This window comes from Mariniphaga anaerophila, assembly GCF_900129025.1.
Classification (GTDB): Bacteria; Bacteroidota; Bacteroidia; order Bacteroidales; family Prolixibacteraceae; genus Mariniphaga; species Mariniphaga anaerophila.
The window spans coordinates 193,226-250,896 of sequence record NZ_FQUM01000007.1; the positions used below are offsets into that span (position 1 = coordinate 193,226).

At 44.6% G+C, this 57,671-nt stretch carries 45 protein-coding genes (2 of these 45 running past the window's edge); 34 read left to right on the forward strand and 11 right to left on the reverse strand.

Annotated elements, in window-relative coordinates; genetic code table 11:
* A protein-coding gene (locus tag BUB08_RS15290; RefSeq protein ID WP_073002762.1) for a lysophospholipid acyltransferase family protein crosses the window boundary here: on the forward strand, positions 1-250 show its 3' portion. The gene continues 503 nt to the left of window position 1, outside the view; the window shows 250 of its 753 coding nt (coding positions 504-753); its start codon lies beyond the left edge, outside the window; the stop codon is at positions 248-250.
* Here BUB08_RS15290 and BUB08_RS15295 read toward each other — a convergent pair.
* Genes BUB08_RS15295 through BUB08_RS15305 form a run of 3 tightly spaced genes read right to left on the reverse strand, consistent with a single transcriptional unit; the run spans position 236 to position 3,563 of the window.
* Complete coding sequence (locus BUB08_RS15295; protein ID WP_073002763.1) at positions 236-1,603, reverse strand: APC family permease; 1,368 nt, start codon at positions 1,601-1,603, stop codon at positions 236-238. The two genes, BUB08_RS15290 and BUB08_RS15295, sit on opposite strands and share 15 nt — an antisense overlap.
* A complete protein-coding gene (locus BUB08_RS15300) occupies positions 1,600-2,253 on the reverse strand; it encodes an O-methyltransferase (protein ID WP_073002764.1) in 654 nt (217 codons plus the stop codon). Before BUB08_RS15300 ends, BUB08_RS15295 begins: the two co-directional genes overlap by 4 nt.
* Positions 2,254-2,297: 44 nt before the next feature.
* Positions 2,298-3,563, reverse strand: coding sequence for a serine hydrolase domain-containing protein (locus BUB08_RS15305; protein ID WP_083570798.1), 1,266 nt, complete (start codon positions 3,561-3,563; stop codon positions 2,298-2,300).
* Positions 3,564-3,973: 410 nt separating this feature from the next.
* Between BUB08_RS15305 and ccsB the strand changes: the two genes are divergently transcribed.
* From ccsB to BUB08_RS15340, 7 genes are all read left to right on the forward strand, one after another.
* A complete protein-coding gene (ccsB, locus tag BUB08_RS15310) occupies positions 3,974-7,042 on the forward strand; it encodes a c-type cytochrome biogenesis protein CcsB (RefSeq protein WP_073002835.1) in 3,069 nt (1,022 codons plus the stop codon).
* 222 nt (positions 7,043-7,264) lie between these two features.
* Positions 7,265-8,299, forward strand: a complete 1,035-nt coding sequence (locus BUB08_RS15315; protein WP_073002766.1) for an AI-2E family transporter — start codon at positions 7,265-7,267, stop codon at positions 8,297-8,299.
* Between the two features lie 157 nt (positions 8,300-8,456).
* A complete protein-coding gene (locus BUB08_RS15320; RefSeq protein ID WP_083570800.1) occupies positions 8,457-9,350 on the forward strand; it encodes an alpha/beta hydrolase in 894 nt (297 codons plus the stop codon).
* Positions 9,347-10,318, forward strand: a complete 972-nt coding sequence (locus BUB08_RS15325; RefSeq protein WP_073002767.1) for a family 43 glycosylhydrolase — start codon at positions 9,347-9,349, stop codon at positions 10,316-10,318. Before BUB08_RS15320 ends, BUB08_RS15325 begins: the two co-directional genes overlap by 4 nt.
* 331 nt (positions 10,319-10,649) lie before the next feature.
* Positions 10,650-13,904: a ligand-binding sensor domain-containing protein gene (locus tag BUB08_RS15330; protein ID WP_073002768.1), complete on the forward strand. Its 3,255-nt coding sequence runs from the start codon at positions 10,650-10,652 to the stop codon at positions 13,902-13,904.
* Positions 13,901-14,557, forward strand: coding sequence for an NAD(P)H-binding protein (locus BUB08_RS15335; RefSeq protein WP_073002769.1), 657 nt, complete (start codon positions 13,901-13,903; stop codon positions 14,555-14,557). The genes BUB08_RS15330 and BUB08_RS15335 overlap by 4 nt, the downstream gene beginning before the upstream one ends.
* A gap of 106 nt (positions 14,558-14,663) precedes the next feature.
* A complete protein-coding gene (locus tag BUB08_RS15340; protein WP_073002770.1) occupies positions 14,664-15,104 on the forward strand; it encodes a hypothetical protein in 441 nt (146 codons plus the stop codon).
* Here the strand turns inward: BUB08_RS15340 and nadD are convergent.
* Genes nadD through mnmA form a run of 4 tightly spaced genes read right to left on the reverse strand, consistent with a single transcriptional unit; the run spans position 15,101 to position 18,414 of the window.
* Positions 15,101-15,709 carry a nicotinate (nicotinamide) nucleotide adenylyltransferase gene (gene nadD / locus BUB08_RS15345; protein WP_073002771.1) on the reverse strand — a complete coding sequence of 203 codons (609 nt, stop codon included), beginning with the start codon at positions 15,707-15,709 and terminating at the stop codon, positions 15,101-15,103. The genes BUB08_RS15340 and nadD overlap by 4 nt on opposite strands.
* Before the next feature lie 46 nt (positions 15,710-15,755).
* Positions 15,756-16,328, reverse strand: a complete 573-nt coding sequence (gmk, locus tag BUB08_RS15350; RefSeq protein WP_073002772.1) for a guanylate kinase — start codon at positions 16,326-16,328, stop codon at positions 15,756-15,758.
* A 1-nt stretch (position 16,329) separates the two neighbouring features.
* Entirely contained in the window at positions 16,330-17,205 is an 876-nt protein-coding gene (locus BUB08_RS15355) for a YicC/YloC family endoribonuclease (RefSeq protein WP_073002773.1), read from the reverse strand.
* Between the two features lie 30 nt (positions 17,206-17,235).
* Complete coding sequence (gene mnmA, locus BUB08_RS15360; protein WP_073002774.1) at positions 17,236-18,414, reverse strand: tRNA 2-thiouridine(34) synthase MnmA; 1,179 nt, start codon at positions 18,412-18,414, stop codon at positions 17,236-17,238.
* A gap of 74 nt (positions 18,415-18,488) precedes the next feature.
* On the opposite strand from mnmA, the gene BUB08_RS15365 reads away from it, so the two are divergent.
* From BUB08_RS15365 to BUB08_RS15380, 4 genes are all read left to right on the forward strand, one after another.
* Positions 18,489-21,461 (forward strand): serine hydrolase domain-containing protein, encoded by a 2,973-nt coding sequence (locus tag BUB08_RS15365; RefSeq protein ID WP_073002837.1) that lies wholly within the window; start codon positions 18,489-18,491, stop codon positions 21,459-21,461.
* 244 nt (positions 21,462-21,705) lie between these two features.
* Positions 21,706-21,960: a DNA-binding protein gene (locus BUB08_RS15370; RefSeq protein ID WP_073002775.1), complete on the forward strand. Its 255-nt coding sequence runs from the start codon at positions 21,706-21,708 to the stop codon at positions 21,958-21,960.
* A gap of 81 nt (positions 21,961-22,041) precedes the next feature.
* A complete protein-coding gene (locus BUB08_RS15375) occupies positions 22,042-22,839 on the forward strand; it encodes a 3-keto-disaccharide hydrolase (protein WP_073002776.1) in 798 nt (265 codons plus the stop codon).
* Positions 22,840-23,006: 167 nt separating this feature from the next.
* Positions 23,007-24,209: a uracil-xanthine permease family protein gene (locus BUB08_RS15380; protein WP_073002777.1), complete on the forward strand. Its 1,203-nt coding sequence runs from the start codon at positions 23,007-23,009 to the stop codon at positions 24,207-24,209.
* A 165-nt stretch (positions 24,210-24,374) separates the two neighbouring features.
* Here BUB08_RS15380 and BUB08_RS15385 read toward each other — a convergent pair whose 3' ends face one another.
* The 3 genes from BUB08_RS15385 to uvrA all read right to left on the reverse strand — a co-directional run bounded on the left by BUB08_RS15385 (position 24,375) and on the right by uvrA (position 30,804).
* Entirely contained in the window at positions 24,375-25,937 is a 1,563-nt protein-coding gene (locus BUB08_RS15385; RefSeq protein ID WP_083570802.1) for an AbgT family transporter, read from the reverse strand.
* A gap of 30 nt (positions 25,938-25,967) precedes the next feature.
* Positions 25,968-27,713, reverse strand: a complete 1,746-nt coding sequence (locus BUB08_RS15390; protein WP_073002778.1) for a dipeptidase — start codon at positions 27,711-27,713, stop codon at positions 25,968-25,970.
* Positions 27,714-28,005: 292 nt separating this feature from the next.
* On the reverse strand, positions 28,006-30,804 hold the full coding sequence (gene uvrA, locus BUB08_RS15395) for an excinuclease ABC subunit UvrA (protein WP_073002779.1): 2,799 nt from the start codon (positions 30,802-30,804) through the stop codon (positions 28,006-28,008).
* 159 nt (positions 30,805-30,963) lie between these two features.
* On the opposite strand from uvrA, the gene BUB08_RS15400 reads away from it, so the two are divergent.
* From BUB08_RS15400 to BUB08_RS15435, 7 genes are all read left to right on the forward strand, one after another.
* Positions 30,964-31,557 carry an RNA polymerase sigma factor gene (locus BUB08_RS15400; RefSeq protein ID WP_073002780.1) on the forward strand — a complete coding sequence of 198 codons (594 nt, stop codon included), beginning with the start codon at positions 30,964-30,966 and terminating at the stop codon, positions 31,555-31,557.
* A gap of 428 nt (positions 31,558-31,985) precedes the next feature.
* Positions 31,986-32,834 carry an SPFH domain-containing protein gene (locus tag BUB08_RS15410; protein WP_073002782.1) on the forward strand — a complete coding sequence of 283 codons (849 nt, stop codon included), beginning with the start codon at positions 31,986-31,988 and terminating at the stop codon, positions 32,832-32,834.
* Between the two features lie 42 nt (positions 32,835-32,876).
* Positions 32,877-33,035: a type II toxin-antitoxin system antitoxin gene (locus BUB08_RS15415; protein WP_073002783.1), complete on the forward strand. Its 159-nt coding sequence runs from the start codon at positions 32,877-32,879 to the stop codon at positions 33,033-33,035.
* Between the two features lie 3 nt (positions 33,036-33,038).
* Entirely contained in the window at positions 33,039-33,248 is a 210-nt protein-coding gene (locus BUB08_RS15420; protein WP_073002784.1) for a zinc ribbon domain-containing protein, read from the forward strand.
* Between the two features lie 457 nt (positions 33,249-33,705).
* A complete protein-coding gene (locus BUB08_RS15425; RefSeq protein ID WP_073002785.1) occupies positions 33,706-34,581 on the forward strand; it encodes an electron transfer flavoprotein subunit beta/FixA family protein in 876 nt (291 codons plus the stop codon).
* 25 nt (positions 34,582-34,606) lie between these two features.
* On the forward strand, positions 34,607-35,626 hold the full coding sequence (locus tag BUB08_RS15430) for an electron transfer flavoprotein subunit alpha/FixB family protein (protein WP_073002786.1): 1,020 nt from the start codon (positions 34,607-34,609) through the stop codon (positions 35,624-35,626).
* Positions 35,627-35,637: 11 nt separating this feature from the next.
* Positions 35,638-37,347, forward strand: a complete 1,710-nt coding sequence (locus BUB08_RS15435; RefSeq protein WP_073002787.1) for an acyl-CoA dehydrogenase family protein — start codon at positions 35,638-35,640, stop codon at positions 37,345-37,347.
* A 226-nt stretch (positions 37,348-37,573) separates the two neighbouring features.
* On the opposite strand, the gene BUB08_RS15440 is transcribed toward BUB08_RS15435, so the two are convergent.
* Positions 37,574-38,602, reverse strand: a complete 1,029-nt coding sequence (locus tag BUB08_RS15440) for a YeeE/YedE thiosulfate transporter family protein (RefSeq protein WP_083570808.1) — start codon at positions 38,600-38,602, stop codon at positions 37,574-37,576.
* 283 nt (positions 38,603-38,885) lie between these two features.
* Between BUB08_RS15440 and typA the strand changes: the two genes are divergently transcribed.
* From typA to BUB08_RS15515, 15 genes are all read left to right on the forward strand, one after another.
* Positions 38,886-40,697, forward strand: a complete 1,812-nt coding sequence (typA, locus tag BUB08_RS15445) for a translational GTPase TypA (protein WP_073002840.1) — start codon at positions 38,886-38,888, stop codon at positions 40,695-40,697.
* Positions 40,698-40,828: 131 nt separating this feature from the next.
* Complete coding sequence (locus BUB08_RS15450; RefSeq protein WP_073002788.1) at positions 40,829-42,043, forward strand: outer membrane protein assembly factor BamB family protein; 1,215 nt, start codon at positions 40,829-40,831, stop codon at positions 42,041-42,043.
* A 46-nt stretch (positions 42,044-42,089) separates the two neighbouring features.
* Positions 42,090-43,328 carry an outer membrane protein assembly factor BamB family protein gene (locus tag BUB08_RS15455; RefSeq protein ID WP_073002789.1) on the forward strand — a complete coding sequence of 413 codons (1,239 nt, stop codon included), beginning with the start codon at positions 42,090-42,092 and terminating at the stop codon, positions 43,326-43,328.
* Between the two features lie 84 nt (positions 43,329-43,412).
* Positions 43,413-44,840, forward strand: a complete 1,428-nt coding sequence (locus BUB08_RS15460; RefSeq protein WP_073002790.1) for an outer membrane protein assembly factor BamB family protein — start codon at positions 43,413-43,415, stop codon at positions 44,838-44,840.
* A gap of 5 nt (positions 44,841-44,845) precedes the next feature.
* Positions 44,846-45,805 carry an NHL repeat-containing protein gene (locus BUB08_RS15465; RefSeq protein ID WP_139249741.1) on the forward strand — a complete coding sequence of 320 codons (960 nt, stop codon included), beginning with the start codon at positions 44,846-44,848 and terminating at the stop codon, positions 45,803-45,805.
* A gap of 1 nt (position 45,806) precedes the next feature.
* Positions 45,807-46,004, forward strand: a complete 198-nt coding sequence (locus BUB08_RS15470) for a hypothetical protein (RefSeq protein WP_073002792.1) — start codon at positions 45,807-45,809, stop codon at positions 46,002-46,004.
* Positions 45,988-46,566, forward strand: coding sequence for a 4Fe-4S dicluster domain-containing protein (locus BUB08_RS15475; protein WP_073002793.1), 579 nt, complete (start codon positions 45,988-45,990; stop codon positions 46,564-46,566). The genes BUB08_RS15470 and BUB08_RS15475 overlap by 17 nt, the downstream gene beginning before the upstream one ends.
* 3 nt (positions 46,567-46,569) lie before the next feature.
* Positions 46,570-47,832, forward strand: a complete 1,263-nt coding sequence (locus tag BUB08_RS15480; protein WP_073002794.1) for a 4Fe-4S binding protein — start codon at positions 46,570-46,572, stop codon at positions 47,830-47,832.
* 47 nt (positions 47,833-47,879) lie between these two features.
* Positions 47,880-49,739: an outer membrane protein assembly factor BamB family protein gene (locus BUB08_RS15485; RefSeq protein ID WP_073002795.1), complete on the forward strand. Its 1,860-nt coding sequence runs from the start codon at positions 47,880-47,882 to the stop codon at positions 49,737-49,739.
* A 36-nt stretch (positions 49,740-49,775) separates the two neighbouring features.
* Positions 49,776-49,961 carry a hypothetical protein gene (locus BUB08_RS15490; RefSeq protein ID WP_073002796.1) on the forward strand — a complete coding sequence of 62 codons (186 nt, stop codon included), beginning with the start codon at positions 49,776-49,778 and terminating at the stop codon, positions 49,959-49,961.
* A 26-nt stretch (positions 49,962-49,987) separates the two neighbouring features.
* Positions 49,988-52,330: an NAD(P)H-dependent oxidoreductase subunit E gene (locus tag BUB08_RS15495; RefSeq protein ID WP_073002797.1), complete on the forward strand. Its 2,343-nt coding sequence runs from the start codon at positions 49,988-49,990 to the stop codon at positions 52,328-52,330.
* 221 nt (positions 52,331-52,551) lie between these two features.
* Positions 52,552-53,634 (forward strand): SGNH/GDSL hydrolase family protein, encoded by a 1,083-nt coding sequence (locus BUB08_RS15500; RefSeq protein ID WP_073002798.1) that lies wholly within the window; start codon positions 52,552-52,554, stop codon positions 53,632-53,634.
* A gap of 57 nt (positions 53,635-53,691) precedes the next feature.
* A complete protein-coding gene (locus BUB08_RS15505) occupies positions 53,692-55,254 on the forward strand; it encodes an FAD-dependent oxidoreductase (protein ID WP_073002799.1) in 1,563 nt (520 codons plus the stop codon).
* 72 nt (positions 55,255-55,326) lie between these two features.
* Positions 55,327-56,436, forward strand: a complete 1,110-nt coding sequence (locus BUB08_RS15510; RefSeq protein ID WP_073002800.1) for an outer membrane protein assembly factor BamB family protein — start codon at positions 55,327-55,329, stop codon at positions 56,434-56,436.
* A gap of 70 nt (positions 56,437-56,506) precedes the next feature.
* On the forward strand, positions 56,507-57,671 hold the 5' portion of the coding sequence (locus tag BUB08_RS15515) for a glycosyltransferase family 4 protein (RefSeq protein WP_073002801.1). 149 nt of this gene lie beyond the right edge of the window; 1,165 of the gene's 1,314 nt are visible here — the first part of the coding sequence; its start codon is at positions 56,507-56,509; its stop codon lies off the right edge, out of view.

Sequence of the window (57,671 nt, forward strand, 5' to 3'; positions counted from 1 at the left end):
TTTTAAAATTGCCGCAGATACCGGAATTCCTGTTATTCCCATGGCTATTCATTTTAAAGATGAGGATGACGCCTGGGTTGGAAACGATACATTTATCGGCCATTTTTTCAGACAGATGGGGAAACCGGTTACATTTGTTACAATCAGGTACGGAACGCCGCTTGTAAACAATGACTATAAAACTCTTCAGCAAGAAACACGGGAGCAAATTGATGGCATGCTGACCGAAATAATTTCAGGAATTAACTGATTTCTCTTTTTTTCTTTTGAACCAGTAAAAGACCGGAATTCCGGATAGCGCCGTAAGAATTGCGATGGTCGATTCCCAGGGGCGCTCGCAGAAAGCAAGTACCAGGATGGCCAAGTTAACCACGATAAAAAACAGTGGTGCAATCGGGTATCCCGGCAGTTTTAGTTTGGCTTGCCCACTCATTCGTAATTTGAAAACACCCAGAACCGCCAGAATCGGAAAAATTCCCAGGGAAAAACCCATGTAAGCCATTATCTCTTCAAATGTTCCGGATAGCACCATGGTTATGGCAATGGCGCTTTGCAGCAACAGCGCATTCTGTGGAACTTTGAACCGCGGATGAACCGCCGAAACCCACTTGAAGAAAAGCCCGTCGCGCGCCATTTTATAGTAAACGCGCGGCCCCAGAATAATGAATGCGCTGAGAGAGGAAAACAGCGCGAACGAGATAAGCAGCGAAATGATGGTCCCCGCAAAATCGCCGAAGGCAAGATTTACGGCAACTCCTCCAATTTCGGGTTCTCCGGCCATTTGTTCAGGCGGAACAGCATACACAAAAAAGAGGTTGAGTAAAAAGTAGAGAAGTGCAACAACGCCCGTTGAAATAAGCAACGATTGTGGAATTACTTTCGACGGGTTTTTTATTTCTGACCCGATGTATGTTGAAGAATTCCAGCCACTGTACGCAAACATGATAAACATAAGCGACAGTCCAATGGATTTCCAACCAGCAAAATCAAACCTGAAATCCACGTTGGATTGCGGTTGCAGGTGCTGAAAATTGCCTTTTCCTATTGTAAGCCCTGCAAACACAAGGCCGGCAACCAGCACTACTTTTAATAGGGTTAATCCGTTTTGTACTCCGGCTCCGAACGCCATGCCGCGGGCGTGTAATAACGAAAACAAGAGAATTGCAAAAATGGCAAGCAGCCGGCTAAACATTTCAGAGCTCATAATTTCGTCGAACAAAAACCACGACTGAAAATCGGGGAAAGCCCAAATGAGATATTTGCTAAATCCGATGGCTGAAGCGGCAATTGGAGCAGAAAACCCCACAATGAGAGAAAGCCAGCCGCTTAAAAAACCAAGCAGCGGATGAAAAAGTTTGGAGATAAATGTGTACTCGCCGCCGGCTTCGGGGAATGCAGCTCCCAGTTCGCCAAATGCAAGTGCGCCACACAAGGCAATAATTCCTCCAATCAGCCAGAGTGCCAGCATGATAATCGGGTTGCCCAAAAAATCCATTAAATAACCGGTTGTGGTAAAAATACCAGCACCAATTATGTTGGCGACAACAATATTGGTTACCGGGAATAACCCCAGTTTCCGTTCCAGGTTATCCTGAGGGTTCAATTTTTCTTTGTGTTATCGGCTTTTTTTAAACTGATTGAAATGCCCGATCTGGAGCCGCGGGCAAAAGTAGTTTCGTAGTTTTTCAGGCTTTCTACATACTCGAGGAAGTCGCCGACTCCCGGAACCCGCATGGCTGTGTTGTGTGCGGCAAAGCAACCGCCCACTTTCAGTTTGGGATCCATATCAATAAAATAGTTTTTGTACCAGAATTTGTCGGCATCGCTAAAAACGAAGTCATATTTTCCGGGCAATTGTGGCACCAGCTCGTGGGCGTCGGCCAGTCGTGCATCGATGTATTTGTGCACCCCGGCTTTTTTGAAATTCGCTTTGGCCTGAACGTAGCGTTCTTTATCTATTTCGATTGTAATCAGTTTTCCTCCGGTTTTGCTTAGTGCCCAGGCAATCCAGATAGCCGAATGGCCTGTTGACGTTCCTATTTCAACTGCTTGCGTGTATTTGTTTTCAATAATTAAATCGTACAGAATTTTTCCGTCGGAAAGCGGCACGTTCATGTCGCGCCAGTTGTTTGCATTTTCTTCGAGGAAAGCTTTTACTTTTCGGTCAAGGCTGTTTTCCTCTTTTGGAAATTGAGCCTGTGTGGAGGAACAACTGAAAGCAAGGATCAGAATTACCCATAAATGTAACTTCATAAGATCTTTTTTGCGTTGGACGACCTAAAGATAAAAAAAATGGGTCAACTTCCCTGAATATTCAGGCCTTCTTCTTGTGTGGTTTCGGTGTTGGCCAGAATAGCTTTTTCCTGTTCGTAATTGAAAAGCTTGTTCAGAAATTCGGGTACGCTTTGCGATGCTACGCTGTTGGGCGAATTGGTGAGGTAAACAATGCCGATGTTTTCTTGTTGGCACACAGCGATTTCGGCTTTGTAGCCATGCACATATCCTCCGTGGTATGCTACTTTGCGATCTTTGTAATTTACAAGTCGCCAGCCCAATCCATATCTTTTTGTGCCTACTTTATCCCAGTATCTGAAATACCCGCGGCTGAGCGGAGAAACCACCTGCGGAGTGAAAATGGTTTTTTCTGCATCTTCTTTTAACAACGGCTTGTTTTCGTCCAGCAACGCCAGCAGAAAATGAGCCATGTCTGAAATGCTGGCATTTACCCCGGCTGCAGGAGCCGTGTTGTAATAACGGTCGTTTAACGGAAGTGATTTGTGTGAGCCGTTTCCCCAGTGCGGGTAAGCTTTATTATCGCTGTTTTTGAAACTTTCGAAATCGGTTGAGGCGTCGCCCATTCCTGCCGGCTCAAACAGTTTTTCTTTTACCAGTTGACTGTAGTTTTTCGAAGTTTTTACAGAAAGTATTGTATCCAACAGACTGAACATTACATTTTGGTACCCATACAATTCGCCCGGTTTGGCTGAAATGCCGGCAGTTTTTAACCGCTCGTAAATGGTGTGAAAAGGAACGTGCGCTTCAACTAAATCGTCGTATGCGTGAGGAACCAGTCCCGATGTGTGGCTTAACAGATTTCTGATGGTCAGATTATTGGTGCTTTCCGGATTGTTTAAAAGAAAGCCCGGAAGTGATTCTTTTACGTGCTCGTCAAAATCAATAATATGTTCCTGCGCCAAAATTCCGGAAAGAACTCCTGTTACCGTTTTCGAAACCGAAGCCAGCCTGAAAATCGTATGTTTATCAACCGGTTCGTCGCTTTCTGCTTTCCGTTTCCCAAAACATTTCATAAAGGCAATCTGATCTTTGTAAGTAATGGCCACGGCAGCGCCAATTGTTCCCGATGCTTCAATTTCCGAAGTAATCCATTTGTCGTATTCTTCAAACAAACCCTGCATCTCTTTTAGCTCAATTTCTGCCTGGGTTGGCTGAAGTTCGGGTACTTCACACAAGCTGTCAGGTGATGATGAAATACGTTGGTTTGTGGTGGTAAGGAGTATGAAAAATAGAAATATTAATATTGTGAAAAATCGCTGCTGTTTCATCCAATTCGTTCCTTTTTTAGAGAGAGCCAAACGCCGTTTGATTTAATTGTGCCGAATTTAAAACATTCATAGAAAAAATCAATGCCTGAATTAAATTAATTTTGAAACCTGTGGTGTTAATAACGCCGGAAATCGGTAGCAAAATTGTTTTTTATTTTTCATTTTAAGACGAATACGAACCTTTAAACAACAATTGTGTTGAATGTTGCTGAATGAAATCAGGCTTGAAGGCGATAAAAAAGTGGATTGTGGAGTAGAAAATTATTTGCTCCTGTTTTTGTTTTCAACTGGTATATTTGAGACGTTTAAACAGTTGTTGTGATAAAATACTTTTTCCTCTCTTTTTTGTTTGCTTCTTTTGTTATATGGGCAAAATCAGCTATTTTCAACGCCGTAAAAGAAAAATAGAAATGAAAAAAGTATACTCGTTTTTAACCTCCTTGCCGTTTATGGCATTTTTATTTTTAGCCCTTGCTTTTTCCATGGCAATTGCCACATTTGTGGAGAGCAGCTACGGCACGCCGGCTGCCCGCTCGCTTATTTATAACACTGGTTGGTTTGAAGCGTTGTGGGCGTTATTTGCCCTCAACTTGTTTAACAATCTGTTTAAATATCGGTTGCTGACGAAGAGGCGGTTTACTATCGGGCTGTTTCATGTCGCTTTTTTGGTGATGTTGCTTGGTGCTGCCATTACACGTTGGTTGAGTTACGAGGGGTCGATGCACATTCGGGAAAACGACAGTTCTAACACCATTCTTTCTTCTGATGCTACTTTTTTTGCCGGTGTTGGCAATCAGAATAAAGAAAAGACAGTGCGTTTTTCGGAGATAACTCCCCGCCAGTTTTCGGCGAAGTTTGATGTTGGCGGGCAAAAAGTTGAGGTGAAAACAATAGGTTACTTTTCTCATTCCGAAAGAAAAGCTATTCCTTCCGAATCGGGTGAATCCGTTATTGATTTAGTGTTTGCGGCTCCTGACCGCCAGGGCATGCAGTCTTTTACATTTCGGCGTGGAGATGTATTGGAATATCCCGGTCTGGTCGCCGGATTTGAAGCCCGGAGAGAAACGCCCATACGTTTTTTCATGCGGGATGGAGAACTGAAAATGATTGCTGATTATCCGGTGGAAGAAACAACCATGGCAACTCAGGAAACGGTTACTTTTGCGCCCGGAGATACCATCGATGTAAAGAAGATGTTTTTGTATGGTGTGAATAATTTCCGGTTGTTGGTACGTGACTTTCTTCCCAGCGCCACTTTTACCGCAGTGAGAAGCGCGCAGGAAACCAATGAACAGGCTGTTCTGGTGGAGGTGTCCGATGGAGTTAGAAAACAAACTATTCCGGTTTTCGGGCATTCGGGAATGAGAGCCGATACCGTTGAAGTTCCGTTGAGTAACACTGTTCTGAAGCTTGCCTACGGGGCAAAAATCATCCATCTGCCTTTCCGGCTTTTTCTGAAAGATTTTCAGTTGGAGCGTTATCCCGGTTCCGAGTCGCCGTCATCGTATGCATCCGAAGTGGTGTTGATAGACGACGCCGAAGGAGTTAAACGGGACGTGCGTATTTTTATGAATAATACTCTGTTGTACAAAGGATATAAGTTTTTTCAGTCTTCGTACGATCAGGACGAGCTGGGAACTGTGCTTTCTGTGAACTACGATTTGTGGGGAACCTGGATTTCCTACATCAGTTATATATTGCTGGGGCTGGGTTTTGCGCTGTCTTTGTTAAATAAGAATTCTTATTTCCGGTTTCTTGCCCAGCGACTTAAACAAACTTCTGCCAAAACAATTGCGGTGGTTGTATTGTCAACCGGTTTTGCGTTTAGTGCTTCAGCTCAAATTGGTGGTGGTACCAATATCCCTCCAATTGATCCGCAGCTGTCTGACGCTTTTAGTAAACTTTGGGTGCAGGGCGCCGACGGCCGCATTGAGCCGCTGAGTACGTTAAACAGCGAAATCGTGCGGAAATTGAGCCGCAAGTCGTCGCTTTACGGAAAATCGGCGGATGAAGTGGTTTTGAGCATGATGGCTTATCCTGAAATTTGGCAGACCCTGCCGTTTGTACGGGTAGGCGACAAAGCGCTGTCGGCAGAGCTGGGCATTTCGGGCAAAACTATTGCCGTTCAGCAGATGTTCGACGCCCAGGGAAATTACAGGATTGCAGAGCAGGTGCGCGCTGCTTTCAGTAAACCTGCGGCAATGCGTAATCAGCTTGAGAAAGAGTACATTTACCTTGACGAGCGGGTGAGTATTTGTTTTATGGTATTCAGAGGAACATTGTTCAATATTTTTCCCAGGGAAAGGATTGAAGACTCGTGGTACTCGCCGGGAGAAAATGCATTGGAATATTCGGGGGGAGATTCAATTTTCATAAAAAGCGGAGTCAATCTGCTGGTTCAGTCCATTCAGAACGGAAATAGCACCGAGGCCCTGGATGTGCTGAGTGCAGTGAGCAATTTCCAACTGAAATATGGTGGCGATTTACTTCCGGGGCAAGCCAAAAAGAGTGCGGAAATTCTGTACAACAAGGTGAATCCGTTCGAGCGGATTTTTCCCTTCTATTTACTGTTCGGATTTTTTCTGCTGGTTGTGCTTATTGCTAATATTTTCAGGCTGAAACCATTGCCAGTTGCACTGAAGAAGACCTTCTTTTTCGCCATTTTATTTCTTTTTGTGGTGCATACTGCCGGAATTATTTTACGGTGGTATATCTCGGGGCGGGCACCCTGGAGCAACGGTTACGAAAGCGTGATCTATGTGGCCTGGGCAGCAATGTTGGCCGGTGTTTTATTCGGCCGCAAATATCCGCTGGTTGTGGGAACCGCCGCTTTTCTGACTGGTATTTCGCTGTTTGTGGCACACCTCAGTTGGATGAATCCTGAAATTACTCCGCTGGTGCCGGTGCTGAAATCGTACTGGTTAACAATACATGTTTCCATTATTACGGCCAGTTACGGGTTTTTCGGGCTGAGCGCTTTTCTCGGGATTCTGGTGCTTGTGCTAATTGTAATTCGCCGCACTTCCAACGAAGGAAAAGTGAACCAGTTTATCGAACAACTGACTACCATTAATGAAATGTCCATTACTGTGGGACTTTATTTTCTGACTATCGGCACTTTTCTGGGAGGTGTTTGGGCCAACGAGAGCTGGGGACGTTATTGGGGCTGGGATCCGAAAGAAACCTGGGCGCTTATAACCGTTATGATTTATTCGTTTATTGCACACATGCGGCTTATCCCGTCGTTAAAAGGTATCTATAATTATAACATCGCTTCGGTTTTCGGATTTGCCTCGGTGTTGATGACGTACTTTGGCGTAAATTATTACCTGGCCGGGTTGCATTCGTACGGAAAAGGCGTGGCAGGTGGCATGAATCCGGCTGTTCCGGTTAGTCTGCTCCTTTTAGCTGGTTTAATGATTTGGGCCTACCTGAAAGATCTGAAGTACGAAAAGCAAAAAGAGGAACGCAATTCCTGAACGTTTTTGTAGAGAATGGCTCTGAATCGGCAGTCTGTGCCGGGGTAAATTTCATTCTGTGATATTTGCTTTTGTAGTAAGATGTAAAGTCTTGGCGCATTGCTGTATCGTATTTTCGGAATAACAAAACCGATGGTCGTGTTTGATGTTCTGGTGTATAAATTGGCCGTTTGGTGTTGTATTTTGAACTTAAAGTTTAAATTTGTTACAAACAATAAGTGAATGGATTCAACAAAAAAAATCTACATTTTTCTGGTGATCACCGCCCTTGTAATTGTGCTGATTTATGCCCAGGGAATTATTATTCCTTTCATATTATCGGTTCTTTTTTGGTTTATGATTAGGGTAGTGAAAAAAGTACTGTCAAAAATTCGTTTTGTTAAGGCCTGGCCGAAGTGGCTGTTAACCGCTATCTCTTCGGTTATTATGCTGAGTTTTTTATTCTTTACCGTGGAAATGATTTCAGTAAATATCGGGCACCTGACAAAAACTCTCCCGGTTTATGAGGAAAATGTAAATAAAGTAACCCAGTTGGCAAAAAGTGAATTCGATATTGATCTTTCCGGAATGCTGAGCGATTTTTCAAAGGACTTGAACTTCGGAGAAATACTTTCAAAAATATTTTCAACGTTAACAAGCCTTTTTGGAAATGCTTCGATGGTTTTGATTTACCTGATTTTTCTTCTGGTTGAGGAATCAACCTTTCCGAACAAGCTGAAAGCCATGTATCCTGATTCGGCAAAACATGAAAAAATGAAAACGCTTGTCAGAAAAATTGACAAATCGGTTAGTAATTACATCGCCCTGAAAACATTGGTGAGCTTACTCACGGGTTTTCTCAGCTACTTTGTTTTGCTTTTTGTTGGTGTGGACGCACCGGCTTTTTGGGCATTTTTAATTTTCGTACTCAATTTTATCCCGACAATCGGGTCGCTTATTGCGACAATTTTCCCCACAATTTTTGCACTTCTGCAATTTGGAGAGTTTACTCCGGCCATTTTGGTTTTGGTAATTGTTGGCGCCATTCAGCTTGTTGTGGGGAATATTATTGAACCGCGACTTATGGGCAATTCATTAAATATTAGCCCTTTGGTAGTACTGCTTACACTTACAATGTGGGGGTTTTTGTGGGGCGTTGTCGGAATGTTACTCAGCGTCCCAATTACTGTTATTTTAATTATAATCATGTCTGAGTTTGAAGGAACAAAGCCAATCGCTATCTTGCTTAGCAGGCAGGGAAAGATTGGAGATCAGTAGCATGTTGTTATGCGTTATTGTGTTCGTTTTATCCGGTGTCATAAAAAACATGAATGTTGAATAAGCGAAACGAGCACGGTAAGTAGTTGAAAAAAAAGATGTATTGTTGCTGGTTTGAGTTCCGTAAATCATTTTTAGAATAAACAATTTTAGACGAATGAAAAATAGTACAAGGTTTTTTGAACCTGTTTTGCTTCCACAAAAAAACAGGTTGAGATTGAGATTTTTTGTGATTCTTCCGCTTCTTCTGATTGGTTTTTATGTTGCGGCGCAAAACGGCGTAACGAACAAAACCGATGAAGAATATCTTCTGGAAGAAAACATTTTGTACCGCACTGCACAAGAGGCAGAGAAGGATGATTATGTGGCAGAACGCTGCCGGTTGGATGTATATTATCCGGCAGGCAAAAAGGATTTTACTACGGTAGTTTGGTTTCACGGAGGTGGAATTACCGGTGGAAATAAATTCATTCCCGAAAAGTTAAAAGAACAGGGAATTGCTGTTGTTGCGGTTAATTACCGGCTGAGCCCGAAAGTAAAGAACCCGGTTTACATTGAAGATGCCGCTGCGGCAGTAGCGTGGACTTTCAATAACATTGAAAAGTATGGTGGAGATGCCGCCAAAATTGCTGTGTCGGGGCATTCGGCAGGCGGTTACCTTACCAGTATGGTGGGGCTGGATAAAAAATGGCTTGCAGAATTCGGAATTGATGCCAACAAAATTGCCATGCTGGTTCCTTTCAGCGGGCACACCATTACTCATTTTACCATCCGTAAAGAAAACGGAATTGAAGGCAGTCAGCCCGTTGTTGACGAGTTTGCACCACTTTATCATGTTCGGCCCGACGCGCCGCCACTTATTTTGATTACAGGCGACCGCGAACTGGAGATGCTTGGCCGCTACGAAGAAAATGCCTACATGTGGCGGATGATGAAGGTTGCCGGTCACAAACAAACTAAGCTTTACGAAATGGATAGCTTCAACCATGGAAGAATGGCTTCGCCCGCATTGGAAATTCTATTAAACGAAATAAAAACACTCTCCAAATGAAACACTTACTTTTTGTTCTTTTGTTTTCCCCGCTTTTTGTTTTTGCGCAGGAGCGGATGATGTTTGGTGACACTTCCCGAAAAGGAGTACCTTATTCTAAAGATCCGCATGTGGTAAAATTTGAAGGCCGTTACCTGATGTATTTTTCTATTCCTCCGTTTGAAGATAAAACGAATCCCATAAAAGGGTGGAATATTGGCATTGCCGAGAGTACAGATCTTATTCACTGGGAGAAAATTGGCGAAATTAACCCAGAGGGCAGTTACGAGAGCAAGGGGCTTTGCGCTCCCTGTGCATTGGTTGTCGACGGGAAGGTCCATCTTTTTTACCAAACTTACGGAAATGGTAGAAACGACGCTATTTGTCACGCATTTTCAACCAACGGAATTTCGTTTCAGCGAAATAAAACCAACCCGATATTTCATCCCACCGGCGACTGGAATTGTGGGCGGGCAATTGATGCCGAAGTTATTAAGTTTGAAAACCGGTATCTGCTCTATTTCGCCACCCGCGATCCCAATTTTGAAGTTCAGATTCAGGGTGTTGCCGCAGCTCCTCTGACTACCGATTTTAATCGCGATGATTGGGAGCAACTGGCAGATTATCCAATTTTGGTTCCGGAATACGACTGGGAGAAGAAATGCGTGGAAGGCGCATCGGTAATTCAGCGGGGCAACGAGCTTTTTATGTTTTATGCGGGGGCGTACAATAACGAACCTCAGCAGGTTGGAATTGCCAAAAGCAGCGACGGAGTTCATTGGAAGAAGCTTTCTGAAGAACCTTTTCTGGCAAACGGAAAGCCGGGAGAGTGGAACTCTAGTGAATCGGGGCATCCGCACATATTTGCCGATTCTGACGGGCGGACTTATTTGTTTTTCCAGGGAAATAACGACAATGGGAAAACCTGGTTGATTTCCAATGTGGAAGTTCTTTGGAATGAAAACGGTCCGTATCTGAAAGAAGACTGATTGCTGAAATTGCAAATTAATCTGCTAAGAAGATTTGTTTCACAATCAATAAAAATTGAAGATGTTGTTAGTCGGGTTTGAAAAATTTTTCGAACCCGATTTTATTTTAATATTGCGCCGTTAAAAATGCTGGGGGGCTGTGTTGGGGGAGATGTGTGCCCCGGATGAAAAGCAAAGCTTTTTTTGAATGATTTGCCGGCGCGAAACGAATTTCAGTCCGAGAAATTCTCTGTTCGCTTTTCAATTTATGATTGGCTATTAATAACTTCTGAGTTTGTGGTGCAGCTACTCGTGTTATTTTTTTTAAATTTAGCCACTATTTGTAAACTCAATGAAAGTTTCTAAACGGTTACTGATTTTTCTGCTTAGCCTGACGTTGGTTTTTAGTGTAGTGGCGGTATATCCATCCGTCGCTTTTTATCATTACGGAATAGAAAACGGATTGCCCGAGTCCAGGATAGTTGCCATTAGTCAGGACTCAACCGGGTTCATCTGGCTTGCCGGCGAAAACAGCGTCTTTCGGTTCGATGGTAATCGGTTTATTACTTATCAAAATACTTATTCAGACGATTCTTCAGCGGCGTTTGTCCGAATCAACGCTTTATTTACCGACTCCCGTGGAACTCTTTGGGTGGGGACAAACAATGGCCTCTTTCAGTTTGATATTGGCAAGAACCAATTTGTAAAAGCCGCGGGAAGCCTGGGCGAGTCCAGAATTCTGGATTTTTCTGAAGATAAAGGAGGGAACCTCTGGATTGCTTCTGACGAAGGTCTGGTAAAATTCAGTCCCGCCATAAAAAAAACAGTATGGTTTACTGATGCTGAGTCGTCGATAAATGCTGCCTTCAAAAAGTTGCCAACAGACTATATTCGCCAGGTTACGTGCCAACCCGACGGGAAAATCTGGCTGTTTACATTTCCTTTCGGGCTCTATCTTTTTGATCCGGCAACCAACCAAGTGGATGATTTTAGTAAGACTGACGGATTTGATTTTTCGCAAACCAACATTTCAGAACTTCATTTTAGTTCTGGTTTTTTATACGTAGGAACGCTCTCCAAAGGATTTTTCAGAATGGATGCCACCAAACGGAAAGTTTACGACGAGCCGGTTAATCAATCAGTCCGCGCCATTCATCATTTTCAGCAAATGAATGATTCGGTTTTCTGGCTCGCGACCAACAACGGATTATTCCGTTATAATGTTCTTTCTGAAAATGTGACGAGATACACCAACGTGCCCAATAACCCGTTGAGTCTGAACCGCACCACCATTAATTTTGTGTATGTAGATAAGAACGAAAATCTTTGGCTGTCGTTGGGAATTCGGGGCATTGACTTTGGTTTGATGAATGTGCCTTTTTCTCACCTGTTGGTTTCGGGAGACGAGGCTTATGAATTGGCTCAGAAAGAGGTGACGTCAATTTATTTTGAACACGAAGGGAATATGTGGCTGGGTTATGAATCCGGGTTGATTGAGAAACATAGTTATGCTCCCAAAGGCAAAGAAAAATTTCGGTTACCTCAAAAAAAAGCAGGAGTTACACCCGGTTCTGTGATGGCTATTTTTGAAGACTCCGAAAAACGAACCTGGGCAGGCGGCTGGATGTCGGGATTGAATGTTTTAATGCCGCGGGCAAATGCTTTTTTACCCGCAAAAATTAAACCCGACTCTGTTAGCAGGCTGGTTGAAACGGCAGATGTAAGGGGAATTGCTGAAGATGCAGAAGGAAATATCTGGGTTAGTTTTCATGGAATAGGGTTGGGCAAATATCACCCGACAACACAATCCCTGAAAATTTATAAACACGACGAGGAGCGTCCTTTTTCTTCTCTGTCAAATAATTACACATATAATTTTTGTTTCGATATTGAAGGTAATCTTTGGATTGCTTCGGCGCATGGTGTTTCTAAATTTAATCCAGAGACAGAAGAATTTTCCTGCTTTTTTAATGATGTCAATAATCAGGAAACACTCAACAGCAACACGGTAAAGACGGTTTTTTGCGACAGTGCCGGTGTTGTCTGGGCCGGAACAGATAAAGGGCTGAATGCCTATTCTCCCGCCAAAAACAGTTTTATTCCTGTTTTTACAGACCACGATTTTTCTTTTCTGAGCATTTCCTCAATACAGTCAGTAAACCCGGGCGAGCTCTGGCTAAGTACCAATTCCGGAATTTTTCGTGTGGAGTATGCCTGGAATGAAGATGAAACTGCGATGACAATTGAAACGAAATATTTCAGCCGTTCAGACGGACTTTTGTCATCCAACTATTTTGCAAGAGCAGCAGCAACCAGCGGCGACGGAATCGTGTTTTTTGCGGGGAACGAAGGAATAGATTATTTCGATCCGTGGAAAACATATTCGTATAAAAAGCCGGCAGCCCAGGTGTTTATTTCCGAGATTTTAGCTGACGGAACTCCCGTTTTTCCACAAGGCGTATCGGAAATAGGAGACGGTGAAAAGCTGGTTTTAAAATACGGACACAAAACACTTTTTATTCGTTTCTCCGGCCTTGATTTATCAAATCCGGGAACGAAAAATTTTAGATACAAACTCGAAGGATTGAACGATGACTGGGTTTATTTACAGAACGAGCAAATGGTCTCTTTCACCCATCTTTTGCCCGGCACCTATTTTTTTACGCTTGAAATTCAACAGAACGACAAACAATGGGATGGCCCAAATGGAGTCCTCCAGATTGTTATTAAAAGGCCTTTTTGGTTGTCGTGGCTTTTTTATGTTCCGCTTTTGCTGATTGTTGCCGGTGTGTTTCTGGCGGTTTTGAAAATCCGTTCCAGGGTTTTGATTGCACGGCAACGGGAACTGGAGCGAATAATAGATGAGCGGACAAAAGAACTTACCGTGAAAAATAACCAACTGGAAATTGCCAATCAGACCAAAAGCAAGCTGCTTTCGATTATATCACACGACTTAAGAAGTCCTTTTTCAGGCTTGCTCGGCATTCTGGATTTATTGACCGACCCGGATTCCGGCATTCCGTGTGAAAAGCATACGGAACTGCTTGTGGCGGCAAAAGCGTCGGCAAACGATACTTTTGAGCTTCTGGAGAATCTTCTGTTGTGGGCACGTTCTCAAATGAAGGAGATGAAGTGTCGCATCGAAAAACAAGACTTGTCAAAAGTGCTGCAAAAAAATGTTAATTTGAAAAAACAGATTGCTGCTCATAAAAATATTACACTTTCGGGGCATTTTCCTGATGCGCTGGAAGCTTCATTTGACCGGGAGATGGTAAACACAGTTATTCGGAATATTTTGAGCAATGCCCTAAAATTTACCCCGTCGGGTGGCGAAGTAAATCTTCTTGCCAAAACAGAGGGCAGCACTGTAATTGTGAGTGTTGCAGATACCGGAATTGGTATTAAAGAAGAGAATATGGAGCAGATTTTCAGCCTGGGAAAATCCAATGGAAAAGGAACCCTCGGCGAAATTGGAACGGGGCTGGGGCTGGTGATCTGCAAAGAGTTTGTAGAAAGAAATGGAGGAAAAATTTGGGCTGAACCCAATAGCCCTGCCGGAACGGTTTTTCATTTTTCGTTACCGGTAAATAAAGAATCAGATCGATGAATCTTACGGCAAATGTAATTGGCGCAACCGGACTGGTCGGCAAACAGTTGGTTGAGTTTCTTCTTGGAAATGAGTCTTTCAGCGGCATCCGGATTTTTGTACGTCGGGACACCGGCTTGCGGCATCCGAAACTGGAACAGCACATTGTTTCGTTTGGCGATGAAAACAGCTGGGGCGAACTGTTAAAAGGCGATGTGTTGTTTTCGGCGTTGGGAACTACCATAAAACAGGCTGGCAGCAAAGAAAAGCAGTACGAGGTTGATTTCTCGTTTAACTTCAGTTTTGCAAAAAGGGCGAAACGCAATGGAATTAAAAACTACGTTTTGGTGTCGTCAACAGGCGCCAACGCAAAGTCCGCAATTTTTTATACCCGCATAAAAGGTGAACTCGATGATGCTGTTTCCGGCCTTGGTTTTGAAAATCTGGCGGTTTTGCGCCCGTCGTATCTTGCGGGCGACAGAGAGCGAAAACGACGTGCCGAGGAATTTTTTGTTCCGGTTGCCCGTTTTGTCACCCGTTTTGTTTTTCGAAAATACCGCCCTATCGAAGATAAAACAGTGGCCCGCGCAATGATAAATGTCGTGTTGAAACCTGATGCGGATAAAACAATTTGGGAAGCCGATGAGGTTTTTGAACTGGCGGACAAAATTTGATGCTGCTGTGCCTCTGTGTTTTGCGGGTTTCTGAACTTGTTTCGTTCTTATTTCAACAACCAAAATGCCCTTTAAACGTTTCATTTAAAACTTCAAATAGAAAATTATGTACTCAGGATTGCTTCATACGCACAACATGTTTCGCTGGTTGGTTTTAATTCCCCTGGTATTGGCGGTGCTTTTCGCATTAACGGGCTGGTTTGGACGGAATGAGTGGAAAAAAAGAGACAGTATTGCCGGATTGGTGTTGACCATTTTTATGGATATTCAGTTTTTGGTTGGACTGATATTGTACGCATTTGTTAGTCCGGTAACAAAAGCTGCTTTTGCCGATTTTGGCGCTGCCATGGGAAATTCAGATTTACGTTTTTATGCAGTGGAACACATTCTGCTGATGGTTGTGGCATTGGCTTTTGTGCACATCGGCAAATCGAAAACGAAGAAAACTTCTGTTTCGCATAAAAAATACCGCGCAGCAACAATCTGGTACGGGTTGTCGCTTATTCTTGTTTTGGCCGGAATTCCCTGGAGCCGCGCTTTGTTTTAACGGTAAAATCCTTTTTTTTCGATGTGCTCCCAAACTCTGGGAGGGAGGAAATGACGCAGGTCTTTTCCTTCTTTGATTGAGTTTCGGATGAACGATGACGAAATTTCCATTTGCGGGGCGTGTTCTGCAATTGTAATATTTTTGTGCTGCTTAACTTTTGTTTTGTCGAAACCCGGCCGTGGGTAAACAATTGCCCCGTAGTTTTCCACAATGGTTTCGTAATTTTTCCATTTATGGAAATTTTCCAGGTTGTCGGAGCCCATTAAAATCTGAAAATTTTTGTTGGGATTGCGATCCTTCAGATATGCAAGCGTGTCAACGGTGTAACTTGGTTTGGGCAGAAAAAATTCGATGTCTGAAACCTGAAGCCGTTCGTCTCCTTCAACGGCCAGTTGTACCATTTCCAGCCGGTCGTAATCGTTCAGCAGGTTTGCTTTCTGCTTAAACGGGTTTTGCGGCGATACCACAAACCAAAACTCATCTATCCCGGCGTACTCCACCATGTAATTGGCAATGGCGAGATGTCCGATATGAATCGGGTTAAACGACCCGAAATACAAACCGATTTTTTTTGCGGGAAAAGTTTTGGACGGTGGTTGTTTCATCAGCGTAAATTCATTTTATCGTTTGTTCAACCAACTCAGCAGCTATTTAGGTTTGTTGCGAGAGAAACCCGGAAATGATTTTTTCTGCCTCTGTAAAAGCTTTTGGCAAATCTTCGTTTATTATGATTACATCAAACCGCGGAGCAAACTCCAGCTCTTTCTCGGCTTTGGCAACACGTGTAAGAATTTTTTCCTCTGACTCGGTGGACCGGTTCTGAAGGCGTTTTTTTAATTCGTCAACCGACGGAGGCTGCACGAAAACCGCCAGGGCATCGTCGCCGTAATACTTTTTTATGTTCAGCCCGCCTACCACATCCACGTCAAAAACAACATGTTTACCGATGTTGCGAATGCGTTCTACTTCGCTTTTCAGGGTGCCGTAAAAAATGCCGCTGTACACTTCTTCCCATTCCAGAAAATCGCCCGCTTCAATTTTGTCTCGGAATTCGGTTTCCGAAAGGAAATAATAATCTTTAGCATTTACTTCATTGGGGCGGGGTTGGCGGCTGGTGGCCGAAACCGAAAATTCCAGCCCGAAACCTTGTTGCAGCAAATGTTTTACAATGGTCGTTTTTCCGGCTCCCGAAGGCGCTGAAAATATGATAAGCTTTCCTTTCATATTAAAGTACGTTCAGCAGTTGTTCTTTTATTCGTTCCAGGTGATCTTTCATTTGAACAACCGTGTGCTGAATATTGCTTTCGTAGGCTTTGGAACCGAGCGTATTTATTTCGCGACCCATTTCCTGCGAAATGAAATTTAGTTTTTTACCGCTGGATTCGGCATTGTCCAGTGTTTTCAGAAAATAGTTGCAGTGGTTTTCCAACCGCACTTTTTCTTCATTCATGTCCATTTTGTCGAGGTAAAACACCAATTCCTGCTCAAACCTGTTTTCGTCCACATTTCCGTTCAGGTTAAGTTTATTCAGATTTTCCGACAGGCGGCTTTTTACGGTTTCAATGCGCTGTTTTTCAAATGGCGTAATCTGGTGGAGCAGGTCTCTGATGCTTTTTGTGTTTGCAGTAATATCTGCTTCCAGTGCTTTGCCTTCGGTAATTCTGAAATCATCGATGTCTTCCATCGCTTTGCGCAGGTGTTCCATAATTACTTTCCACTCTTCTTCATCGAGGGTTTCGTACTCGGTTTTCACTGCGTCGGGCAGGCGCAAAATGGCTTGTATTATGGTGTTGTCGGCAGGCAGTCCTAAATCGCCGTTAATTCTTTGCAGCTGTTCGTAATAGCTTTTCAAAACAGCTTCGTTGATTTTACTGTTGGATTCTTCGCCGTGATTTTCCACGTAAATAACAAGGTCGATTTTCCCACGTACCAGTTTATCGGCGAGTTCTTTCCTGATTTCGATTTCCTTTTCGCGGTAAATCGCGGGAATACGGGCATTGATGTCTACCTGTTTGCTGTTGAGTGTTTTTAACTCGAGAACAAATTTTTTATTGTTCGTTTCAAATTCGGCTTTACCAAAGCCAGTCATCGATTTTATCATCTGTTTTAAATTTTTACGAATTTACGCTTTTTATGCAATAACACCCGATCCGATAAGCTCGTCATCCAGGTACCAGGCCGCAAACTGTCCCGAAGTAATTCCGCGTTGCTCGTCTTCAAACAGAATGTAAATTCCGTCCTCTTTTACGTGGAGTATACCTTTTTCCAGTGGTTGCCGGTAGCGGATGCGAATGAGGAAATCCTTTTTTTCTCCCGGCAGCATTTTCATGTCTGGACGTATCCAATGCACATTTTCTGCTTCAACGAAAAGTCCCGGGCGGAAAAGCCCCGGATGTTCCTGTCCTTCGCCCACATACACAATGTTGCGGTGCACATCGGTTCCAATTACAAACAATGGTTCTTTGTGCCCGCCAATATTCAGGCCTTTTCGCTGCCCGATGGTGTAAAAATGAGCGCCCTGATGTTCCCCGATTATTTTGCCGTTCCACGGTTTATAGGGGAAGTGGAAACATATTTTGCGATAGTTTTCTTCCGTAATTTCCAGCTCCTTTTTTCTGGCAATAAACGATGCCGGAATTTCAATTACATTGCCGGTTTTGGGTTGCAGTTTTTGCTGGAGAAACGTGGGTAAATCCACTTTCCCTACAAAACAGATTCCTTGCGAATCTTTACGTTCTGCAGAGGGAAGATGTTGTTCCCTGGCAATTTCGCGAACCTCGGGTTTGTTTAAATGGCCGATTGGAAAAAGTGCTTTTGAGAGTTGTTCCTGGTTGAGCTGGCACAAAAAATAACTCTGGTCTTTATTGTGATCAGTTCCTGCCAGCAGTTTGTAAATCGTCTGTCCGTTTTTTTCGGTTGTGTCCTTCCGGCAGTAATGTCCGGTAGCCACAAATTCGGCATTAAATTTTAATGCTTCGTTTAAAAATGTATCGAATTTGATTTCGCGGTTACAAAGCACGTCCGGGTTCGGAGTGCGTCCCGCCTGGTATTCAGCAAACATATAATCCACAACCCGCCGTTTGTAATCTTTGCTCAAATCAACAATATGAAAAGGAATATCCAGCTTTTTGGCCACCATTTTGGCAATCAGCGCATCCTCTTCCCAGGTACAGGCACTGGTTACTGTGCCAACCCGCTCGTGCCAGTTCACCATGAAAAGTGCGACCAAATCGTGCCCTTGCTGCTTTAAAAGATAAGCGGCAACACTGGAATCAACTCCACCTGAAAGTCCGATAACAACCCTGCTCATAGTCTACAAAAGTAGGAAGTAATTTGTTTTTTTTGATACTTTTACAATTTCGAACAATAAAAAATAAAGAAGAAGTGAAGATCAGTTCTCAATTCAAAATAGTTTCCGTTTTATTATTCTTTTTTGTCTCAGTTTACTGCCTGTTTGCCGAAGTTCCTCCAGCACAACCCGGGCCTCAGTTTTTGATGTTGACTAACGACCAGTGGGTAAATGAGAAAATCGGTCAGATGACGCTTGAAGAGAAAATTGCGCAACTTATGATGGTTACTGTTTATCCGCGGCAAAGTGAGTCCGCAAAAAACAGTATGATAAGCGTGATTGAAAAATTTAGGCCTGGTGGCATTTTGGTGATGCAGGGAACTCCTGTGAAAACTGCGCGGTGGATCAACGAGTTTCAGGAAAAATCAACGGTTCCGCTGTTTGTGGCCATTGACGGCGAATGGGGAATTTCAATGCGGATGGACAGTACCATTAAATATCCGTATGCACAGGCTCTTGGTGCCATAAAAGATTCTACGTTTATTTATCAGATGGGGCGCGATTTTGCCCAGCAAATGAAAATGATGGGAATTCAGATGAATTTTGCGCCGGTTGCCGATGTGAGTACCAATCCGCAAAACCCGGTGATTAACTTTCGTTCGTTTGGCGAAGATAAAGTTAATGTCTCACAAAAAGCATGGTGGGTGGCAGAAGGAATGCAGGATGGAGGCGTTATTCCGGTTGCTAAACATTTTCCCGGGCATGGCGATTCGGAGACCGATTCGCACCATGAGTTGCCCTTAATTAATCATTCAAAAGAGCGCATCGATTTGGTGGAGAGTTTTCCGTTTCGGTTTTTAACGGAATCCGGGATTGCCGGAATCATGTCGGCCCATCTGAATGTACCCGCGCTAGATAATTCGGGAACACCTTCTTCGCTTTCAACTAAAATAATTGATGGCTATCTGCGAAAAGAAATTGGTTTTAAAGGGCTTGTAATTACTGATGCAATTAATATGAAAGGGGTGCGAACCGACCGGGGAAATGCTGAGCTGGAAGCGTTGAAAGCCGGAAACGATATGGTAGAATTTGTGCCAGACATCGGGAAAGCGATTGCCTCTGTGAAACAGGCGCTGAGCAGTGGCGAAATTACTCTGGAAGAGATAGAAAACAAATGCCGGCGCGTGCTGGCTGCCAAGCGATGGGTCGGCCTTCATATTTACGAACCGGCAAATACAAAGAACCTTACCGCCCGGCTAAACTCTCCCTATTTTGAAGTAACCAACCGGAAACTGATTAAAAGTGCGCTTACTGTGCTGGTAAATCAGAATGTGTTGCCTGTTGAAGATTTGGTGAATCTAAAGATTGCTTCGGTAACGCTAGGCTCACAAAAATTAGCTGCATTTGAGAATATGCTGGACAAATACGCCGATGTTGATCACTTTTTTCTGAGTAAAAATGCAACGGCGCGCGAAATGGCTGATTTGAGGAAAAGGCTCGATAATTATAATTTGGTTATTGCAGGCGTTCAGGGGATTAATCTGTACCCGTCCGGGAAATACGGTACTTCTGAGATGCAGCGAAATGCGCTGGCCGATTTTATCAGGGATAACAACGTGATAACAGTGTTTTTCGGGAATGCTTATGCCTTGAAACATTTTGAGAATGTTCATCACGCAAAAGGGTTGATTGTTGCCTATCAGAATAACCAGTTAACGCAGGAACTGGCAGCGCAGCTTGTCTTTGGTGCGTTTGATGCTTCGGGAAAACTTCCGGTAACGGTGGATAAAAGGTTTCCGTGCGGTGTCGGATTGTCTGTGACGGGCAACAAAACATTTGCGTATTCCATTCCCGAAGAAGTGGGGATGGACTCGAAAATGCTCGCCTCCCGAATTGATTCGCTGGCTATTCTGGGAATTGAAAACAGTGCGTATCCGGGGTGCCAGGTGTTAATCGCCAAAGACGGGAATGTGGTTTTTCATAAATGCTACGGCTTTCATACTTATAAACAAGAACAGAAAGTATTGCCAGGAAATTTATACGACTGGGCTTCGTTAACAAAAGTAACCGGGCCGTTGCCTGCTCTTATGAAACTGGTTGATGAAAAAAAAATTGATCTCGATGCACCATTTAGTAATTACTGGCCTGCATTTAACGGGACGGAGCGGGGAAAGCTTCCGGTGAGGGATTTTCTGACTCACCAGGCTCGGTTGCCTGCGTGGATTCCGTTTTGGAGAATGGGGCTTGATGAAGAAGGGAAACTCAGCCGCGAGGTTTTTTCCGATCATCCGTCAGCCGGTTTTAGCGTGCGGGTTTCAGAACATTTATATCTGAATAATAATTTTAAGCAGGCCATATTAGATACCATAAAAAACGCCAAATCGTTACCGGTAAAAAAATATGTTTATTCCGACCTTGGTTTTCATTTGTACCCCGACATTATTGCCAATCTTACCAACGTACCTTACGAAGAGTTCATCAAACAGAATATTCACGGGCCTTTGGGAGCCTATTCCACCACTTACAAACCGTACCTCCATTTTCCGCTGGACAATATTATTCCGACAGAAACGGATGATTTTTTTAGAAATGAGAAGCTGCGTGGGTTTGTACACGACGAAGGTGCTGCTATGCTGGGAGGCGTTTCCGGCAACGCCGGGCTTTTTGGCACTGCCAACGATTTAGCCAAAATATTTCAGATGTACCTTCAGAAAGGATATTTTGGCGGAAAAAGGTTCATTTCCGAAAAAACCATGAATGAGTTTATTCGCAGGCAGTTCCCCGACAGCAACAACCGGAGGGCGCTGGGATTTGACAAACCTCTGGTTAATAATCACCGGAACAAACTAAAAGATGCTTATCCGGCAGTAGATGCCAGTAAAAATAGTTTTGGGCACACCGGATACACCGGAACCATGGCATGGGCCGACCCGGATAATGGAACATTGTTCATTTTCTTGTCGAACAGGGTTCATCCCACCCGCGACAATCTTCAGCTTTTCAATTTGAACATCAGAACGGCTATGCACCAGTCGATTTATGACTGTTTGGCGCATTTTCCGCGCTAAATGGGTTAAAAAAAGTTAATTGCAGAATCGGTTTTGTTTTCCTAAATAAAACAAATAGAGTTATTTAACTCTATTATTCAATAACTTGCAGGGGATAACTTTTCTCAAGTTAAAAGCGTATGCAATAATAAAAAGGTTTTCCCGGAATAACGTAATGGAATTGCATTCTTTTTTTAATTATTAATTATAAATTTACAGGTTCAGACGTATTAATTAATAAATAACAAAATAAAATTTAAGCATTATGGAGAATAGAATAACATTTAACGAGTTGCGCAAAATTAAAGACGCTTTGCCTGACGGTTCCATCAAAAAGATTGCACAGGAATTCGACCTCACAGAGGAAACCGTCAGGAATTATTTTGGTGGGGCGAATTATACAAGTGGTAAAGCGGTGGGAATCCACATGGAACCAGGGCCAAACGGCGGCATTGTGCTGTTGGATGACACAAAAATTTTAGAAAGAGCGAGAGAACTCATTCACGCAGAAACAGTTTGATTTTAAGGAATTTTTATAAAAATATTAAAAACTGTCCTATATTTATGGGGCAGTTTTTTTTAAATCAAAAATTAAATCAAAATGAAAAAGCATTTCCTGTTCTTCATCGCAATCGTTCTTGTGGCTCTCTGTTCCTGTCAAACCGAAAAGCCCTGGCAGCCTTTATTTAATGGCGAAAACCTTGATAACTGGGATACATTTATAGGTACTCCGCTCAAAGGTTTCGACAATCTGGCTGAAGCGGCAACTACCGATAAAGTTTTTTCTGTAGTGGAAGAAAACGGAGAAAAACTGATTCGGATTTCCGGAGAGGTAAATGGCTCGCTGGCAACCCGCGACACGTTTGCCAACTATCACCTGCAGTTGGTCTTTAAATGGGGAACCGAGGTTTACACCAATAGAAACAGTGGTTTGCTGTACCACAGTTTTGGCGATTTTGGAGAAGCGCTGGGAACGTGGATGGTTAATATTGAGTGCCAGTTGATGCACGAACGTTTGGGCGACACGTACCTGATGAATAATACGTATTGCGAAACTGCGGTGAAAGAAGTGGAAGGCGGATTTCAATATGCCAAAGACGGAAATGTAGAAAAATTTGGAAAAGAGTTTAACGGGCAGGGGATTAAAAAAGCATCGGATTTTGAAAAACCGGTTGGCGAATGGAATACGGTTGATTTGTATTGCGTGGGACGAACTGCAGTTCATGTGGTAAACGGGCAAACAGTTATGGTAAATAACAATACCGGTGTTGATGAAAATGGAACTATTCTGCCACTCTCCGGAGGGAAAATACAAATACAATCAGAAGGTGGTGAGATGTTTATAAAAACCATCCAGGTAAAACCCATTGAAGAAATTCCGGCAGAGATAATGCAATAACAGAAAGATATTTCAGATTCTATAACACAGCCCGCTTCGTTTTAAAAGCGGGTTTTTTATTTTGAAAAAGAACCGGTTTTTTTGATTGTGGGTTTTTTGTTATCGTTTTTTTTGAATAAGTAGCAGGAAAACCGTTTTTTTGCACAAATCAATTTATTCTTTTTCGCATGAATCAAAAAACCTTTCGTAACCAGCTAACAGTGAAGAACACAGTGCTGGGCGTTCAGTTTCTTTTTGTCGCTTTTGGAGCCACCGTTTTAGTCCCTCTTTTAGTCGGAATCGATCCTTCGGTGGCATTGTTTACTGCCGGTGTCGGCACTCTTATATTTCATCTGATTACCCGGGGGCAGGTGCCTGTGTTCCTCGGAAGTAGCTTCGCTTTTATTGCCCCGATTATTGAAGCCACCAAACTTTACGGCTGGGCAGGAACTCTTTCCGGAATTATTGCGGTTGGCGTTGTATACGGCATTGTTTCCGTGTTGGTCAAAGCCCGCGGTATTACCTTTGTTGAAAGACTATTTCCTGCGGTTGTTGTCGGACCTGTTATTATGATTATCGGGTTGTCGCTCGCTTCGGCTGCCGTTGATATGGCAAAAACAGACTGGCCGCTTGCAGTAATTGCATTGGCAACAGCAATTACTGTGGTTATTTTCGGAAAAGGGATGGCCAAATTAATTCCGATTTTTATTGCAATTATTGTTGGTTACCTGGTTGCGGTAATCTGGGGAAAAGTAGATTACTCGGCCATTGCAGAAGCATCGTGGTTGACACTGCCCGAATTTACTGCACCTCAATTTAACTGGCAGGCAATTTTATATATGATTCCGGTTGCCATTGCTCCTATTATTGAACACGTTGGTGATATGTACGCGATTGGCGGCGTGTGCGATAAAAACTTCATCGAAAAACCGGGGCTGAACCGCACGTTGCTGGGTGATGGAATTGCCACCGCCGTAGCAGGTTTTTTTGGCGGGGTGCCAAACACTACTTATTCTGAAGTAACAGGTGCCATTACACTCACAAAAATTACCAATCCGTTTGTGTTGCGCATTGCAGCAATTACGGCCATTGTTTTTGCTTTCGTCGGAAAAATCAGCGGTTTCCTGAAAACCATTCCGCAAGCGGTGCTGGGTGGTATTATGTTGCTGTTGTTCGGAATGATTGCATCAATTGGTATCCGTTCGCTGGTCGATTCTAAAATTAATATGGGAGAAACCCGTAATCAGGTAATTGTATCGGTTGTACTTACCGTTGGTATAGGTGGAGCCATTATCGAATATGGAACTTTCTCTCTTGCCGGAATCGGACTTGCTGCATTGGTAGGAATTCTGCTGAATCTACTGCTACCTCAAACAAAAAAGGGAGAGTAATTTATAAAGAAATCTGACCGTTGTAGAGAGCTACTTAATGCTGTCTGCAATGTATTCCGGCCATGACAGAGCACCTAATTCTGTTATGGCCGGAATATTTTTAGAGGTGTTCAGTCTGTTCAAAATTTATATTTGAGTTTTGATGTTTTTTTAAGGCAGGTAGAACTATTTGATGAAAAGAGGTCCGTCTGGGCCCAAAGGAATTCCCAGCAGCATCCACACTACCAGCAGGGCAATCCACACCACTCCCATAATTAACGTATATGGAAGCATGGTGGAAATAATGGTTCCTATTCCGTAGCGTTTGTCGTATTTCTCCGCAAAGGTTACAATCAGTGCAAAATAGCTCATCATGGGCGTTATTAAGTTGGTTAGTGAGTCCCCAATACGAAAGGCGGCCTGCGTTAATCCCGGGTGATATGGCGGGTCGATAAGCATAAGCATCGGAATAAAAACCGGCGCCATAATGGCCCATTTGGCAGAAGCGCTTCCCATAAACATATTGATGAAAGCCGAAAGGATAACAAATCCCACAATTAGCGGAATGCCTGTTAGTCCAACACTTTGCAACGTGTTTGCTCCTTTTATCGCGAAAATAATTCCCAGGTTACTGTAGTTGAAAAAGTACACAAACTGGGCAGCAAAAAATACCAAAACAATGTACCCGCCCATGGTGCTCATGGATTTTCCAATGTGATGAGCCACGTCTTTGTCGTTTCTGACTGTGCCAACTGTAATGCCATAGGCCAGTGCCGGAAAAAAGAACATGAGCAAAATGCCGATGATGATAGCACGAAAAAACGGCGAGTGTAAAACAGATCCTGATTCCGGATCGCGAAGCAGCCCGTTTTCTGGAATAACAGAAAGCGCCAGTAAAATCAGAGTAACCAACAGTGCCCATCCGGCATTGCGTAACCCTTTTTTCTCTTTGCGGGTGAGCTGCTCAATGGGCATCCGCTCAGCAGTGCCATTGTATGGGCCGAGCCGTGGTTCAACTATTTTTTCGGTAACCCACGTTCCGGTAATTAGTACCACAAAACTGGAGGCTATCATAAAATAGTAGTTTACTGCCGGGTTTACCACAATGTCGGGAATTATCATCTGTGCGGCAGACTCGGAAATTCCCGCTAAAATCGGGTCAATGGATCCAATGAAAAAGTTAGCGCCGAATCCTCCGCTAACGCCTGTAAAAGCTGCGGCTAATCCCGCCATTGGGTGTCTGCCCAAAGCATGAAAAATCATTGCTCCCAGCGGAATCAAAATGACGTAACCTGCCTCCACTGCGAGCCCTGAAATTACACCTGCCAAAACGATGGCGGCAGTAATCATCCGTTTTGGCGCGCCCAGTACCAGCGCCCGTATCATGGTGTTAAACAGCCCGGAACCTTCGGCCGCACCAATACCAATCATCACTACCAAAACATATCCCAGCGGAGGAAATTTCAGGAAGTTATGCAGAATGTTTTCATACATCCATCGTAATCCTTCGCCACTTACAAGGCTTTTGGCATAAATAGAGTGGCCATCCACGGGATGCTGGGCAGTGGTGCCTGCTATGTGTGCCAGCCACGAAATGAGCACAACCAGCAACGCCAGCCCGGCAAACAGAGTTGCTGGGTGCGGAAGCTTGTTTCCAACAACTTCCACGTAATCGAGCATACGCAGGAAGGACGATCGTTTGTTTTTTTTATTATTCTCCGGGGAATGGTTTGCGTTATTTTTTTTCATAATCCTGTTCCTCGTAATGCTCTTTTGTTTTTATTCTGATTTCGGGTAAACAAACCGGTCGCCGGTATTTTTAATCACATCTTCTTTCCATTGGTCGGAATATCCCGGAAAGGATGGCGGTTGTGGGTATCCCCAGGAATTGCGCAGAAAGCGACCGTTCTCTTCCTGTTTTCGGTTGCCGTCCAAATATTTTACCAGCAGGAAATCACCCAGTTCTTTCCAGCGTTTGAGGGTAGTCTCACCCATATTGCACGAATAATCTGTCAGAAATTCGCGGGCCAGGTTTTTGTCCGTTTCCCAAAGCTTAAGCGCTGCGGCATCAACTCCCGGTACATATTGTGCAAATTTGGTTTCTAACTCATTTTGTACTTTTCTAACGTCGGGCATCACGCGGTTGTAAAATAAATAGGCGAAATGAGCTACCCGGTTAAAAACCCAGAAAGCCGCATCTTCTTTGTAGTCGAGAATGTCTCCGTATCCTTCGGCCCAGGTGTACGGTACCCGGTTAATTCCGCAGTAAAAAGGAACATAAACTGTGATACCGGCATCGTCTACTCCAAACCAGTTGATTCCTCCGATGGGGTCGGGCAGCCAGTTGCGCATTTGTGCAATAAACGAAAACCCGGTTTGTTGGGTGGCTGTAGTTCGTTCGTTAAAATATTCTTCCCCGTTGTGTTCCCAGGTAAGTCCGCGCCAACGGTAGGGTAATCCAAACGGTCCGGCGCCGGCATCTTTTGCCATATCCAGGTCAGTGCCTTGCAGATGATCGCGCTTAAAAGTCATTAAGTCTTGCGGAGTCAGTTTTCGATTTGGTTTTATGAATAAAGGCATCCGCCCGGAGTCCAGGTTCTCTCCGGTTGCGTACTCCCAGTAATCTTCCATTCCGCCTGAAATGTGATTGAACATGCTCCAAACACGAAGTTCGCAGAAACGCGCAGCGCCGAAATCCAGGGGGGCGTAAACATCGCTAAAACTGAAATCGGTATCCTTCCCGTTAAAATAGTTTTGCTCCCGCGCAAAGGAAACTACGTCGTGGGCATAAACCACTTCTATGCCGGGACTGAATATTTTGTCCAGGTTTTTACTGCTGATGCTTTTATTGCCGTCTTCTTTTGGAAATTGTGTAATGCGCGCATGGTTGGCATGTGCTGAAACGTACCCGTCGGGGATGCGAACAGCGACCCAAACAGCGCCTTTGCGTGCGTTAAATTGTTCTCCGGTTTTTCTGTCGTTTTTCAAGTCGGTTCCTTTGCCAACCAGTTCCATAATCCACACTTCGTTGGGGTCGCCAATTGAAAAAGACTCGCCTGAACTTGCGTATCCGTATTCAGCAATTAACTCTGCAATGACCTTGATTGCTTCCCGGGCAGTTTTTGCGCGCTGGGTTGCAAGAAACATCAGCGCCGCGTAATCCATGAGGCCGGTGGTGTCAACAAGTTCGTTACGTCCTCCAAAGGTTGTTTCGCCAATTGCCAGTTGGTGTTCATTCATAAAACCAACGGTTTGGTAGGTGTAGGGAACCTGTGGAATTTGTCCGAGTGGCTCTGCCGTACTGCGGTCGTATATGGTAACCATGCTGCCTTCGGGCCAATGTGTTGCCGGGCTGAAATACAGTTCGCCATACCTGATGTGCGAATCGGCGGCGTAAGAAATCATGGTGGAGCCGTCGGCCGATGCTCCTCTTGTTACCAAAAAATTGGTGCAGGCATTTATTGGTGAGCTGTATACTCCCAAAAGAATAATCAGTAAGAGACTGATGTGAGTGTATGTTTTCATAAAATATTGTTTTTGCAAGTGGTCGAATGATTTTGAGTTGTGTTGTCAATTGAGCTTTGCAAATTCATTGTTTTTCGCTGTGGTATTTACAAATGATTTTAAAAAAATGTTGGCTGAAATTCAGCGGTTTCAAATAAAAAAAAAGTCCCTAAAACGGGACGTATGCAAAAATAATTAAAATGGCGAAACCTCCAAATACGGACACAGTTGTGCCTGTTTTTTAGAAAAACTGACAGAGTAGGATGACAACCGGTTTTGCTAAAAGTCTGTTCTTGATATTGTAGATGCAGTGTTACAACTTTTCTTTCAGCGCTTCTCCGGTATACGAATTTTCTTGTTTAACCAAATCTTCGGGCGTGCCGGCAAAAATGAGTTCGCCGCCTTTGTCGCCACCTTCCGGACCCAGGTCAATAATCCAGTCTGCAGATTTGATGACTTCCAGGTTGTGCTCAATAACAATAATGGAATGCCCGCGCGAAATAAGCGCATTAAAGGAATCGAGCAATTTACGGATGTCGTGAAAATGTAAGCCTGTGGTGGGCTCATCGAAAATGAACAGCGTAGGGCTGTCTTTTTCCTGCGCCAGAAATGAAGCCAGTTTTACGCGTTGGCTTTCGCCTCCGGAAAGCGTGCTCGACGACTGGCCCAGCTTTATGTACCCTAATCCGACATCCTGCAACGGGCGAAGACGTTTTACAATCTTTTTCTCAGTGGAAGTTTTTCCTACAGAGAACAGTTCTACGGCTTCGTTTACAGTCAGGTTCAGAATATCGTCGATGTTCTTTCCTTTGTACTTAACGTCCAGAATATCCTCTTTAAACCGTTTTCCTCCGCAGCTTTCGCAAACCAGATAAACATCGGCCAAAAATTGCATTTCAACCTTTATGGTTCCTTCTCCCTGGCATTCGTCACAGCGTCCGCCATCTACGTTGAACGAAAAATGCGATGGTTTCAGTCCCTGTATTTTTGCAGCCTGTTGGTCGGCATACAGTTTTCTGATTTCGTCGTATGCTTTCAGGTAGGTAACCGGATTGGAACGCGACGATTTTCCTATGGGGTTCTGGTCTATGAATTCGACCGAAGACAGCATTTTGAAGTCGCCTCTCACAGCATCGTGCTGCCCGGTTCTTTCTCCGTATCCGCCGAGTAACTTGGTTAGTGCCGGGAACAGAATTTTTGACACCAACGACGATTTTCCGGAGCCGCTTACGCCGGTAATAACAGTTAGCGTGTTTAGCGGCAGTTTTACATTGAGGTTTTTGAGGTTGTTCTCGCGTGCGCCCAATATTTCAATAAAGTTACTCCATTTCCGCCGCTGTGCTGGCACTTCAATCTTTTCGATTCCTGTGAGGTACTTTGTGGTGAGGCTTTCTGGTTTTTTTGCAAGTTCTTCGTGGTTCCCCTGAAAAACAACCTCGCCACCGTGCTGGCCGGCAAAAGGACCGATGTCGATGACCTGATCTGCCGCGCGGATAATTTCTTCGTCGTGCTCCACTACAAAAACGGTATTGCCAATTTTTTGCAGCTTTTTTAAAACTTTAATAAGTCGTTGTGTGTCGCGCGAGTGCAGTCCAATGCTGGGTTCGTCCAGAATGTACAGAGAGCCGACCAAGCTGCTGCCCAGCGAAGTTGCCAGGTTTATTCGTTGCGATTCGCCTCCCGAAAGAGTTGATGAAAGCCGGTTCAGCGTAAGGTATCCCAGTCCGACGTCGCAAAGGAAAGTAAGCCTGTTCTTTATTTCGATGAGGATGCGTTTTGCAATTTCCTGTTCGTGTTTGTCTAATTGTAATCCTTCAAAAAATGCTCTCAGTTCAGCAACCGGCGTTAACACCAGCTCCTGCAACGACATGCCGGCTACTTTTACGTAACCCGCCTCTTTTTTTAGTCGTGTCCCTTTGCAGTCGGGGCAGGTGGTTTTTCCCCGGTAGCGCGACAACATTACGCGGTATTGGATTTTGTAGCTTTTTTCTTCCAGGTATTTGAAAAAACGGTTCAGCCCTTTAAAGTATTTGTTGCCGGTCCACAACAAGCTTTTCTGGTCTGGCGATAATTCAAAATACGGTTTGTGAATTGGAAATCCGAATTGGTCTGCCGAATAAATGAGACGATCTTTCCATTTGCTCATTTTTTCGCCCCGCCAGCAAACAATGGCATCCTGGTAAATGGATAGTGATTTATTGGGAATAACCAGGTCTTCATCAATCCCAATTATTTTCCCGTAACCTTCGCAGGTCGGACAGGCGCCCACCGGGCTGTTAAAACTGAATGTGTGGACAGTTGGCTCTTCAAATTCAATTCCGTCGGCTTCAAAACGATTAGAAAAATTGCGGGTGATTATTTCGTCGTTATTGAACACTTTAACAACGCATTCGCCATTCCCCTCGTAGAACGCGGTTTGCACCGAGTCGGCAATCCGGCTGTGAGTGTCTTTGTCGGTTTGAACGGCCACGCGGTCGATGATGACATGGCATTGGCCACTGCAGAAATTATTTTCCCCTGCTTCTATCAGCTCGTCAATTCGTTTTACGTCGTTGTTTACTTCAAGTCGGGAGAACCCCTGTTGCATCAGTAGTTCTGCCTCTTCCAGAAGGGTTCTTCCGTTTTTTTGTTTCAGCGGAGAAAGAATCATTGCCCTGGTGTTTTCCGGAAAAGAGAAAATAAAATCTACCACATCGGTAACAGAATGCCGGGTAACTTCTTTTCCTGAAACAGGCGAAATTGTTTTTCCAATCCGGGCGAACAAGAGTTTCAGGTAATCGTAAATTTCGGTGGAAGTTCCTACAGTAGATCGCGGATTACGCGTGTTTACTTTTTGTTCGATGGCAATGGCCGGCGGAATGCCTTTGATGAAATCTACTTCGGGTTTGTTTATGCGGCCTAAAAACTGCCGGGCGTACGACGACAAACTCTCAACATAGCGCCGTTGCCCTTCGGCAAAAAGCGTGTCGAAAGCCAGGGACGATTTTCCCGAACCGGAGACTCCGGTAACTACTACGAATTTGTTCAGGGGGATTTTTAGGCTTATATTTTTGAGGTTGTGAACCCTTGCGTGGTGTATTTCAATAAATTTTTCTGCTTTATTTTGAGGCATGGGCTATATGCTGTTCGTGTAAAATTGTTAAAAAAACTTGTATATATCAGTAAAATATCTCATTTTTACCCGTACAAAATTAATAAATAGTTTTACTTCAATCTAAAATTGACGCCTATCGGGAAAATTTACTTTTTGTTTACAATTAAATAGAAGGTAATGTTCAGGACAAATGCACTGAGCGACAATGAGCTCGTTCAACGTTTTATCGAAGGCGATCAAAATTCACTTGAATTTTTAATTCACCGCCATAAAAGCAGGGTGTATTCGTATATCTTGTTGATAGTGAAAAATCAGGAACTTGCGGAAGATATTTTTCAGGAAACATTTATAAAAGTCATACGTTCGCTCAAAAGAGGAAAGTATGTGGAGAACGGAAAGTTTGTTTCCTGGGTTTTGCGCATTTCGCACAATCTGATTATCGACCATTTCAGAAGGGAGAAACTTCAGGGAACCATTTCCAATGACAGTACTGAAGTGGATATTTTTAATTCGCAAAAGTTTTCTGATTTTACCATTGAAGACGAGATGGTGTACAGTCAGATTTTGAGCGAAGTAAAAGAGCTGGTAAAAGAGCTTCCCGACGATCAGCAGCAGGTAATTTATATGCGGCATTACATGGATCTCAGTTTTAAGGAAATTGCCGAGCAAACAGGAGTTAGCATAAATACTGCCTTGGGGCGTATGCGTTACGCATTGATTAACCTGCGTAAATTGATTAAACAGAAAAATCTGGAATTGACGCGGATTTAACACTTCTTAACACAATAACGGTAAGGGTGGAGGCGTTCTCTTGTAAATAATTTACTAAGAATGCCTATGATGAAAAATTCTACCTTGTTATTTGTTTTCAAAAAATTTTATCAAAATTCAGTCGAGAGTTCCAATATTCAAAGGAATGTAGCTGAAACTGATTTGTTTGAAATGAAAAGTGCAGTTTTTAATCCATCTGTGCAATCAATCCAAAAAATATTGGATTTTGCCCGCGCCTACGATGTTGTTGAAACCGAAGCGACAGGGTATGTGGAGATGATTTTAAATTAAAAAGAAATTTTTTTTGAGAAAAGAGGCGTCCGATGAGACGTCTTTTTTTTGCTCTTTTTTGCAGTGTCAGGGTGCGGATTAAATTTTTTTGTATATTTGATATCATTTTAATATCAATTTAGTTTAAATTTAATGTCATGGAAAAAGAATATAAAGGATTGTCTGGTTACTTGTTCGTTTTTCTGGAATTGCTCATTTTGGTATTTGTTGTTTTTGGTTTTATGAGAGGAATGGTGGTTCCCTCTGTGGTTTCGATAGCTTTATTTATTTTAATCGCTCCGGGGTTCACTGTAGTGGATCCGAATCAGAGTTGTGTGATGGTGCTGTTTGGCGCTTACCGCGGAACCATTAAAGTGAATGGTTTTTATTGGGTAAACCCGTTTTTCTCCAAGAAGAAGATTTCGTTGCGCGCGCGTAATTTCGACAGCGAACCCATTAAGGTGAACGACAAGCTGGGGAATCCCATTATGATTGGATTGGTGCTGGTTTGGAAGGTAGAGGAAACTTATCGTGCTGCTTTCGGGGTAAACGAATATGAAAACTTTGTGGTGGTGCAGAGTGAGGCAGCTTTGCGTAAGCTGGCCGGGCTTTATCCTTACGATAACATTGAAGACGAAAAGGCCAAGGTAACTCTTCGGGAAAGTACCGAGGAGGTAAATGATCAACTGGAAAAAGAGATAAGGGAACGGCTTGAAATTGCCGGGGTTCATGTTATTGAAGCGCGTATAAATTATATCGCTTATGCCCAGGAAATTGCCCGCGCAATGTTAAAACGGCAACAGGCCACGGCAATTGTAGCCGCACGGTTTAAAATTGTTGAAGGCGCAGTGAGCATGGTAGAGATGGCGTTAGACGAACTAAGCAGCAAGGAGATAGTGAATCTGGACGAAGAGAAAAAAGCTGCAATGGTGAGTAATCTGATGGTGGTTTTGTGTGGCGACAGAGATGCTGCCCCTGTTGTGAATACAGGAACATTGTATCAGTAATTTGCGGGGTTGGAAAAATCATGAAAGAGAGGTTGTTTTTTGATGGCTAAGAAAAAAACATTTGTATTGCGGATTGATCCGGAAATGATGCAGGCAGTTGAAAAGTGGGCTGCCGACGATTTTAGGAGTATTAACGGTCAACTGGAATGGATTATTCATAATGCATTAAAGGATGCAAAGCGGTTAAAACCTAAGGAGTAAAATATGAAACAGACCTATGTTTGCCCCAAGTGTGGCAATAAAAAAGCAGAGACAGACCAAATTCGTACAACAGGCGCCGGTTTTACCAGGTATTTCAATATTCAGAACCGGAGTTTTACCGCTGTTTCGTGCACGCGGTGTGGTTTCACAGAGTTTTACAGAACAGGCAAATCGGGTGGAGGTAGTAATGTCCTCGATTTTTTGACCAATTAGCAAATGGGAGGAAGCCTCGAATTGCCGATAGTCAAAACTTGTAGTCAGAAGAGTGGTTTAATTATACCAATTCTAAATTAGAACCGCCAGCAATTTTTTTTGGAAATATTGGAATTATACGGTTGATTGTTTTAATGCTAATAGTAGCAGGTGTTTGAAATCCTGAATTCGGTTTGTAGGCATTAATGAGTGCTCATTCCCGGGGTTCTTCTTCTCTCCCTTTTGATTTCCAGATTTTTTATTCGTTTTGAATTCTTTGGGTTCAATTTTTATATTTGATGTCTTTTTAAATTAAAAAGGAATCTGGTAGTATTGCAACTGCCGGAAAAAACTTAAGTAAATCAACCAATTTATTATTGATGACATGAGCATAAGAATGGAATTCACACCAAATTGAAGATGATCGAGACCATTCGAATTTCGTTTTTTTGCCATATAAAACAGACATTTTAAACAGATGGAAACTTACAAAATTATTGTTTTGGCCAAGCAGGTCCCTGACACCAGGAACGTGGGCAAAGATGCAATGAAGGCTGACGGAACTGTGAACAGGGCTGTTCTTCCTGCTATTTTTAATCCTGAAGATTTAAATGCGCTGGAACAGGCGTTGCGTATTAAAGATCAGTTTCCCGGCACTACGGTGAAACTGCTGACAATGGGGCCGGGGCGCGCGGCAGAAATTATTCGTGAAGGCTTATTTCGGGGTGCCGACGGAGGTGTGTTGCTTACCGACAGGGCGTTTGCAGGTTCCGACACACTGGCTACGTCGTATGCTCTGGGGCAGGCCTTGAAAAAAATGGGTAAAATCGACTTTGTTATTGCCGGCCGCCAGGCCATTGATGGTGATACCGCCCAGGTTGGTCCGCAGGTTGCCGAAAAACTGGGAATGCTTCAGGTTACTTACGTCGAAGAAGTAAAGGAGCTGAAAAAAGATACGATTGTATTGAAACGTCGCCTCGACCGGGGCGTGGAAACAGTGAAGTGCAAACTGCCCCTGGTAATGACAGTAAACGGCACTGCTCCCGAATGCCGGGTGCGCAATGCCAAGTTGCTCATGAAATACAAGTGGGCAAAAACAGTTACCGAACTTCAAAAAGAGAACGAAGATTATACGCATTTGTATAACGATCGTCCCGATTTGAATATCCCGGAATGGACAGTGACTGATATCGAAACAGATGCATCGCAGTTGGGGCTGAGTGGTTCGCCAACCAAGGTTAAATCCATCGAGAATGTGGTGCTGCAGGCAAAGGATTCAAAAATTATTTCCGACGCCGATTCTGATATCGAAAGCATGATGATAGAACTGATTAAAAGTCATACCATCGGGTAATTTACAACTGAAAAAATAGCAAAAGATGAATAACGTATTTGTTTATTGTGAGATAGAAGATGGTCAGGTGGCTGACGTTAGTCAGGAGCTGCTGACAAAAGGCAGGTCGCTGGCCAACGAGCTGAAATGTAACCTGGAAGCCATTGCAATCGGACATAAATTAGAGAATGTTGGCAGCGAAATTATTCCGTACGGCGTCGATACCTTGTATCTTGCCGACGACAAAAGGTTGTCGCCCTATCAAACGCTTCCTCATACCGCAATTGTAGTGAAGTTGTTTCAGGAACAAAAACCGCAAATTGCACTTATGGGAGCCTCTTCAATTGGTCGCGACCTGGGGCCGCGGGTGTCTTCTGCGTTGCACAGCGGTTTAACAGCCGATTGCACAAGCCTGGTTATTGGCGAACATTTCGATAAAAAAGCGAATAAAAATTACGAGAATCTACTGTACCAAATTCGTCCGGCTTTCGGCGGAAATATCATCGCAACCATTATTAACCCCGATTGCCGTCCGCAAATGGCGACGGTTCGCGAAGGGGTGATGAAAAAAAGTATTCTCGATCCCAAATACAAAGGGAAGATAGTTAATCTTGAGGTGCCGAAATATGTGAGCGATACCGATTTTGTGGTTGAGGTTGTTGAGCGGCACATGGAGAAAAGTAAGCTGAATATAAAAGGCTCACCAATTGTTGTAGCCGGAGGGTACGGCGTTGGCTCAAAAGAAAATTTCAGGCTGCTGCACGAATTGGCAGAAGTGCTTGGCGGCGAAGTTGGCGCCTCTCGCGCTGCTGTAGATGCCGGCTATGTGGAACACGAAAGGCAAATTGGGCAGACCGGTTTAACCGTTCGTCCGAAACTTTACATTGCATGCGGTATTTCCGGGCAGATTCAGCACCGTGCCGGAATGGATCAGTCGGCCCAGATTATTGCAATCAATACCGACCCGGAAGCGCCGATTAACGCAATTGCCGACTATGTAATTACCGGCGATATTGCTGAGATCGTTCCTAAAATGATTAAGTATTATAAAAAGAACACAAAATAATATCCAGTAAAATGGCAAATTTTTATACCGATAACAGCGAATTGAAATTCCATTTGAATCATCCGTTAATGGAAAAAATTGTTCGGTTAAAAGAACGGAATTTTTCTTTTAAGGACGAGTTTCAGTTTGCACCGCTTGATCACGAAGATGCAATGGATAACTACGAACGCGTACTTGAAATTGTAGGTGAAGTTTGCGGCGATATTATTGCCCCGAATGCCGAAGGAATTGATGCCGAAGGACCGCAGGTGGTCGATGGGCATGTGGTTTACGCATCGGGGACCAGTGAAAATCTGAAAGCACTCAACCAGGCAGGGTTGATGGGCATGTCGCTTCCGTATCAATACGAAGGATTGAACTTTCCCATTGTTCCCTATATAATGGCTGCCGATATTGTTTCGCGGGCCGATGCCGGTTTTGTAAATATCTGGGGTTTGCAGGATTGTGCCGAAACCATAAACGAATTTGCGTCGGAAGAACAGAAAGCGAAGTATCTTCCGCGTGTTTGCAAAGGCGACACCATGGCAATGGACCTGACAGAACCCGATGCAGGCTCCGATTTGCAGGCGGTTCAGTTAAAAGCTACCTGGGACGAGAAAAAGAATACCTGGCTGCTAAACGGCGTAAAACGTTTTATTACCAACGGAGATGGCGATATTTCCCTCGTGTTGGCACGCTCTGAACCGGGAACCAAAGACGGCCGCGGGCTTTCCATGTTTATTTACGACAAACAACAAGGAGGTGTAACGGTTCGGCGTATTGAGCACAAAATGGGGATTATCGGCTCGCCAACTTGTGAGCTGGTTTTCAGAAATGCCCCTGCTGAATTGGTGGGCTCCCGGAAACTCGGCCTCATTAAATATGTAATGGCGCTGATGAATGGTGCCCGCCTCGGAATTGCAGCGCAGTCGGTTGGCCTCTGTGAGGCTGCGTACCGCGAAGCGCTGGCATACGCCAAAGAGCGCATGCAGTTCGGAAAATCGATCATCCGGTTCCCTGCCGTATTTGAAATGTTGTCGATGATGAAAGCAAAACTGGATGCTTCTCGCACATTGTTGTACGAAACAGCACGTTTTGTTGATGTGTACAAAACTTACCAACACATTTCCGAAGAACGCAAACTGGAAAAAGAAGAACGGGACGAAATGAAACATTACCAGCGTTTGGCTGACATTTTTACCCCGCTGGCAAAAGGAATGTCCAGTGAGTTCGCTAATCAGCTTGCATACGATGCGGTTCAGATCCATGGCGGTTCGGGCTTCATGAAGGATTACCCGGTAGAGCGAATTTACCGCGACGCCCGAATCACTTCCATTTACGAAGGAACAACTCAGTTGCAGGTGGTAGCAGCAATCCGTGGCGTTACAACCGGAGCTTTCCTTACCCGGATAAGGCATTACGAAGCAGAACACGTTTCTCCGCAACTGGAATACCTTAAACGCTCGTTGATTATTTTAACAGACGAATACGAGCAGGCGGTGAAAAAAGTTACTTCGGCAGACGACAACGAATTTATTGATTTCCATGCGCGCCGTCTGGTCGAAATGGCAGGTCATATTATTATGAGTTATCTGCTGCTGCTTGATGCTAACCGCGAAGAATCGTTCCTGCGTTCGGCAAAAAATTACATCACTTTTGCCAAGGCACAGGTGAAAGCAAATGCTGAATACATTAGGGTTTCCGAATTAAGTGACATTGGAAACTACAAATTCGAACTGTAACGATTGCATTTGGTGACCAAGGTTCGTTGATCTTGTATTTCGCACTCGGCGGACATTACCTGGAGCTGCGGACTTTTAATTCTGAACGTGTCAACGTCTTTAAACTTGACAGCGTTAACAAAACAACATTAGGTTGCAAATTGCATTTTTAAAATACTCAGCCCTGTCAGAATTCAATTTCCGGCAGGGCTGAATTTTTTATGAGAAACTATTTTCAGTAGAATTTTTAATCCCTTTTGTTGAAGTTGTCTTTTCCGTAAAAAATGCGTCCGGTAATCAGTAGTCCGGCAAAAACAAAAATGGCAAAAACAAGGCTGCTTATAGCCAGCTGCATCCCGCCTGAAATAACGTGTCCGCTGGTACATCCTCCGGCCATGCGCGCGCCAAAAAGCATAATAAACCCGCCTGTAAACGACCAGCCCACGCGGGATATCCGGGAGTTATTTTTGAAGTTTTTCCAATTGTCGTGAATTAGTTGAATTTTAAACTGTTTGTTGATTAGCGAAATAACCAATCCCGACAACAACGCACCCAGCAAAAACAGCACCTCCCATCTTCCTGATTTCTGAATAGCCTGGAAGTAACTGTTTTCAGTAGCTCCCGCAAGCCAGTCGGCAACAAACGGAAAAGTAGTAGAAGCGCCTATTTGCCTGTCTGAAACGAACTTTGAAAATATCACGGTGTTCAGAATTGCCAGGCTTATTCCGGCAATCAGCCATTTCATGTCCTTTTTTGGCGTGTCTAATTTATGCGCAAGAAAAGAAATTCCGATGAACGTTGCCCCCAGTATCACCACGAGTACGTAGAATAAAACAGGGTTGCTTCCGGTGAGTGTATGCAGCGAAATTACACCGAGGTTTGGCCCCAGAAATCCTTGAATTGACGGCAACACAAGCGTGTAAACCAATCCGCCCAATAATCCTCCTGCAATTCCCCAAAAAGCGTCGGTTGAGCCCTGTCCCAAAGAAATTGCCAGCGTTCCGGGGCAATACCCAAGAATTGCCATGCCAATGCCAAAAATAATGCCGCCCACGGCAATCCCTCCCAGAATTAAGGGTTTGGTATGGTACGAGGCAAATCCCAGCCCTATTTCAATGTTGACTAGAATTACGCCAACACCAATTGCAACGGCAATGGCTTTGGCTACTGCCAGGTTGTTGAGGGTAGCCATACCGCTTATTGTGTTGAATTTATTCAGTTTTGCGTACTGTAACGCCGCTCCAAAAAGAAATCCAAGAATGATTGTAGTTACCATAATAATTTTGATTTTTTTGTAGTGAAACACAAAGTTAATCAATATTGTTCTATTTATTTTTCAGCGAATTGGGGCTGTCTGGCCTGAATGACAAAAAACAGTTGGCTGCGATATTAATTTTTTCCTCAAAATCTGCATTTTAAATACTACTTTCTATTTGCTGGTAATTTCTTTTTTTACTTTTGCACGCCATTTTATGAGGCGGCTTTTTTGGTTTATTACAGTTGGTACTCAGGAATTAAGATGGAAGTTCTTCAATTTAACTTATAGAAAACAGAGAACAATGACAGAAATAAGAAATATTGCGATCATCGCCCACGTTGACCACGGGAAAACAACACTTGTTGACCGTATGCTTTACCAGGTGAAGCTTTTTAGAGAAAACCAGAATATGGGGGAACTCATTCTCGATAACAATGATTTGGAACGTGAACGCGGAATTACGATCCTTTCGAAGAATGTTTCTATTCGGTATAAAGACACCAAAATCAATATTATTGATACCCCCGGTCACTCCGATTTCGGAGGAGAAGTAGAACGTGTGCTGAACATGGCCGATGGGGTTCTGCTCATTGTTGACGCTTTTGAAGGACCGATGCCTCAAACCCGGTTTGTTTTGCAAAAAGCGCTGGAGCTGGGCTTGAGACCTATTGTTGTGGTAAATAAAGTGGATAAACCCAACTGTACACCGGATATTGCCCAGGAAAAAGTTTTTGACCTGATGTTCAGTCTCGATGCATCGGAAGAACAACTCGATTTCCCGACGGTTTATGGTTCTGCCAAAGCAGGATGGATGGGACCCGACTGGAAAGAAGAAACCCAGGACATCAGCTACCTGCTGGATGTTATTCTGGATCATATTCCGCCGGCAAGACCCAAGGAAGGTACGTTGCAAATGCGCATCACATCTCTCGATTATTCTTCGTACACCGGCCGTATTGCGGTTGGAAAAATTACCCGTGGAGAATTGATTCCCGGCACGCCGGTTTCGCTGGTAAAACGCGATGGAAGCGTTGTTAAATCGTTGGCCAAAGAGGTTTATCTTTTTGAAGGACTGGGTAAGGAAAAAACAAAACAACCGATACCTTCCGGAGAAATTTGTGCTGTACTTGGTCTCGATGGTTTTGAAATTGGCGACACAATTGCAGATGCTCTCGAACCCGAAGGGTTGAAACCGATTCATGTGGATGAACCTACCATGAGCATGTTGTTTGTGGCCAACAATTCTCCGTTCTTCGGAAGAGACGGAAAATTTGTTACTTCCCGCCAGTTGCGCGAAAGGCTGTTTAAAGAAACAGAAAAAAACCTGGCATTGCGGGTGCAGGAAACCAATTCTGCCGACTCCTTTTTGGTGTTCGGACGTGGAATTTTGCACTTGTCAGTTTTGGTTGAAACCATGCGTCGCGAAGGATACGAAATGCAACTTGGACAGCCCAAGGTTATTATAAAAGAAGTTAACGGTGTTAAAAACGAGCCGATTGAATTACTTAGCGTTCAGGTTCCCGAAGAATTTTCAGGAAAGGTAATCGAATTGGTTACCCAGCGTAAAGGTGAGATTATGAACATCGAAGTAAAAGGCGATCGTTCAAACCTCGAATTTTCTATTCCTGCCCGTGGAATTATCGGATTGCGTAACCAGATGCTTACCGGTACAGAAGGAGAGGCAATCATGTCTCATCGTTTTAAAGGGTACGAACCCTGGAAAGGGCCTCTCGGTGTAGCACGCAACGGGGCGCTTATTTCTTTGGAAACAGGTACTGCAATTGCCTATTCCATCGACAAGATGCAGGATCGCGGCCGTTTCTTTGTAGACCCCGGAGAAGATGTTTACGCAGGTCAGGTAATTGGTGAATACACCAGACAAGACGACCTGACCATCAATATTATCCGTACGAAAAAGTTGACCAATATGAGGGCTGCCGGCTCCGACGATAAAGCAAGCATTGCTCCGGCCATTAAATTTTCGTTGGAAGAATCAATGGAATACATCAGAAACGACGAATATCTGGAAGTAACACCAAAGAACATGCGAATTCGGAAAATCCTTCTGAATGAACACGATAGGAAAAGGCAGGCGAAAGTTGTAGAAGAGTAGATTTGTTAATAACTTCTTAACGAAGTGTAAATATATATCACTATTTAGACATGTGATAAATTACAATTCCTGATTGTGCATTCCACATATTGGTTTTATTTTTAAGCAATTAATTTAAAAACCAATAGGAGATGTTCACCAAGGCTGTCAATCTGATTCTTTTGCTTGTTTTTACGGGCTCTGCAATTCTTGCCCAGGTTCCCACAAAATGGAGGGGGCCAAACGGAAACGGTGTTTATAACGACACCGGGTTGCTGAAAAAATGGCCGGCTTCCGGTCCAGAAATCATTTGGCACTTTGATGGCCTCGGGGAAGGACATTCATCTCCTGTTTTTGCCAATGGCGCAATTTACCTTTCGGGAATGGAGGAAACCACCGGCTACATTTATGTTTTGTCAACTGCCGGCGGTTTAAAATGGAAAGTTCCTTACGGCGAAGAGTTTCACGAAAGCTATCCGGGATCCCGTTCAACTCCTGTTATTGTTGGCGATTTGCTTTACATCTATTCGGGCCTTGGCGTTTTAACCTGCATGGATGCCAACAATGGAGATGTAAAATGGCGTAAAGACGTTTTTAAAGATTTCGACGGAAAAAACATCAGGTGGGGAGTTACAGAAACTCCTGTGGTAAATGATGACCTGATTTACATTACCCCGGGCGGGAAGAAGGACAACGTGGTTGCAATGAACCGTTTTGCCGGCGATCTGGTTTGGTCTTCGCCCGGGAAAGGCGAAACTTCGGCTTACTGTACGCCGCTTCTAATTGAGTTTCCCTCGCGAAAATTACTTGTAACCCACACTGCCGACCATATAATTGGCATCGATGCCAAAGACGGGAAAATGCTGTGGTCATACCCGCAAACAAATCGTTGGCAGGTTCATGCCAATACACCCATTTATTACAACGGCGGTTTATTCTGCTTTAGCGGCTACGGTCAGGGTGGCGTAAAGCTGGAGTTGACCGATGACGGAAGCAGCGTGGAAAAGGCCTGGTTCAACGATAAACTCGATAACCGGATTGGAGGAATGGTGCTTATTGAAGGCTATTTGTATGGCTCGGGTGACAATAACCGCCAGTGGCGTTGCGTGGACTGGAAAACCGGGGAAGAAAAATACGTATCCACAGACATTGGTAAAGGAGTTACAGTTGCTGCCGATGGTATGTTGTTTTGCTACAGCGAACGGGGCGAACTTGCCCTGGTGGAAGCTACTCCTGCTGGGTTTAATCCAACGGGTAAAACCAAAGTCGAACTGGGTTCTGCACAGCATTGGGCGCATCCTGTGGTTAACGATGGAAAGTTATACCTGAGGCACGGAAATACCCTGATTGCTTACAAAGTAAAATAGACTCAGAATTAGTTATTATGATTAATAATCTACCAAATATAAAACGATGAAAATTGTTCTGTGGAGCGTTGTGTTGGTGGCATTTGTTTTTACTTCTGAAGCACAGGTAATACAGTGGCGGGGCCCTAACCGCGACGGGAAGTTCCCTGAAACCGGGCTTTTGAAAGAGTGGCCTGAAGCAGGGCCTGATTTGATTCTGGAAACCGAAGGAATCGGGAAAGGGTGGTCGTCTCCCATTCTGGCTGATAATATGATTTATACAACCGGAATGATTGATACTCTCGATTACCTGACTGCAATGGATTTGCAGGGCAATGTAAAATGGCAGGTCTCCTACGGGAGATCCTGGAATCAGTCGTTTCCCGATACCCGCTGCACCCCCGTGGTGGACGGCGACAAAATTTATGTACAGAGCGGAACCGGCCGTGTTGCGTGCATCCAACGCGAAACCGGGAAGGAAGTCTGGGCAGTTAATGTCGATACAAAATTTCATGGCGAATACCATTTGTGGGGAAATTCAGAAACTCCGCTGATTGTAGATGATTTGGTAATTTGTTCCCCGGGCGGTCACGAAACAAGCATTATTGCGTTGAATAAATTCACCGGCGAAACAGCATGGGAAACAAAATCCGTCGGCGGGCCGCGCGCTTATGCTTCTGCTACTATATACGAATACAGGAACTTCCGGTATATTCTGGCGGTAACCGGAACGCATCTTCTGGCCATAAAACCCGAAAAAGGAGAAGTAGCATGGAATTATAAATATTATAATCCCGATTTGTGGGACAGAGAAGGTCTTATCTGGACCAACACTCCGGTTTTTAATGACGATGAGATTTTTCTGACCATGGGGTACGATTATTTTGCCGTGATGCTGAAAATGGATTCCACCGGAACATCCGTGTCTGAGAAGTTTATAGACCACACCCTCGATAATCACCACCACGGCGTGATTTTGCACGACGGGCATTTGTACGGTTCAAACTGGTACGATAACCGGCGAGGCCGCTGGGTTTGTATGGTTTGGGATACCGGAGAAATCAAATATGTAGACGACTGGGATACCAAAGGTGCGCTGGTAATGGCCGACGAAATGTTGTATGCATATAACGAGCGGGGAAATGTAGGGCTGGTAAAACCAACTCCCAACGGCTTTGAAGTGGTCAGTCAGTTCCGAATTACCAAAGGTGCAGGCCCGCATTGGGCGCATCCTTTTATTTCCGATGGTAAACTACTCATGCGGCACGGCGATGTGTTGCTCGTTTTTGATATCAAAGGAAATTAGCTGAAGTGCGAAAAGCAGCCCTTTCTGTTTTTTTAGTGCAGCAGTTTTGAAAGACTGCTTTCGCAGTTTGTATTCAGAAAAAAAATGAAAAGCAGTCAAATCATAAAAGCGACCTCTTACTCCCTGGCGATTATTTTCGTCGGGCTTCTGATCTGGTGGTTGCAGACTGATCCAACCAGCGATTTTGAGGTGAGCCTGGATGGTGCCGATAACCGTGGTTCGGGAGCCGAAGCTCAGGATGTAAAAATAGGTGAGTATTTTAAACAGTTTGCCGACGATTATACCGAAATGTCTGAAACCTGGCCACGTTTCCGGGGGGCGGATTTTGATAACATTTCCAAATCGCCGGTGAAACTTATTGACAGGTTTGGCGCTGAGGGGCCGAAAATAGTTTGGTCGAAAGAGTTGGGCGAAGGGCATTCGGGAGCAGCCATATACAAAGGGTTGGTTTATGTTCTCGATTACGATGAAGAGGAACGCGCAGATATGTTGCGGTGCTACTCGTTGCTCACGGGAAAAGAGATGTGGGTTCGCGGATATACGTTGAATGTGAAACGTAATCACGGCATGTCCCGAACGATTCCTGCAATAACAGAAGATTATATTCTTTCAATGGGCCCCATGTGCCATGTAATGTGTCTCGACAGGGAAACCGGAGATTTGCGTTGGGGCCTGGATGTGGCAAAAGAGTACCAGTCGGAAGTGCCTTTGTGGTACACCGGGCAGTGTCCGCTTATTGATGATGGCAAAGCTATTATCGCTACCGGCGGGAATGCTTTGTTGGTGGCTATCGATTGTGAGACCGGCGAAAAAATATGGGAAACGCCCAATCCCGAAGGTTGGAAAATGTCGCACTCTTCTGTGATGCCGTTTACTTTTGGCGGGCAAAAAATGTACGTTTACAGCGCCATTGGAGCATTGGTTGGTGTGGCTGCAGATGGCGCTAATGCCGGCGAAATTCTTTGGCAAACCACCGTTTGGAACCACTCGGTTGTGGCTCCTTCTCCGGTTTGCATGCCCGACGGGAAAATATTTATGACGGCAGGCTACGGCGCAGGAAGTATGATGGCACAGCTCTCGGAAAGCAACGGGAATTTTTCCATTGAAGTACTCTCTAAATACCCTCCGCGCGACGGATTGGCTTGTGAACAGCAAACCCCGTTGTATTGGGACGGCCATCTTTTGGGAATAATGCCCAAAGACGGCGGGCCGAACCGAAACCAGTTGATTTGCGTAAATCCCGATAATCCGCAGGAAATGGTCTGGACCAGCGGAACAGAAACCCGGTTTGGATTGGGACCTTATTTTATTGCCGACGGAAAACTGTTTATTCTGTCTGACAACGGGACGCTTACTATTGCCCGGCCGGATGTGAAAAAGTACATTCAGCTCGACCAGGCAAAAGTTATTGAAGACGGACACGATGCCTGGGCGCCTTTTGCTCTTGCAAACGGCTACCTGGTAATGCGCGATTCGAAAACGATGGTCTGTATAGATTTGAACGTTAAATGAAAAAAATGAAGAACAAAGGAATTATCATTTTTCTTCTCCTCCTGGTGGTTGTAATCGTGGCGGTTTTGGTTGTCGATTTTATTTCCGACAGGCCGGATCGCAGCAATCCAAATCCGTTTGCCTATAACGTGGAAGAATTTAAAAACGTTGCTCCCGAGCTGATTCTTTATAAAGAATCGAAAAATTTCAGAATTGGTTTTGAAGAGCCGGTTGCCGTCGCCATTCAAAATAACAAACTATACATTGCCGGCGACAAAGAGTTGAAAGTTGTTGATTTGTCGGGTAAACTGCTGGCGAATTTTCCATTGCCCGAAAAACCCCTTGCGGTGGAAGTTTTTCAGCATGAAATTTTTGTTGCCGTTAAAAATAAAATTTTGATGTTTGATGAAACAGGCAATGCGTTAAGTGAATGGCCGGTTCCGGGAAACAACTCATTAATAACTGCGGTTGCTGCTGATAACAACAATGTTTTTGTGGCAGACGCCGGAATGCGAAAGGTGATTCGTTATTCAAAAAATGGCGAGATGCTGGGAGAGTTTGATGGCAAAGCCGAAGAGGGCGCTTTGCACGGATTTATTGTTCCAAGCCCGTGTTTCGACCTCGATATTAATGACCAGGAAGAACTTTGGGTGGTTAATCCAGGCCTGCACGCGCTGGAAAATTATACTTACGACGGGCAGTTGCGTACCTATTGGAAAAGCACGGGCGTGAATCTGGAAGGGTTCAGTGGTTGCTGCAACCCGTCGCATTTTACTTTTTTAAGCGATGGCCGTTATGTAACCAGCGAAAAAGGCCTGGTTCGGATAAAAACATACAAGCGATCGGGTGAGTTTGAAGGAGTGGTTGCAGCGCCTGCAAAGTTTGTGGACGAAGGCAGGGCGCCCGATGTGGCTGCCGACAGCAATGACAATATTTATGCGCTCGATTTTGATAAAAAAATAATTCGGGTTTTTGAACCAAAATAATATGGACCGAAAAGAATTTTTAAAAACCGGAGGCAGGATTTTAATCCTTGGCGGAATGGCAGCCACCACCGGATACCTGGTTGTCCGGAAAAAAGTGGATGCTACGTGTTCGGTATCGCCGGCCTGTCAAAGGTGCGGTAAATTCGCAAAATGTGAATTGCCACAGGCAAAGGAGGTGAAAGATGGAAAAAGAGAGTAAGTCGAAAAACCGGAGGGAGTTTATTCAGAGCGGCGTGCGGTTGTCGTTGGCAATGGCGCTGGGCAGTGTCAGTGGGTTGGCGCTCAGTAAAGTGGTAAAAGATGACTACGTCTGGCAAATCGATCCTTTTGAATGCACCCAGTGCGGCCGTTGCGCCACTGATTGTGTGATGAGCCCTTCGGCAGTTAAATGCGTTCATGCCTACGATTTGTGCGGCTATTGCGATTTGTGTGGCGGCTATTTAAAACCCGACTCCAACGCATTGAGCACTGCTGCCGAAAATCAACTTTGCCCCACTGCCGCCATCGAACGAAAATTTATTGAGGAGCCTTATTTCGAATATATTATTAACGAAGATTTGTGTATCGGATGCGCCAAATGTGTAAAAGGGTGTACTGCTTTCGGAAACGGCTCGTTGCATTTGCAGATAATCCACAGCATTTGCGATAATTGTAACGATTGTTCCATCGCCCGCGTTTGCCCGTCGAATGCAATAAAAAGGGTGCCGGCCAGTGAAGCGTATTTCATAAAAGGTGACTTTACTAAAAAATCGGAATCCTGAACAATGAAAAAACTGAAGTACATATTCTGGACTGTTGCTTTTGTGGTGTTGTACGTGGCCGCGTCGGCTCAGCAACAGCGTTTTCCAAAACCGGAGTTCGAATCCGGGTACGAACAGCCGACAACAATTACACCGGAGCCTCGTGCGCTGTCACTGGAGTATTTCGATGTGCTGGTTTTGCTGGTTGTCCTTTCTCTTGCTTCGTGGCTGGTCTTAAAAAAACGCTCGCGGCAGGGAGTTTTGTGGCTTTCGGTATTTACGCTTATTTACTTCGGCTTTTACCGGGATGGCTGCATCTGTTCCATTGGTGCAATTCAAAATGTCACGCTTTCTTTTTTCGATCCGGCTTATGCCATTTCGCTCACGGCACTGCTGTTCTTCCTGCTACCACTGGCTTTTACGCTGTTTTTCGGCCGTACATTCTGTGCCGGTGCCTGCCCGTTGGGCGCTATTCAGGATTTAATAATTATCAAGCCCATTAGTTTGCCCAAATGGCTGAACAAAACGTTGGGGCTGATTCCATACATATATCTTTCGCTGGCGGTACTTTTTGCTGCCACGGGCACCGACTTTATTATTTGTCGATACGACCCGTTTGTGGGCATTTTTCGCATGGAAGCGAAATTTCACATGGCTGTTTTGGGCGTTAGTTTTTTACTGATGGGAATGTTTGTGGCGCGTCCTTATTGCCGGTTTTTTTGCCCTTACGGTGTTTTGCTGAGTTGGATGTCGCGTTTTTCCAAGTGGCATCTTTCCATTACTCCGTCAGCGTGCATTCAGTGTAAATTGTGTACCAACTCGTGCCCGTTCGATGCCATTGATTACCCGACCAACGAAAAAGAGGTGGTAAAATCCGGCCTCGGCCCGAAACGTTTTCTTGTTTACGCGGTGCTAATTCCGGTTTGGGTAGCTGCCGGCGTGTTTGTCGGGGAACGTACTCATACCTGGTTGTCAAAAGCCAATCCGGATGTTTACCTGGCGGAACTGCTTATTTCCAATCCTGAAATTAAAAACGACCCCGATAACATCGATGTACAAACTTTTCTGGCATCCGGAAAAACCATGGAACCCTTGGTGGAAGAGGCAAAAATCATCCGTGGAAAATTTTATATCGGAAGCATGATTGCCGGAGGATTTCTGGGGCTGGTAATTGGAATGACGCTGCTGAATACGATTGTTTTCAGAAAACGTCAGGATTATTTGCCGCATAAAGGAAACTGTTTCAGTTGTGCGCGCTGTGTGGATTATTGCCCGGTAGAAAAATAAAAAGGATCAATAGTTTGAAAAAAGAACAATAAGCAATTATAAACGAAATGACCAACAACGATAAATTAAAACTTGCACAAAATGTAGCTGTAATTTCCGGTGTTTTTTGCACCGTGCTGGCTTTGTTGTTGCTGCTTAATTTTTGGCAGTTTTCCAAAAACGATCCCGTTGAAAGCCAGGCGCTGGATGTGCTTGTTCAGCGGCTGAAAGAAGAACCCAATAATGATGGGCTGAAAAACGAAATCAGAAATTACGATTTGCTGGCACGCAAAGCTTATTTTAACAGTCAGTGGCAGGTAAAAACCGGCGCTTTTCTGTTGTTGTTGGGAGCCGTTGTGCTTGCTTTTGCGCTCAGGGTTTATTACTCGCTGAAAGCAAAAATTGAAGAGCCCGAAAAAGTTTTGGAAAATGAAATAGCCAGCAGGATTCTGGCTCAGAAAGGTGTTCTGATTGTTGGGGCAGTGCTTTTTGCCGTTGCCATTGTTGCGTCGTTTTCAACCGTTAATTATTTGGAAAAGTACGACTGGCAAAATGCTGTTGTTGAAGCGCCTGCCCAATCGGTTGACGAAGGAATTGAAGTGATTGATATTGCAGAAAATGTGCCTCAGAAAGAGGAGATTGTCGAAAATAATCCTCCGAAGGAAGTAGTGGATGAAACACCCGAGGTTCAGGCAATTGATGCAGAAACACCTGTCGCGGCGCCTGCGCCTGCCCCGGAAAAAGTTGTAGCAGAAAAACCTGCCGCTGCGTTTACTGCAGATCTTGTAAAACGAAACCACAACTCTTTTCGTGGGCCATTCGGTCAGGGAATCAGTTATTGTAAAAATATCCCGACGCAGTGGGATGGTGCTGCTGGAGCAAATATTCTCTGGAAATCTCCGATTCCCAAGCACGGGTACAATTCGCCGGTGGTTTGGGGCGACAAGGTGTTTGTAGCCGGTGCCGATAACCAGACCCGGGAGGTATACTGTTTCAACGGTAATAATGGAAAATTACTTTGGACAGGCAAAGCCGACAATATTCCGGGCTCTCCGTCTTCACCGCCCCGCGTCACCGAGGATACAGGTCTTTCGGCGCCAACAGTTACTACCGACGGGCAGCGGGTGTTTGCCATTTTTGCTACCGGAGATGTGGCCGCTTTCAATATGGATGGCGACCGGGTCTGGGCGAAGAATCTGGGCGTGCCTGATAATCATTACGGACATTCATCTTCGCTCATTGTATGGGACAATAAGCTTATTATCCAATACGATACAAATAAAAGCGGACGGGTGTTGGCGTTGAACACAGCCACTGGTGAACCGGTGTGGGATACCGCCCGCAGTTCAAAAATTTCCTGGGCCAGCCCGGTGCTTGCTCAGGTTGACGGCAAATACCAGGTGGTTCTTACCGCTGATCCCATTGTGGCAGGATACGATGTTCAGACCGGAAAAGAGCTTTGGTCAGTGGAATGTATGATGGGAGAAGTTGGCCCTTCTGTCGGGTATTCCGACGGTGTGGTTTACGCCGCCAACGAATACGCAACATTGGCCGCCATCAATATTAAAACACAGGAAATTCTTTGGGAAGAAGATATGTTTTTGCCGGAAGCTGCCAGTCCGCTGGCGCACGAAGGACTGCTTTTTATTGCAACAAGTTACGGGGTGCTGGTGTGTTACGATGCCAAAACAGGTGAAGAATACTGGGAGCACGACGTGGGCAAAACACTTTATTCATCGCCTGTTTATGCCGATGGTAAACTGTTTATGATGGATAACGACGGGGTGATGCGCATTTATGAATTTGCCAAAGAAATGAAATTAATTGCCGAGAACAAGTTGGGCGAAAACGCAGGAACAACTCCGGCTTTTGTGGACGGAAGAATTTATATCAGAGGAGAAGATAATTTGTATTGCATCGGTAAATAGTAAATTCGAAGTAGAGCGTCCTGAAAATTAAACATTATGGGAAAGAAAACAACACTGTTTATTTCAGTTTTATTGATTCTGGCGGGCATTATCATTTATGTGTTATTAAAGGATTCAAACACAAAAATGGATGAGGAGCTTATTGGCTTTTTCTCCGGAATTTGTTTTGGCGCTGGTGTTATATTGCCCGTGAGACTGTTTTTTGATAAGAAGAAAAAATAGGAACCGGTGCTTTTGTGAAAATGAGTATGACAAGCAACTTTCAAAATATAGATCGCATTATTCAGGAAAAAGGTGCTGAAAAAAAGAGCCTGATTCCGATTTTGCAAGCCATTCAGCACGAATACAATTACCTGCCTGAAGAAGCATTAAAATATCTCGCGGAAAAAACTTCAATTACTCCTTCTGAAATTGTTGGAGTGGCCAGCTTTTATAAACAGTTTAGAATGCAGCCCGCCGGAAAGCATCTGGTGAAAATTTGTGTGGGAACTGCTTGTCATGTAAAAGGGGCTTCACTTGTTCACGATGCTTTTCGTCGTCATTTCAATTTGCCGCAGGGAACCGATACGGATGATACCGGCGAATACACACTGGAAAAAGTTAGTTGCCTCGGATGTTGTACGCTGGCGCCGGTGGTTCAGGTTGACGATATTACTTACGGTCATGTGGCGCCGGATCAGGTAGACAAAGTAATTGCGGATTTTGAAAGCCAGCAGGGAAAAAAAGGTGCAAAAAAATTCAGGAAAGCAGACGGCACCGAAATCAAAGGTGAAATCAGAATCGGGCTGGGCTCCTGTTGTGTGGCAAGTGGCAGCGGCGAAATCGAACAGGAGGTGGAAAGCGTAGTGAACCGAAGTGGCCTTCGGGTGAAACTGAAACATGTGGGCTGCGTGGGAATGTGTCACCAGGTTCCGCTGGTGGAGGTTGTTCCCAACGAAGGAGAACCTACGCTTTATGCTAAAGTGAAGCCTGAAGACGTAAAACGAATTATTGAAAGTCATTTTGAGCCGCCGGGCATTCTTTCAAAAATAAAAAGCAGGCTTTTTCATTTTGCGGAGGAGATTCAGACGGATCGTAACTGGGACGGCGTGCAGCGTTACGAAATCAGCATGCGCGAAAAACCCGTGGCATCGTTTCTTGGCAACCAAATTCCCATTGCTACGGAGTACCGGGGAATTATCAATCCGCTCGATATTGAGGACTATCAGCGGCGTGGTGGATTTTCTTCCCTGAAAAAAATGTTTGAAATGTTATCTCCCGATCAGGTTGTTGAAGAAGTGAAGAAGAGCGGTATTCGCGGCCGGGGAGGAGCCGGGTTTCCCACCGGTGTGAAATGGGAGTTTGTGAAGAAAGAAAAAAGTGAGGTAAAATATTTGATTTGCAACGGCGATGAAGGTGATCCCGGCGCTTTTATGGACAGGATGCTTTTGGAAAGTTACCCTTATCGTGTAATTGAGGGGATGATTATTGCTGCCTACGCAGTGGGGATTCACCACGGTTATTTTTATATCAGGGCGGAATATCCGCTGGCCGTAAAACGCGTACGAAAGGCGTTGGAAATCTGCCGGGAGAATAATTTTCTGGGAAATGATATAATGGGGTCGGGGTTTGATTTGGAACTGAATATTTACGAAGGCGCGGGCGCTTTTGTTTGCGGCGAAGAAACAGCGTTGATTGCGTCGGTTGAGGGAAGTCGTGGTTTTCCGAGAATTCGTCCGCCATTCCCTGCCCAAAAAGGTTTGTGGGGGCATCCAACATTGGTGAACAACACCGAAACCATGGCGCAGATTTCGTACATCATTCGCGAAGGTGCAGAAAAATTTAGCGGAATCGGAACCCACGGAAACACCGGAACAAAGGTGTTTGCACTGGCCGGAAAAGTGGCCCGCGGCGGACTGATTGAAGTGCCAATGGGAATTACCATTCATGAAGTGGTGGAAGTTATTGGCGGCGGTATTGCCAACGGAAAAAAGTTTAAAGCCGTTCAGATTGGCGGTCCGTCGGGTGGTTGCATTCCTGCGGAATATGCCGACACGCCAATTGATTATGAATCGCTCACAGCAATGGGCGCAATGATGGGATCCGGTGGTTTGGTAGTGCTTGACGAAACCGACTGCATGGTGGACATGGCCAGATTTTTCCTGTCGTTTACGCAGGACGAATCGTGCGGAAAATGCACTTTCTGCAGGGTGGGAACCAGAAGAATGCTGGATATTTTGGAAAACATAACCGCAGGAAAAGGAAAGCCCGGAGATATTGAAGAGCTGGAAAAACTGGCAGAGTGGACAAAAAAAGGAAGTCTTTGCGGGCTGGGAAAAACTGCTCCAAATCCGGTAATTAGTACGCTTAAATATTTCAGAAACGAGTACGAAGCGCACATAAATGGAGTTTGTCCCACCGGAAAATGCACCGGACTGATTACTTATTCGGTGAACGACGATTGCATCGGGTGTACCATGTGTGCTCAAAAATGTCCGGTAGATGCCATCCCGTTTACGCCGCATGAAAAGCACAGCATCGATACCGGGTTGTGCATTAAATGCGATTCTTGCCGGGCTGCCTGTCCGGTAGACGCTATTGATGTGAAGTAGATGCAGTTTCCTGTGTTTGCTTTCAGAACTGGTGTTTTGGGCTAAAAATGGAGATAGAATGTTGTGACAAGTGTTGCGGAAAATTTATTTTTCTTGGCATCTTTGTTCCTTGGTAAACGAAAAAATGATTATTTAAAATACAAATCTGATATAACGAATATAAAGGCGTTGCTCCACAATAAGATGAAGCACTTTATGCGATTTTAAAATTAAATAGACACATGAGACTTTTTTTAGTATTATTTGCTTTGGTTTTGCCGGTATTCGGCTTTTCGGTTTCCCCCGATAGTTTAAAATATGTTGATGCAGCTGATTTTCCTGTTATTGGAAAAGGCTTTACTGATACTCAAACCCGTTACGAAAGGTTGCCCTCCGCACTGGAGTCAACTACCCGTCCGCCGGTGTGGAATCTGTCGAAAAATTGCAGTGGCATGGCTATTCGTTTTCGTACCAATTCAACAGTGATTGCCGCTAAATGGGAAGTTACCGGCGATGTTTTTATGAACCATTTTACCATGACCGGCATAAAAGGGCTGGATTTGTACTGCCTGAAAGACGGGAAATGGCAGTTCGTAAATTCGGGTCGGCCCAAAGCTAAATCTACCACCGCCGTAATTATTCAGAATATGACAGGCGATGAGATGGAGTACATGCTGTACCTGCCCTTGTACGACGGATTGAAAAGCCTGGAAATTGGCGTTGAACAAAACGCACTTTTAGATGGTCCGGCGATTAATTCTCCAAAAACAGGCCATCCGATTGTATTTTACGGAACCAGTATTACACAGGGCGGATGCGCTTCGCGGGCAGGTATGTCGTACACTAACATTCTTGGGCGAATGCTCGATCGGGAGATTGTCAACCTGGGTTTTAGCGGAAACGGCCAGCTCGATCTCGAAGTGGCGGAAGCAATTGCTACTATTCCTTCTTCCTGCATTGTTATGGACTGTGTGCCCAATGTTTCTGTGGCTCAGATGAACGAAAAGTACCACAAGTTTATTGAGCTTATTCGTGAAGGCCAGCCCGAAACTCCGATCATTTTTGTGGAAACTATTCTCTTCCCGCACAGACATTTTGACCAGCATGTTTTTAAATTGCTAAATGAAAAGAATGCAACATTGAAGCGTATTTTCGACGAGAGAAAAAAAGGCGGCGACAAAAATATCTACTACGTGAAATCGGATAAATTAATTGGCAACGACCAGGAAGCAACTGTTGACGGCGTTCATTTAACCGATTTAGGATTCAAACGCATGGCCGAAAATCTGTATCCGGTATTGCGTAAACGGATGATAAAAAATTAGTTCGACTGCGAACAACAATTAATTGAACCAGGACATTTAGCCACATTGAAGTAAAATATGATTAAGCTCAAAATAAATAACCGGGAGATTCAGGTAGAAGAAGGTACTTCGGTGATGAAAGCGGCTCAGCAAGCGGGAATCGATGTTCCCAACCTGTGCTGGCACGATGAGCTGGAACACTTTACTTCGTGTATGCTTTGCCTGGTGAAAGATGGAAGGAACGGTAAACTGATTCCGTCGTGTTCGATTGAAGCAACCAACGGGATGGATGTAATTACCGACGACGACGAAGTTGCAGAAGCGCGGAAGACGGCGTTGGAATTGCTGCTCAGCGAGCATGTGGGCGACTGCGAAGCACCTTGTCAGGTTGCTTGTCCGGCCCACATGAACATCCCGTTGATGAACCGGTTGATAGCTGCCGGAAAGTTTGATGAATCGCTGGAAGCGGTGAAACGCGACATCGCTTTGCCGGCTGTGCTGGGGCGCATTTGCCCGGCTCCGTGCGAGGGCGCATGTCACCGAAAAACGGTGGACGAACCGGTTTCTATTTGCATGTTAAAACGTTTTGTTGGCGATAAAGGCACTGGAAACGTGATTGCGCCGGCAGAAGAAACAGAATACAAAGTGGCGGTAATTGGCGCCGGTCCGGCCGGGTTGGCTGCTGCCTATTATTTGCGGTTGCGCGGAATAAAGGTCACTCTTTTTGATAAAGCTGACAAAGCCGGAGGCCAGTTGAGAACTGAAATCAGCAGCGACATTTTACCTCCGGATGTTCTGGACAAAGAAATTGCCGCCATTCTGCAAACAGGGGTGAATTTTCAGGGAGGAAAAAGCATTGATGCAGAAATGTTTGCGGAAATCCGGAAAGAGTTTAATGCCGTTGTAGTTGCTTCGGGAACCATTGGCGATGAGTCTTCCGGTTTCGGATTGAAGGCCACTCCAAAAGGATTCGTCGTTGATAAAAACAGTTACCAGACTTCAATAGAAAATGTGTTCGCCATTGGAAATGCGTTGCGAACCTCAAGGCTGGCGGTGCGTTCGGTGGGGCAGGGAAAAGAGGTGGCCTTTTCTGTTTGGCAGTACCTGTGCGGGCAACCGGTAAAAGGCGAGTCGCGCATTTTTAATTCCAGGTTTGGAAAGCTGGTCAGTGAAGAGTTTTCAGAGTTCATGAAAGAATCAGCACCGGCAAAACGAAATTATCCGGACGCAGGCGGCGACCATGGCTTTTCGGCTGAGGAAGCCGTGGCGGAAGCCAAAAGGTGCCTGCATTGCGATTGTCGTGCTATCGACGATTGTAAACTGCGAATTTATTCCGACCGGTATCAGGCGGACCAGAAGCGGTTTAAAACCAGTGAACGCCGGAAAATAACCAAACTAACCACGCATTCCACATTGGTTTATGAGCCGCAGAAATGTATTAAGTGTGGCATTTGCGTCAGGCTAACAGAGAAAGAAGGAGAGAAGTTCGGATTTACATACGTTGGCAGGGGCTTCGACGTGGAAATGGGAGTGCCCTTTAACGAAGAACTGGAGCAAGGCCTGACAGAAACAGCAGAAAAGGTGGCAAAGAGTTGTCCTACAGGTGCCATTTCTTTTAAAACGACTTGTCCTCCCGAGTAGAAGGAGAAATTTGTAATTTTAACGTTGAAACCGAAGAATTTCTATTTTGCCTCGAATTCAAATAAAATGAAGATGAAACGGATACTGCTTTTACATTTCATTTTTTGGCTGGTAATGCCGGCAATTGCCCAGACTGGTGATTCGTGGCCTGTGTTTCGGGGAAATCAGGAGTTGAATGGTGTTTCAAAAACCAAACTTCCTGCGCGCCCCAACCTGCTTTGGACTTTTCAAACCGGTGACAACATTAAGTCTGCCCCGGTTGTGGCCGATGGAAAACTGGTCATCGGGTCAACTGACGGTTTTGTTTATTGCCTCAATTTACAGGGAAAACTACTTTGGAAATTTGAAACCGGAAATGCCATTGAAGCAGCGGCGCTTATTCACAATAATGTCGTTTATATTGGTAATCTCGACGGCACTTTTTATGCGCTCGATTTAAACTCAGGCAAAAAGAAATGGGAATACGAAACCGAAAACCAGATTGTTGGTTCTGCCAATTGGTGGAAAATCGGCGAAACCACTTATGTTTTGGTAGGAAGTTACGATTATTATCTGCATTGTGTGGATGCCGGCACCGGAGAGGTGAAGTGGAAGTACGAGTCGGATAACTTTATAAACGGGGCTCCGGCCTGCTCCGGCGGAAAGGCTTTTTTTGGCGGCTGCGATGGTTTTTTGCACGTGGTAAACATTGAAACCGGAAAGGCCGAAAAGAAGATTGATGTGGCATCTTATGTTCCGGGTTCTCCGGCGTTGGAAAATGGCAAGGCTTATCTGGGCGATTACGACGGGCGGTTTTTTGAGGTGGATATCGAAAATGAAAAAACGTCGTGGGTGTGGAAAGACGAGAACACCACTTTGCCGTTTATTGCTTCTCCCGCAATTCTTGGAAACAGGCTGTTTGCGGCCAATCACAATAAATTCCTGTACTGTTTCGATAAAAATAACGGCGAAAAGCAATGGGAGTACAATACCGGAAGCAGGGTGGAAGCTTCTCCTGTTGTTGCGGGAAATAAGGTGGTGGTGGCCAATATGAGAGGCGATTTGGCCCTGGTGAACCTTTCCGACGGGAAAGTTATCTGGACTTATGAAATCGGGAGCCAGATAATCAGCAATCCGGCAGTGGCTGCGGGGCGTATTTATGTGGGAGCCTACGATGGAAATGTTTACTGTTTCGGAGAATAACATTTGTTATTGATGAGGTCGTGGAAATTTCATCACTTTGTTTTTTTCGCATTGTGTAACAAAATAGAAAATGAACATCATTCAGATTATACCAGGTTCGGGAGGAAGTTTTTACTGCGGAAATTGCCTGCGCGACAGCAAGTATTTTAATGCGATGCGTGCTGAAGGTCATAAAGTTACTAAAATCCCCATGTACCTTCCGTTGTTTGCCGATGAACACGATATTTCGGAAGTACCTATTTTTTATGGAGCCATCAGTTTGTATCTGAAACAGGTTTATCCGGTTTTTAGAAAAGCGCCCGGTTGGGTTGACAAATTGCTGAATTCAAAAATGATGATGAAAATGGCAGCTTCCATGGCCGGTTCTACTCGCGCCAAGGGACTGGAAGATATGACCATCTCCATGTTGCTGGGCGAACAGGGCGAGCAAAAGGCAGAGCTGGAACTCATGGTGAACTGGATTGCCGAACATTGTAAACCGGATATTATTCACATCTCCAACGCATTGCTTTTGGGGCTGGCAAAGCGACTGAAAGAGAAAATAGGGGTGCCTGTGTTTTGCTCGCTACAGGATGAAGATGTTTGGATTGACCCGATGCAGCCTCAGTTTCAGAAGAAAATATGGGATTTAATGCACGAGCGGGCGAAGGACGTGGATGCGCTGGTTTCTGTGAGCCATTTTTTTGCTGATGTAATGAAGCAGCGGATGAGTCTTCCGGATGAAAAGGTGAGAACCATTCATCTTGGCGTGGATGTGGATGATTACCAGTATATTTCTCCCGGCGAGAAAGAACGCAACATCGGGTACATCTCCAGAATGTGCCACAAAGACGGGTTCGATATTGTGGTGGATGCCTTTGTTGATTTAAAAAAGAAACCCGGTTTTGATGATGTGAAGCTTATTGCAACAGGCGGCGCAACCGGCGACGATACCCGTTTTAACAAAGCGCAGAAGAAGAAACTGAAGGAGAACAATCTGCTGGATTCGTTTGAAATTTTACCCGATTTTGAAGGGAAGGCCGTAAACGATTTTTTCAAAAGAGTAGCGTTGGTCTCGGTGCCGGTGCGAATTGGCGAGGCGTTTGGAATGTACCTGCTGGAATCAATGGCCTCCGGGGTTCCGGTGGTGCAGCCGGCTTTGGGCGCGTTTCCCGAAATTGTTGAGCTGTCGGGCGGCGGCGTAACTTACATGCCCAACACACCGCAAAAGCTGAGTGAAACTTGGGCCGATCTGT

Bases quoted from the DNA above. Each gene is read 5' to 3' on its own strand.
- BUB08_RS15300 (WP_073002764.1), bottom strand. From the start codon at position 2,253: ATGAAGTTACATTTATGGGTAATTCTGATCCTTGCTTTCAGTTGTTCC.
- BUB08_RS15305 (WP_083570798.1), bottom strand. From the start codon at position 3,563: ATGAAACAGCAGCGATTTTTCACAATATTAATATTTCTATTTTTCATA.
- ccsB (WP_073002835.1), top strand. From the start codon at position 3,974: ATGAAAAAAGTATACTCGTTTTTAACCTCCTTGCCGTTTATGGCATTT.
- BUB08_RS15315 (WP_073002766.1), top strand. From the start codon at position 7,265: ATGGATTCAACAAAAAAAATCTACATTTTTCTGGTGATCACCGCCCTT.
- BUB08_RS15320 (WP_083570800.1), top strand. From the start codon at position 8,457: ATGAAAAATAGTACAAGGTTTTTTGAACCTGTTTTGCTTCCACAAAAA.
- BUB08_RS15325 (WP_073002767.1), top strand. From the start codon at position 9,347: ATGAAACACTTACTTTTTGTTCTTTTGTTTTCCCCGCTTTTTGTTTTT.
- BUB08_RS15330 (WP_073002768.1), top strand. From the start codon at position 10,650: ATGAAAGTTTCTAAACGGTTACTGATTTTTCTGCTTAGCCTGACGTTG.
- BUB08_RS15335 (WP_073002769.1), top strand. From the start codon at position 13,901: ATGAATCTTACGGCAAATGTAATTGGCGCAACCGGACTGGTCGGCAAA.
- BUB08_RS15340 (WP_073002770.1), top strand. From the start codon at position 14,664: ATGTACTCAGGATTGCTTCATACGCACAACATGTTTCGCTGGTTGGTT.
- nadD (WP_073002771.1), bottom strand. From the start codon at position 15,709: ATGAAACAACCACCGTCCAAAACTTTTCCCGCAAAAAAAATCGGTTTG.
- gmk (WP_073002772.1), bottom strand. From the start codon at position 16,328: ATGAAAGGAAAGCTTATCATATTTTCAGCGCCTTCGGGAGCCGGAAAA.
- BUB08_RS15355 (WP_073002773.1), bottom strand. From the start codon at position 17,205: ATGATAAAATCGATGACTGGCTTTGGTAAAGCCGAATTTGAAACGAAC.
- mnmA (WP_073002774.1), bottom strand. From the start codon at position 18,414: ATGAGCAGGGTTGTTATCGGACTTTCAGGTGGAGTTGATTCCAGTGTT.
- BUB08_RS15370 (WP_073002775.1), top strand. From the start codon at position 21,706: ATGGAGAATAGAATAACATTTAACGAGTTGCGCAAAATTAAAGACGCT.
- BUB08_RS15375 (WP_073002776.1), top strand. From the start codon at position 22,042: ATGAAAAAGCATTTCCTGTTCTTCATCGCAATCGTTCTTGTGGCTCTC.
- BUB08_RS15380 (WP_073002777.1), top strand. From the start codon at position 23,007: ATGAATCAAAAAACCTTTCGTAACCAGCTAACAGTGAAGAACACAGTG.
- BUB08_RS15385 (WP_083570802.1), bottom strand. From the start codon at position 25,937: ATGAAAAAAAATAACGCAAACCATTCCCCGGAGAATAATAAAAAAAAC.
- BUB08_RS15390 (WP_073002778.1), bottom strand. From the start codon at position 27,713: ATGAAAACATACACTCACATCAGTCTCTTACTGATTATTCTTTTGGGA.
- uvrA (WP_073002779.1), bottom strand. From the start codon at position 30,804: ATGCCTCAAAATAAAGCAGAAAAATTTATTGAAATACACCACGCAAGG.
- BUB08_RS15400 (WP_073002780.1), top strand. From the start codon at position 30,964: ATGTTCAGGACAAATGCACTGAGCGACAATGAGCTCGTTCAACGTTTT.
- BUB08_RS15410 (WP_073002782.1), top strand. From the start codon at position 31,986: ATGGAAAAAGAATATAAAGGATTGTCTGGTTACTTGTTCGTTTTTCTG.
- BUB08_RS15415 (WP_073002783.1), top strand. From the start codon at position 32,877: ATGGCTAAGAAAAAAACATTTGTATTGCGGATTGATCCGGAAATGATG.
- BUB08_RS15420 (WP_073002784.1), top strand. From the start codon at position 33,039: ATGAAACAGACCTATGTTTGCCCCAAGTGTGGCAATAAAAAAGCAGAG.
- BUB08_RS15425 (WP_073002785.1), top strand. From the start codon at position 33,706: ATGGAAACTTACAAAATTATTGTTTTGGCCAAGCAGGTCCCTGACACC.
- BUB08_RS15430 (WP_073002786.1), top strand. From the start codon at position 34,607: ATGAATAACGTATTTGTTTATTGTGAGATAGAAGATGGTCAGGTGGCT.
- BUB08_RS15435 (WP_073002787.1), top strand. From the start codon at position 35,638: ATGGCAAATTTTTATACCGATAACAGCGAATTGAAATTCCATTTGAAT.
- BUB08_RS15440 (WP_083570808.1), bottom strand. From the start codon at position 38,602: ATGGTAACTACAATCATTCTTGGATTTCTTTTTGGAGCGGCGTTACAG.
- typA (WP_073002840.1), top strand. From the start codon at position 38,886: ATGACAGAAATAAGAAATATTGCGATCATCGCCCACGTTGACCACGGG.
- BUB08_RS15450 (WP_073002788.1), top strand. From the start codon at position 40,829: ATGTTCACCAAGGCTGTCAATCTGATTCTTTTGCTTGTTTTTACGGGC.
- BUB08_RS15455 (WP_073002789.1), top strand. From the start codon at position 42,090: ATGAAAATTGTTCTGTGGAGCGTTGTGTTGGTGGCATTTGTTTTTACT.
- BUB08_RS15460 (WP_073002790.1), top strand. From the start codon at position 43,413: ATGAAAAGCAGTCAAATCATAAAAGCGACCTCTTACTCCCTGGCGATT.
- BUB08_RS15465 (WP_139249741.1), top strand. From the start codon at position 44,846: ATGAAGAACAAAGGAATTATCATTTTTCTTCTCCTCCTGGTGGTTGTA.
- BUB08_RS15470 (WP_073002792.1), top strand. From the start codon at position 45,807: ATGGACCGAAAAGAATTTTTAAAAACCGGAGGCAGGATTTTAATCCTT.
- BUB08_RS15475 (WP_073002793.1), top strand. From the start codon at position 45,988: ATGGAAAAAGAGAGTAAGTCGAAAAACCGGAGGGAGTTTATTCAGAGC.
- BUB08_RS15480 (WP_073002794.1), top strand. From the start codon at position 46,570: ATGAAAAAACTGAAGTACATATTCTGGACTGTTGCTTTTGTGGTGTTG.
- BUB08_RS15485 (WP_073002795.1), top strand. From the start codon at position 47,880: ATGACCAACAACGATAAATTAAAACTTGCACAAAATGTAGCTGTAATT.
- BUB08_RS15490 (WP_073002796.1), top strand. From the start codon at position 49,776: ATGGGAAAGAAAACAACACTGTTTATTTCAGTTTTATTGATTCTGGCG.
- BUB08_RS15495 (WP_073002797.1), top strand. From the start codon at position 49,988: ATGACAAGCAACTTTCAAAATATAGATCGCATTATTCAGGAAAAAGGT.
- BUB08_RS15500 (WP_073002798.1), top strand. From the start codon at position 52,552: ATGAGACTTTTTTTAGTATTATTTGCTTTGGTTTTGCCGGTATTCGGC.
- BUB08_RS15505 (WP_073002799.1), top strand. From the start codon at position 53,692: ATGATTAAGCTCAAAATAAATAACCGGGAGATTCAGGTAGAAGAAGGT.
- BUB08_RS15510 (WP_073002800.1), top strand. From the start codon at position 55,327: ATGAAACGGATACTGCTTTTACATTTCATTTTTTGGCTGGTAATGCCG.